This is a genomic window from Nostoc sp. C96, from assembly GCF_059384975.1.
This window is the reverse complement of the sequence record NZ_CM182020.1, coordinates 3,287,127-3,344,797: the sequence shown is the minus strand read 5'-3', so window position 1 is coordinate 3,344,797 and position 57,671 is coordinate 3,287,127. Positions and strand designations below refer to the sequence as shown.

Here is a 57,671-nt window from a genome sequence, read left to right as displayed (position 1 = left end):
ATAATCTTTAGGGACGCTGGCAACTCCCAGGGCTGTGTTGATAATGGTCGGCCATAGGGAGGTAATGAAAATTACAAAAATGGCTGAGGGATCTGCCAAGTTAAAGATAGCTAAGGCAATTGGCAGCCAAGCCAAGGGTGAAACAGGTTTAAATATCTGAATGATAGGATTAAGGGCTAACATTGCCGGCCTAGACATCCCAATCAGAAATCCCAAAGGAATGGCCACGACTGCACCTAACAAAAAACCAATCAACACGCGGCGCAGACTGGCAATTAATAACCAGCCAATGCCTAAGTTACCTGGCCCGCGTTGATAAAAGGGATTTAAAATATAGTCTAAGTTGGCAATTAAAGCCTCTGGTGGTGTGGGCATCAATTCATGGTTAGCTAAGGCAACAGCCCACCACAATAAGATAATTCCTAAAAAACCTAGGATGGGTAGAAAGACGACATCCTTAATGATTACAGGCTTTGTTTTCTGCCATACAGCTTTACCGGCGATCGCTAAAATCGCTGCTAAATTTAATTGCAATATCATCTTTAACCTCAGCAGGTTTCAGTACGGGTACAAAAATTTGAGCAGTACCAGCCTTGGACACTGATGAGATCAACACATTATAAAAATGCTATCTCTTCAGTCTCCTCTCAATGCCTACGAAGTTAGCTGACGGGCTAGGGCTGAGAGATGCCCCTCTTTTTAAAAGTGCTGAGTAATGAGTGCTGAGTGTTGAGTTAAAAATCACTCTGTACTTTTTACTTTTCACTTTTCACTTTCTATAAGATACGCCCCAAAATTTGGTTCCTCCGCTTCAGCGTTGCGTAATTTGACGCGCTGAATTAGGCTGACTTACTCGAATTGTCAACAATATAGCGAAATATAACATTGCTGTCCAGTAAAAACAACTTCTGGGGATAGATTATATTCGTTGATTTAGCCTAATTTGATGAATCTTTGGGTGAGTAATGATGTGTGACGCATCTACACCTTTGACTCATTAGGACTGATTATCCGATTTATCAAAAACTCAAGACAAATAGGTAAAATCTATCTCTATAAGTACATAATCTCTTCCCTGATGTAGTTGAATTATTTCGTTAATTTTGGGCAAAAAAACACTGTTCTCGATAAACTAGTTGTAGAGCAAAATTACTTAACTAAATCTATACAAAATTTAACGTAATGGATTTTAGTCTCATACTGGCTGAAAATACTCACAGTATCATCGAGAAATGGATAGCAGCAGTCCGTCAAGATAGACAGATTGAAAGTGCTGATGACTTATCTTATACAGCGATTAAGAATCATATTCCTGATATTTTTCAAGCAATGATTAGTGTACTTGCAGAATCTCAGGTTAGTGACATCAAGTCTATACTGACAGCCAGTTGGCAGCATGGATTACTTCGGGCGGAACAAGGGTTTGATCCTACAGAAATTGCCAGAGAATATCGTCTATTGAGAATAGTAATATTTGATACTTTAGAATCAGCTTTATTACAAGGAACTCCAGCGGAAATTGTGCGTTATATGCGTTTAATTGATGCTGTAATAGATGAAGCGATCGCTCGATGTTTTAAAAGTTATGTTGATGAGCGTTTGCGAGAATTAAGGCATCTGTATTTATCATTAACTCTGCATAACGAAGAACTTACACGGTTAATTAATGCCAATCAAGACACGTTTTCGCAACTCGCCCACGAACTAAAACATCCTTTAACATCAATTATTGGCTACTCAGATTTATTTTTACGACAACAAAAACGCAATTCTGATATTAAAGATACTTATACTAATTTAGAACATATTGAGCGTGTATTACGTAATGGTAGACACTTACTCCGCTTAATTAATGATGTATTAGAATTATCAAGATATGATGCGGGTAAGGTACAACTTCAAGTCGCACCCACCAATGTACAAGAATTGGTGATTAACGTGTGTGAAATGTTAGAACCTTTAGCTGAAGAGAAAGATTTACAAATTATTGTAGACTGCGATCGCTGTCCCCAAAAAGTTCTAACTGATGAGTTTCAATTGCAACAAATTATTACCAATCTTGTCAGTAATGGGATTCGCTATACAGAGTCAGGCTTTGTGAGAATAGTATGTCAAATTTTAGACGAAAACAACTGGTCATTTACGGTTGCTGACACAGGAATTGGGATTGCACCGGAAAACCAAGCGCGGATATTTGAACCTTATTATCGTGTAAACAAAAGCGATCGCACCTACCTACCAGATAGTACAGGATTAGGGCTGGCGATCGTTTCTCGGTTAGTCAAATTACTCCAAGGCGAAATCAATTTAGAATCTCAGCTAGGTATTGGTTCTACATTTACTGTAACTTTCCCCTTAGAAATAAATAGCTGACAGAACTAATTACATCCTTCACAAGTTCCTCAGATTGTTTGCCTAAATTAAAAACTGGGCAATCATAACAGGAACTTGTGAGGGTTGATGATGGTTAATTACAGAGAACGAATAATTGCACTTTGGACAACATTTCTCCTAGGGACATTGTTTCACACTCAACTAGGTTTAATGCCGTTATTTCATGGCTTATCTGTAGCAGAATCTCAACACGCCTCACAACTCAGCGATATTTCTATAATTATGTGGCTAATGCTGGGATTTTTCACACTACCCATATTGGCGATAATTACTACTTCTTTTACGGAATCTATACGCTACCGCGTGTTGCATTTTGCATTGACTGTGTTTTATAGCGTGATGAACTTGCTTCATCTTGTGGCAGATTTATTTGTGCAGCCAATTCTGTGGTATCAGATAACCTTGATGGTAATTTTATTACTCATCGGTTTGTTATTAAACCTTGTGTCTTTTCAATGGATGAAACTACAACCTAAAAGCAATAAACCACAACCAAGGCTAATCTCTCCACACTCTTAGAAGTTAGATAAATCTCTACAACATACCTTCTTGTTTCAACTTAGCCAGCGCATTTTCAGCAGCAGCTTTTTCCGCATCTTTTTTATTGCGTCCCTTTCCTTCTCCGTAATCTTTGCCATCAACAAATACTTTTGCGGTGAATATTGGTGCGTGAGACAAACCTCCTACCTGCTTTGTAACATATTCAGGCGGGTTTATTGTTATATTGCGTTGTACCCATTCTTGAAAACGGTTTTTTGAGTCTACATTTGAGCGCACTACAACAATTTGTTCAGGTACAGAATCAAATAATGGTTCAACAATAGCCCGTACTGCTTCAATATCACAATTATTATCTAAATAATAAGCACCAACAACAGCCTCAAAAGTGCTACTCTGCAAATTAGGATTTTGAAAACCACCATCTAAAATCGCTCCTCTTCCTAACCGCATTCTAAAATCTATACCAACTTCTTCAGCAAATTTGGCTAATTGCTTTTCATCTACTAATGCAGAACGTCTGCGAGTTAATTCATCTTCTCCCTTTTCTGGGTGTTGACGATAAAGATATTCACCACTTAAAAAGTTGAGGATAGCATCACCAAGAAATTCCAAGCGTTCATTATGTTCTCCTTCACCGGGGTTTTCATGAACATAAGAACGGTGAGTTAGCGCATGACGTAAAAGTTTTTCATTCCGAAATGTTAGAAGTTTGTGCATTTTATTTTTCAATCATTTTTCATAGAAGGAAATGGGTAGGTAAGATACCTACCCAAAAATCAGTCAACTTAAAAGACAAAAGGATTTTCTAGAAATAGATAATCCTTTTTAAGCTTGGTGGAAATAGACTATTTCCGCGGGAAATATTGCATGGGCGGCAAGAAAGACGTAAATTTTCAAATGAGTTAGAACCACCACGACTTTTTGGTAAAAGGTGTTCAATTGTCAGATCGTTTTCTAATGAATACTGTCTACACCACCAACATTCAGAACCATAAAAATCAATAAGCTGTTGCTTCTTATTACGTTTTTGTTTGGAGTTCATGTCCTATTGTTTCCTTTTGCTTGTTATTGGCAACAGCATGGAACATCAAATACTTAGCATCAGGTTAGTGTTATGCAACAAACATCTGTAAGAGAAATTCGTACAACACTATGTAAACTGAAGTATCAACGCTAACTTTTATAAGTTAGTTAGAGGTCGCAAGCCCGATATTTTGAGGCTTCTAAATGAGCTTGTAAGCAACTAGGTCAGTAAAAGCTAACACACGTATCTCGCTAAGAAACTAAACTTTTATTTAATTTCTTAGCCAGATACTCATATTCAGAAGTTACTCATCTAGGTGACTACAAACTCACTCAGAAGACTCAAAATGCCGCTGTAGGATTCACATTTGATTTCCGAAAAATCAAATTAGTTAGAAACTTGAAATACAAAGGTTTGTTTCTCTGTATACTGAGCAAGATTCAAGTAAGATTCCTACAACAAGGATTGCGACCACCAACTTCAGCTTTGAGCTTTAGATAATGAGTCCTTTGCTGCATTGAGGAAAATATAACACGTACAATTGCCCTAATGTCAAGTGCATACTAGTATTTTTTTGTATAAAGAAATCTTAAAGTAATTAGTTCTTACTCGGAAATACCTTGCTTAACTCTAGAGATAAATCAGGGAAACAAGGCAACACTACTACTTGATTAGGTAAAACAATTCGCTTGTTTAAATAACCATATTTATCATGATTATCTTGATAAGGTTCGCTGTAACATTCTAAATAATTATCGAACAAATTAAATATCCAATAATGAGAAATTCCAGCTTGAGCGTAAAGAGGAATTTTCACATCTTGGTCATAACTTAATGAAGAGTCTGCAACTTCCATTACTAACAAAATATCAGTAGGCTTAGGGTGCGCCGATAGATAATCATCACTGCTATTTTTGACAATAGCTAAATCAGGTTCAGGCTCACTATTGGGAAGTAAAGTAATTGGTGCTTTAGATTGTAATGTTGCTTTATCTCTTACTAATTTTGGTAGTTCCCGTAATAAGTTTATTAAACAAGTTGCGTGGGCTGTACCTTTACATATAATTTGAATAATTTCCCCGTTGATTAATTCAATATGTTCATCTTCATGAAAAAAGCCTAATTCTGTAATTTTGTGGTATTCATCCAGTGTGAAACGTTTTGGTTGAATAATATTCATAAGTTTCACTCGCCGGATATTTGCACAGATACAGTTCGTTGACGTGGCCCATCTAATTCAAAAAATAATACAGATTGCCAAGTTCCTAATGCTAATCTTCCATCCGCAATGGGAATGATTTCACTGGTACTCAACATCATTGCTAGTAAATGAGAATGGGCATTCATTGGTTCATCTTCTGGAACATCTCGTAAATGCAAATCATTGTGTAAGTAACGGTCTGACTCTGGTGCTAATTTACTGAAGAATACTTTGATATCTTCTAATAATCTGATTTCATATTCATTGATAGCTAAAGCTGTTGTTGTGTGGCGTGAGAAGACTAAAATTTGTCCGTTTTGAATTGAGGTTTGAGCAATTAAATCTTTGATTTGTGGGGTGATATTGTGAATATTAATTCCTGGTGCAGTGGCGATTTCGATTAATTGATGAATTATTGGCATTTCTAGAAATTTAGATACTGTTCAAACACCCAACGACTGGAAGTCGCGGCTATAACAATCCAGTCTATCTATGCAGACTATCAGAAATCCTACTCAAAATTGCAGCGATCGCCTCATAATTAAGAAAGATTAAGCCTGAGTTAAAAAACTGACAATGAGCCAAACAGCCCTCAATTTAGTAGCCATATCAGTCTTTCTGATGACTTTATCGGTACTGCTGGGGCCATTAATTAACTTATCGCCGACAGTACCAGCACTCGCCACTTTCACCATTTTAGGAATCGCTACTTTAGACAGTTTTAGCTTGCAAGGTAAGGGTGGAACTATCTTGCTAGATTGGATTGCGGGATTTTCGAGTGAACACCGCGATCGCATTATCCACCATGAAGCGGGACATTTTTTGGTCGCTTCTGTGTTAGGTATTCCCGTCACTGGCTACACTCTCAGCGCCTGGGAAGCTTGGCGAAAAGGACAACCAGGACAAGGCGGTGTGGCGTTTAATGACGCTGAATTAGCTGCACAATTAGAAAAAGGTTCTATCAGCGCCCAAATGCTAGACCGTTACTGCACAATGTGGATGGCTGGTATTGCGGCGGAAGCTTTGGTATTTGAACGCGCTGAAGGTGGCGGTGATGATAAAGCTAAGTTGGCGGAAGTCTTAAAAGTTGTGGGTTTTTCTGAGTCAGCCTTTCAGCAAAAACAACGGTTTCATGTTTTGCAAGCAAAAACTTTGTTAGAAGAAAATTGGTCAAGTTATGAAGCCTTAGTCCAAGCTATGCAACAACGTGCTTCTGTGGAAGAATGCCAAAGTGCGATCACTAGTACAAAGTAAAATATGTAAGGGCGAAAGGCCTTTTGCCCTTACTAGAATGGGTTGATTAATTGAATCCCAACAGATAACCAATAGCTTTCATTACACCCAAATAAAAATTACCTTCTCTTTCTCGGAACAGTTGAAAGGGTTGCATAGGGGAACCAAAAAATGGTCTGAGAGTCCAACCTAATTGGCTACCCACAAAAGCATAAAGAAATAGCCAAGATTGTAAGATTCGCCTGCGAGTTTTACTACCATCATCCTCTTGTTCTATCACTATATTTGCTGCTTGATACAAAGCGGAAATACCGATAAATCCTGTGATAGCAAAGATTAATACATTTAATACCAGTATAAATTGATAGTTATTGGTGGTGAGCAAGAAAAAGAGAGTGATTGGTGCAAAACTAAATAACAAAACACTCGTAACAGCAACGGCTGTGAGTACTAAAATAAAGTGCTGCCCAAAACTCCGCTTAGAACCAAAGATAATATTAGAAAAAAACAGTGTGGGCAGACAAATTAGCAAAGTAATTAAATAAAGTGCGGGTAGTTTCACCGCCGAAGAAATAGCCTGCATCCAACTATGAGAAGAGCCAATAATTGCCCCATAAATGGCAATAAAAATCGAACTACAAACTAGCAAAGAAATTATCTTACTGGGGATTCTAATTCCTTGACGGACTTCATCTAAAAAACCTTGGCGATCGCGCAGTAAGCCAATTAACACCGCAAAGTATTTAATACTGCCTGCTTTCCGTTCCATTATGTTATCCTCACACACATATTATTTAACTTTCATCACAGTAATCAGCACCAGAACCATACTTCCAAGCATCTACCAAGCGATACCAATAATATTGTTGATGAGTGGGTAGGCTCTTAATCCATGTTTCTAACACTGGACTCAGAGTAAACAAGGCAGTGTAAACACCTAAATTACCGTAATGCACCAGCCAATCAAGTAAGTTGACTAAACCAACTTGGGGAATTATCTTGGCAATTAATTTTGGATGAGATAATCCAGTTTTAATTAATGTTTGTGTTAATGCCGAAAACTGCACCACATCTTGCAAAAATGGCTTGAGGACGGGATTCCCTAGATTTTGCATTTCTAGAAATACCGCCGACAGCAGCTGATTAATTTGCTCTGGGGGGATATTTTGATTTATACCCACACTCATAGCTTTTTGAAATAACCAAGTTACGCTCAAATTTGGTTGATATGGTTGCAGTAGTGACAATGCCTGTGCAGATAATTGATTGGTTTGTAATGCTGCTTCTACCCCAAAAGTTAAACGCTGCAAATGACGCACCATTGCGCCAAAACCACCAAAACTTAAAGGCGATTGGCTACCACTGCTATCTCCAACTGGTAAAATCCGATGCCAAGGAGTTTTGAGTGGACTATTGCGGTAAGTTGGGAAAAAACCAAATAACGCCCGTTGAAATTTTAAATGTTGTAATTCCACCCCCTGATATTTTGGCAACAGGTGTAGATATTCTGCAAATAAAGTTTCTAAACTCAAGCGTTGTGGATGTGCATCCATGTAGGTAAATAAGTAGGTGGTTCGGCCATCTCTAGCGGGAAAAGCTTCCCAGAAGTATTGGCACTGATTCTGCAAGGATGTAAAGGATAACAACAAATCGCCAGATTGATTTTCCGGAAATCCTTGAGCGCAACTTCCCACAACTAAACATAAAGCATCTGGTTTTTTACCTTGGCGTGCTTGTTGGCTGATGGGAGAAAGATGTCCCATTGCGTCGATGAGCAATTTCGCTGAAAATTGCTGGTTGACTATTACGCCATTTGGATGAACAACCGCCTCAATGAATGGTGTATTTTCAAATAACTGTCCGCCAGCTGCGAGGAATTTGGTTTTTAATGTTGCGAGTAGATATACAGGATCTACGCCGATATTGAGGACATTTTCTACCCAAACTTCTGTACCGCCAGCAAAACTTACCCTGGCTGGATTATATTGAGTAGCGATCGCTGTTTCTAATTCTTCATCAGTCAGCAAGTTTAATTGCAAAAATACTTCTAATTCTGAGCGCGAAATATTCCATTCTTGTTCTCTCCCTTTTAATATCCCGCGCTCAATTAACGCCACCCGTAACCCACGTACTGCTAAGGCGCAACCAATTAAAATACCTAAAGTCCCGCCACAAATAATTGCATCCAATTCTACATTATCTAAATCTTGCTGACTTTCCTTAACTACTGTTGGTATTGGCGCAGTATTTTCTCGAATTGCTGTCAGGATGTCATCAGTGCGACGTAACCAGCGCAACGCATCACCAGGAAGTTGAGACAGAATTTCTTCAGTTAGTGAACTAGACATAATCGTGAATTCCCGCAGAGTTCCTACTTATGATCGTATCTTTGCGGAATTTCACAAATTAGTACATTTGTATTAAAATGCTGCTACAATGCCTAACAAGCTCAGTCGTATTAGCAGAGGAACTATGAAAAAAATCGAACACAGTTGTAAAAGTTCCATCTTCCGCCCTTCATCACAGCCTGCAATTATCCCCCTACAGCCACAACAAGAAAAGATAATTAGTGGTTGGGAGCGTTTAGTGGCGCAAGCCCAAACTATTAATCAAATGGCCGCAGAATTAGAAGCTGAGATTTTAGAGTTAAAAGCAATAGCTAGTGCTATCAACAGTCAAACAAATTATTTGTCAGGAAATGCTAAATCGCGTAAAAGCGTTTGTAAGTATTTCACAGTTAGCATTCCTTGGGTGAAACAAAAATCAGATGAGTGCTTAATTTTGACGACGCGAAAAGTTGATTTATTCCGAGCCGAAAGAGAAGCAGCATCACTAGCCCAGAAACTTAGACAGCAAAATAAAAATAGAAGATTAGCAGCACAGCGACACAAAAAAAACCAAGAAAAGGCTGATACTGAGACAAAAGTTTTTTTCTTGGGGGCGCTAATCAACAAATCTTAAAGTTATGAAAATTGAATTGTAGTACGCCTCATCGGTTGTAACAGTTATGCTGATTAAAGTGGCACTGGTACTTTTTTGCTAAGTACTAGATGCCACACTGCTACAATCCAGCAAAACGCCCTAATATTTGCATTTTGGCAACAACTAGAATGTAATATCTGGGAAGATCAATCAGCGCATAAAAGGGGTAAAAAGAAGGTGTTAAATATCAAGACACTTTTGGTGATTGCCGTTGGTTTTTTACCATCCCTGTTTTCCTTATGGTTAATCCGTAAAACCCAATTACGGACAAGGGCGCAGCTGAGACAAGCAGCCATGAATTTTTCTGGGACAAGGGGTAGACAAAATATCAGACCGATGGATGGCGATCGCTACTACCTAGAAGGAGTAGGCTATCTTATTGGTGACATTAGCTGCAAATTTAACGCCCGTTCTGGTTACATCCGTTGTGCTGTTAACCCCTGTGGCCCTTGTCAAGGTTGTCGTTACTACGAGCAGAAAGAATTAACTAGTAGCGAACAAGCCTAAAGATTAAATATTTAAACTACTTTGCCATTCAGAAACAAGCCAGGTTATACCATTTCACGAAAATCCTGATACAAATTCATTGGTTGTTTACTCTTTCCCCCTGCTCCCTGCCCCCTGCGGTCTATTTGTATCAAACTTAAAGTGAAACGGTATTATTCTTTCTGTTGTGTTTATTCATTAATCAGGAACAACCGGACTCAAAGGACTAAGGGGAGCAGTAAACACGTAATAAATTACTCCAGAGCCGAGAATCATAATTGCCAAACTGAATAAAATTACCCAGCGGTCTGTAGGTTCATAATTATCATCTTCAATATCACGACGCACTGCAAAATAGTGTGCCGTTGACAGCCATACCGTAACTAAACCAACTAGCGAAAAGACTAAACCCAACTTCCAACCATTACCAGGTGTGGGTAACAGCGGGACTTGAAAGGCTCGTAAACGCACGATAACGACTCCAAAACCCAACAGTGCGATCGCAGTTCGCATCCAAGCAAGATAAGTGCGTTCATTAGCTAAATGATCCCTGATTCGTGATGGATTTAGCCTTCCTGGCTTTTTCTTTTCTTCTGTTGGCTTAGACTCTAATTGCATCAATAACACCCTTAAACCCCAAGAGGCTCCCCTCCAAAAAATTCCCAAGTAATAGCAAATTTCTTTCCAGATAATTTGCCACTTGTGCGGCGATCGCACTTGCAAAAAATATTTAATTTGTTTGTACATTTTTGCCAAAATTTATTTTAATGCAGATATCTTAAGAACACAAGCCTGAATAATATTATGACTGCCAAAAATTAGCCAAAATCCGGTTAATTTTTAGCATTATGCCTTATTCTGCTCATTTTTAACGCTAGATAATCATCTAGCTAATAGCGATCGCTCAACTAAATTTTTGCATATTTGAGTAGGCACATTAGTAATGTGTGTATTTATTATTGTTATTTTCTACTGTATTTAATCTCATCAATAGAATCAAATGTTTTTATTTGTCAAAATTATAAATATAAGTGATTAAATTTGGAAATCCAGGTTTTTAGGAATAGTTTAGTATGGCAGGGATGACACTGGAGCAGCTAAGAATCTTTCTCGCTGTAGCAGAGCATCTACACTTTACGCGTGCAGCTGAAGAGCTTTATATTACTCAGCCAGCCGTTAGTGCAGCAATTCACAACTTAGAGCAAGAATATGGAGTCAAACTGTTTCATCGGATTGGTCGCCATATTGAGATTGCCGAAGCTGGTAAGTTATTGCAAGTGGAAGCACAGAAAATTCTCGACCAAGTGACGTTAACAGAACGGGGATTGCGGGAATTGAACAACCTGCAACGCGGCGAATTAAAATTAGGCTCAAGTTTAACCATTGGTAACTATTGGTTGCCAAGTAAAATTAGTGAATTTAAAAGTAAGTATCCGCAAATTTCTGTTGATTGTTGTTTGGCAAATGCCGAAACAATTTGTGAAGGAACGGCAATGGGTCAGTTTGATTTAGGTTTAGTTGAAGGTGATGTTAAACCAGCTTTACAGAATACTTTAGAACGAGAAATAATTGGGAGCGATCGCTTACAAATAGTTGTCGGCAAAACTCACCCTTGGTTTGAGCTAGGAGAAATTACTGTTGCAGAACTAACTCAAACTTCTTGGGTAATGCGAGAACCCGGTTCTGGAACGCAGCAAAGATTTGAAGAAGCCCTCCAAAATTGGGGTATTAATATTAGTGAACTGAATGTAATTTTAGTTTTTAATAGTGGCGAAATGGCCAAAGCCGCTGTCGAAAGTGGTGTAGGTGCAACCGGGATTTCTGAGTTAATGGTCAAAAAAGAAATTCAGCTAGGCACTTTACGGGCAATTCGAGTTTGCAATCACCAAGCAGATTGCAGTAAAGATTTAGAAATAGTCCGACCATTTTTTAAACTCAAGCATCGTCAACGCTTTCAAACTGCTCTGGCTAAAGTCTTTGAACAAACCTTGATTGCATCATACACCACCATTAATTTTCCCGAACAATCTCTAAATAAGACAAAAATAAAATCTTAATTCTCTATTTTCTTTCAGTCCCCACAGCAACACAGTAAAGCGCCGCATGACGTTTACCATCAATACCTAACATGGTATTCAAACTCATATCATAAAATCCGCCTATGCAAAGACTAGCCAAATCTAATTGCACAGCCATCAGACAGATATTTTCGGCTTGATGACCAGCTTCTAAAAGTGCAAAGCGGTAGCCACGCGCACCGTATTTGCATAGCGATCGCATAAAAACCGATGTAAACATAAACAAAGCATTGGCATTCAATATATAATCCTGTTGCAATAAAGGTTTGACAAAATCGTTTGGTACTGCATCATTCACCCGATGCAAGCCATGACCGCGTGGCTCATAGTGATATAGCCCATTAGCTAAATTTTCTACCGCTTGCGTTGCGACAAAAACCTCCAAAGGATAAAGCCCTCCCGCAGATGGTGAGTTTCGCGCTTCATAGGTGTAACCATCCATTTGACGCAACCCATTCAGTCCGCATCCAGCATCAAGCAACTGCGCTAATTGAATCAGCGGCATAGTTGTATTAGCAAACGATCGCACCGAAGACCGTCGCGCTAAAATTTGACTCAGCGAGTTATCATGTGGTGCTTTTGGCAGTTCCAAAAAAGGAGCCTCCGGCATATAGCGCATTTCCGTCGCCGGAACACGCTTGACATAACTTTTCGGCACTGGCGAGTTCAAATGATAAAGCAACGCTAACTCTAGTGGCTCGTTGGCTGTATACATAGTTCTGATTTCCTGACATTAAGTAGGTAGGTGTTAAAAATTGTCGTTATGACAAGGCAGGAGGCAGAGGGCAGAAGGTGAAGCAGTGCGGTCTTGGGGGTTTCCCCCATGAGCAACTGCTGAACCCGAAGGGCAGGAGGGAAGAGGTTTTCAAGCCATTTTACTTTTTGTTACATAGTTTGGTTTATTTGCACAGTTATACTTAAACGGAAAATGGGTATAGGGGTGTAATAAAATCCAAAATCCAAAATCCAAAATCCCAAATCGTTTTAAGCCATAGGATGTGGACAAGGGTTGAGGTCGTTTGCGGTACGTTGTCCACCGTAACCTAACCTTTTTGGTACCTCGAATAACCGCCGAGTACCCAACGGTTCTAGCCCATGACCAAAATATATCGGGACTAATTCACTGGCTAAAGTCCGTACAACACGAAAACCAAGCGATGCAACATCAGGGGTGGTAATTTCCACTAAATATGGTTCAGCACCAACGGAATGCAACCTTGTAATGACAGTTCGCAATTTTTCTGCCTCGGCTGAAGACGGGTAAGTTGGTAAATCTTCAACTGTGAGGTAATTTTCATGCTCAAATAAAAATTCCAACTCGCATAACCGAGCCGTTTTATAGAAAAAAGCGCTGTGATCGTCTAAATTCTGCACATCTTCATATTGATTGAGATTAGCCCCAGCGCCATTAGCTTTGCGTTCTATGTCACCAAAGCGGGCTTGACAAACTTCAAAAATCGCCTTACGCAGTGCTATTGACCCATCAAGATGGCATCCTAAACCAGTCGCCACAGCTGGACTTCTGCCAGAACGGTCAATTAACATTGCCATAACAACGGGGATGTTAATATCAGTTGTCAAATAGAAGGTAACTAATTCAATGCCAAATCGGGCATAGTTGCGTAAAATTTCGGTTTCAATTCCGGGACGATGAGCGAAATAAATGCGGGGAGCAGGTAGGCGATTTAACCATGTAATGATAAAAGCATCACGCTCAATCAACTCGCATAAGCCACTGTAAGCCGCAAATTCAAGAGTAGGGCCACTAGCCATACCATTAGAGGTGACAGGTAAAATATAATCTCCTGGTTGATTGCTATCCCAGTCAAAATAAACCATGAATGCTGGGACTAACACCTGTTGGTTACTGGTCAGAGATATGGCATTTATCCATGAAGTCTGCGTTAATTGATCAAAAGCCGGAAAGGGAAAGGTTGGATCAGAATATTGGTTATCAGAAAACGAGAAAAAAGTTGGTGGATGAACGGCGGGATGACTTAAATCTGCGTAACTGCTCACAATTAGTTGCCGATAATCAACAATGCTGCCACAGTAGCGCTCTACAGCTTCGCCAACTGCCCCAAAAATTGCTTGTTCATCAGTCATCCCCCTGCCTACACCGTAGCGTAAATCATCCGATTGTTTGCGAAGCTGGAAATTTGCTAATTCAGCTTGCCACAAAACAGGAAAATCAAACTCTGTATAAGGCTTAGTAAATCTATCAATGGCGCGGATGATTCCCGTATGGGGACTAACTAAATCGCGCCAACGAGGACTAGCGATCGCAACATTCACTCTATTCTCTCCTGTCATGAACAATGGGGACAGCCAGGTTTTTTCAGCACAACGTTGTGAGTTAGTTTTGTACCCAGTAAGTCTAAATGCACTAATTTGCCATCTGTAGCAATAGGTAAACCGAGAAACATCTTAATAGTATCCAGCGCCAAGTAACTTCCGACTAACATCTGAGCGATGGGTAAATTTTCTTGCAACCTTGGTTGAGAACGGCGTTCTCGGTCGAGAAATCGCTCAATTGCCAATTCCGCTTCTGGTAGTTTGGCACAAGCTATCGACCGCATCCGATAGCAGAGATAACAAGGGCCATCTTGAGCAAAGACTAGTGGGCCAAAAGTTCCTTCCACACCAGCCGCCCCACCCGGTAGCAATGGGCGCTGCATTTTCAGGCATAATCTGTTGAGGCGATAGGCGAGATTAACAGAAACAGCATCGGTGGCGACAATTACAAGGTCAACATCTTCCAGCAAAGCATTAACTGTGGCATCGTCCATCAAATTATCTATCACAATCTCAGTGTCGGTGATTTCTGCGATCGCCTCAATTTGTCTTGCTGCTTCCACACCCCGCAAAGCACCGATTTGATTAAATACTAAGCCTGACATCATCATTGCATCGGAGGGAATTGTGCAGACATCATCACACAGTCGCAGATAACCAATACCAGCACTAGCCAAGTTAATTGCAGCTATCAACCCTGAACCACCGAGTCCGAAAACAGCAATCCTTGCGTTGGCTAAGTGTTTTTGGGCATCTTTTTGCTGAAAGCCTAACTCATGATAAAGACTAATTTGCGGCAGTAAATAAGCTCGACTATCTAAATCGATAGTTTCTTCTAAAAGCTCCTCAACTAAGCGATTTTCCATCAAAAACTCTAAACATTGATTGAGTGAAGCATCTGTCAATTTTTCGCCAATTTCCGCCCGAATTTCTCCTATCGTTCGGGAGCCATCTAGTAAAGGCAATACCATACTTTCTACATCGTGCAGTGCTTGCCCTTTAACTGTTAAGGTTCGCCGCGTCGTATTGAAGATCATTGTTTCTTCGCCATGACAATCTGGCGGTATAACATGAACGACAACGTGTTCTAGTAGACGCAGATGCTGATTATCATTTAATTTCATAGGCATTATTTTATTGTTAAAGCTCCACAAAAAAAGATAAAAAAGCAATTTTGTTTAGCGAAATGTAGAGAATAAAATTCTATGTTTTCGTAGCTAGAGCAATCTTAATTTATGAATATTTAGTTGGATTCAGATTCCCGAATTATTTGAGAATTCGGGAATCTATGTATTCACCAATGATTTAAGATTGCTCTAGAATTGTTATTCTCTCTCCATACGATTTAGTATCCAAATCCGAAATCATCACTGTCATCTGGCACACTTGATATAGAGCCAGTTTCACTAACTCTACATCCTCCACATCCACGACATCCGCATCCGCGACATCCTCCACATCCACGGCATCCACAGCCTCGACATCCAACGCATCCAATGCAGCCTCGACATCCAACGCAGCCTCCACATCCGCCACATCCGCCGCAATTAGCAAACCATCTTTGCTGAGTCTCAGATTCCAACATTCCTGGCATTGCCAATTTTTCTAAAGCTGCTATTTCTTCATCAGATAACAAAAGTTGTTCTAATTTGTCTGCTTTGTCTTCCAAACGCATATCTATTGTTTGTTGGGTCAGTGTTTTTTCTGCAAGCATCGTCACTTACTCCTGTTAACTTCAATTTATGAGCCTATTGGCAAATCTGCATTCAATTTTGTGAAAGCTTTGATGATGTTTGTACATCAACTAGCCTTCATCTAAGAATGGATATTAGAACGGGTAGATGTGAAGGATGACTAGAAAATAAGACAATGGTTAATGCTTAACTATATATACCCACACAGGTATAGTTAAACAAAAACACTCAGCTTTTAATTCAGAGTTTTACTAATCCACAAATGGTCAAAATCACTGTAAAATAAGTGATGGGAACTCATGGATAAAATTGAGGTTCCCTAAAACCTTGTCTTTGATAAAACGTTTGCTACTTTTAGCAAAATACTTGTCTTGTTTTGATCATCTGACTTCTCTAACATTATCTTTTTCTAGAGTTTTTTATTCTTTCTTAAGTAGTATAGTTTTTACCCGGAATCTTAATCTTGCTCTTTCTTAAGTAGGATGTTTTTTTGTTGAGATAGACTCTAATATAACTTGCTGCATTGGGGAACTGATGTAGAACCTAGCTTGAACACGGCTATGTAGACTAATACACAACAGAGATAAGGTGGGGTTCACTTAATACCACATAAATAATTAGGTTTAATTGATGAGCGACTTAAGAGTTTGGTTTGCAGACTACACTAAAGCTTTATTTCGTTCTCTACCTTTGCTATGGAAAGCAGCACCGAGAGAAATGATATTTTTGATTGCTGTCACTTTATTGCAAGGGTTTCTTCCAGCTATTAGTGTTTGGATTACCAAATTAGTAGTAGATACGGTAGCAGCAGCTTTAACATCTGGGAGAGAATTAGGGTATGCAATGCTTGTACCTTTGGTAGCAGGATGGGTGGGAGCTTTGTTACTAGAGACATTGCTGTATCCTTGGGTATTTGCACTTCAAGGAGATCTCAATGACAAGTTAACGGCTCACATTAGCTTATTATTAATGAGTAAAGCTGATAGTTTTGCAGATTTGAGTCGTTTTGAAGATTCTGTGTTTTATGATGAGTTACAACTTCTGCAACAACAAATCGGCTATAAACCGCTGAGTTTATTAGAAAATTTAGTGGAATTAAGTCGTTCTTTTGTGACTTTGATAGTGATAGTTGGGCTATTAGTTCCCCTAGCTTTTTGGATACCATTAGTGATTGCGATCGCAACTATACCCCAAATAGTGGTTTCTTCTCAGTATGGCAAAACTATTTGGCTAACTTTATTTGAACATAGCCCTGAAGCGCGGAGAATGCAATATTACACTTCGGTGATGCTGACTGATACCTATGCGAAAGAAATTAGGTTGTTTCAGCTAGGTTCATTTTTTATCGCACGTTACCTACAAGCGTTTCAGTCTTTACATCAAACGATGCGCCATCTGCGAGGAAAACAAGCATTTTGGTCATCTACTTTAGCTATTCTTAGTACGTTGGGAAATGGTTTTGCTTTTTACTGGGTAGTACAGAAAGCTTTTCGTGGCGATTTCAGTCCTGGTAGTGTACTTTTATTTGTACAATCATTGACTTACTTTCAAAATAATCTCGAAAGATTTGTCGCTAATTGGGTAGATTTGTTAGAAAATGTTCTTTATATGCAGCAGTTTTTCAATTTTCTCGACAGTCCCGTCCCGATGCAAATAAGTATACCTGGTGAGAAAGTGCCAACTCCTATTCGGTCAGGTATTACTTTCGAGAAAGTTGACTTTTCCTACCCAGATAATCGTTTAGCTCTGCAAGATATTTCTTTTACTATTTATCCGGGAGAAACAGTTGCCATTGTTGGAGAAAATGGTGCGGGTAAAACTACTTTAGTGAAACTTTTGACTAGATTATATGACCCAACAAAAGGATGTATTTTAGTTGATGGAAAAGATTTAAGAAACTTAAATTTAGAACAGTGGCGGCAGCAAATAGCTGGTGTTTTTCAAGATTTTGGGCATTATGCGCTGACTCTGGGAGAAAATATTGCTTTGGGAAATTTAGCTGCTTTAGAAAGTCCAAATATTCTCAGATATGCAATCGAAAAAGCTGATATAGCTAAACTAGTTGATGATTTTACTACTAGAGAGGATACACCACTGGGAAAGCAATTTGGCGGTACGGAAATTTCTGGTGGTCAATGGCAAAAGTTAGCTTTAGCTCGTGCTTTTGTGCGTCAATCAGCCCAACTATTACTATTAGATGAACCAACTGCCGCACTCGACCCTCGCAGCGAATATGATCTCTACCGACGCTTTATTGAATTAGCCGAGGGTAAAACTACAATTTTGATTACTCATAGACTCGCTTCTGTACGGATGGCTGACCGAATTTTAGTTCTCAAAGCTGGTCATTTAATTGAAGATGGCACTCATCTGGAACTTTTACAACGTGGCGGTGAATATACAACTTTGTGGAATATGCAGGCACAACATTACGGGGTATCTGAAGAAAATTTGTAATTCGTAATTAATCCTATAGTTTGGGTAGAACATAGCTGAACCCAACATAATTAGAAGTTCCTAATGATACCAATAAAAACTTGTCTGTCTCAATTATCCCTGTCGCTTATTCTTGATGTCAAAGTATTTTTTCTAGATACTTTATTAAGTAAAGCTTAAGTTTTAATACCGAGAAATATATTGCGTTATACCAATTCTCTCAAATGAGGCAACACATTCAAACCCCGAAACCTATGCCATGTCTGACTTGATTAATTACGAATTACGAATTACGAATTGGTATTATGGCTAATCCTGGCTTGCAAATTCTCACATAGTTGTAACAGATAATACTTGATAAATAGGATATGAATCGATTATTTTAGCAAGACTCAAAGATGCTCTACAATAACTAACAAGACAGTTCAAAAAGGTATCACATTCTCAATTTTTATCATTAACCTTTTGATAGATTAGACCTGATCAAAAAAAGCTGTATATTGGGACGAGCTAACATATAATTTATTATTGCTCTTCATGCTGTATCAGTAAATTGCATCTCAACAGACCGAAAATTATTTACTGTATTTTTAGTAACCTGATAAGTCATGACATCCCCTGAGCCTCAAATTGATTTTGAAAAAGAACTTCCAGAAACATCAGAACAACCACCTCAAAATAAATGGCGCTGGTGGCGATTATTATTAGCTTTAATACTCATAGTCGGGGGTGGAGTGGCGATCGCTTGGCGTTTACTTACTCCTGTACCTCAAACACCGTCAACTCATGCTCAAACACCAGGAGTAAGAGCCAAAATTTCACCTGTGCAATTAGGCACAATTGAGGAAAGTGCAGACTATATTGCAACTTTAGAATCTCGGCGTTCCATCAACCTCCAGTCGAGAATTCCCGGACAAATTACCCAGATATTTGTCAAGCCGGGACAGACTATCACCGCAGGTACACCCATTATCCAAATAGATTATAAAGCCCAACAACCAACAGCCCTAGGCAACAATAGTTCAACCCAAGCAACCGCAGCACTACTAGAAAGCGCTCGCGCCACACTCCGCGCTTTGGAAGTAGAACGGATATCAAAGTTGGCTGAGGTGCAATCAAATCAATTAGATTACGATAGATCTGCCAACCTAGCAGACCAAGGTGCAATATCACGACAGTCTAAGGATTTATCTGCTAACAGACTGGCGACGGCGAGAGCTAATCTTGATGCGGTGAATTCTCGAATTCAAGCTCAAAAAGCTAGTATCTTGCAGGCGGAAAATGCTATCCAGCAAGCCGATATTAATAGTAGACAACCACCAGCATCACTTCAGTATGACAAAATTACTGCACCCTTTGGTGGTACTGTGGGCGATATCTCGGTAAAAGTTGGTGATTTTGTCACGACTTCTTCACGACTCATGACTGTTGCTGAAAACCGACCGTTAGAAGTTGCTTTAACTCTACCACTAGAGCGCGGCCCCAAATTACGCAAGGGAATGCCTGTGGAAATTATGAATTCTCAAGGGCAAGTTTTGGGTACAAGTCGAGTATTTTTAATTGTTCCCAATGTGAGCAATCAACCGCCATCAATCTTAATTAAAGCACTGTTTAATAATCCCCAAGGGCAGTTAAGGGCTGGTCAATTAGTGCGGACAAGAGTGATTTGGAGTCAGCGTTCAGGGGTGTTAATTCCGACTACAGCCGTAACTCGTGTGGCGGGTGAAACTTTTGTTTATGTGGCGAAACCACAAACAACCCCTCAAGGAGTTTCGCAGTTAGTTGCTCAACAAAGGCGCGTGAAGTTAGGCAATATCAAAAATAACTATTACCAAGTTTTGGCAGGATTACAGCCGGAAGATGAAATTATGATCTCAGGGTTGCTGAATATTCGGGATGGTGTGGCTATCGTTCCTGAGTCTTAGTGTGGGTAAATTTAACCTTGGTGCGTTAGTTTAAGAGCAAATTATCGCTAGTAAAGCAGGATTAATATATGGCAGCTTTAACAGGGAAAGTTGCAATTGTAACTGGTGCATCGCGGGGAATTGGTAGAGCGATCGCTTTAAAATTAGCTCATCAAGGTGCATCTGTTGTAGTTAATTATGCGGGAAATGTAGCCAAAGCCCAGGAAGTTGTTGCAGAAATCGCACAACTGGGAGTGCAAGCAATTTCTATCCAAGCAGATGTGGGGAATGTAGCTGATATTGAAGCACTGTTTCAAAAAACAATTGCCCATTTTGGCAAAGTTGATATCTTGGTCAACAATGCTGGCACAATTATTTACAAGCCAATTACAGAAATTACTGAAGCAGAGTTTGACAAACTTTTTGCGGTCAATGTCAAAGGTACTTTTTTTGCCTGTCAACAAGCTGCACAGCATTTAGCAGTAGGTGGCAGAATTATTAATTTTTCTTCATCCACCACAGGGATGATGTTACCAACCTACAGTGCTTATGTAGGAACTAAAGGCGCAGTGGAACAGATAACGCGGGTGTTGTCTAAAGAGTTAGGTGCGAAGGACATCACGGTGAATGTTGTTTCTCCTGGCCCAACAGATACAGAACTGTTCCGTGAAGGTAAAACCACAGAACAAATCAATCGTTTAGCCCAAATGTCGGCTTTTAACAAGCTGGGTGATGTCCAAGAAATTGCCGATGTGGTGGCTTTTTTAGCTAGTGAGGAAGCACGTTGGATAACTGGGCAAAATATTCGCGTCAATGGCGGGGCTGTTTGAGAAATTTGTCAATAAAAAATGTTGCAAATTTTTAGTTTTATAATCTTCCTGGAACAGCAGGCAAAACAGGTAAAGAATGATGAGCGTAAAAAAATTTGTATAAAAGGTTTTCTGGTATACAAAATTTCCTCATTAACCTGATTTAAAGCCTGTTTTTTTGCTAGGCAATATTAGCTGATAGGTATCTCAACACTATGGATTTATCCAACATTACTACTCTGCATAACTTAGAAGCAGCCTTCGGTGGTGAATCGATGGCTAACCGCAAGTATTTGTTTTTCGCTAAAGTTGCCAGTAAATTAGGATTTGCGGATTTAGCAAAACTTTTTCGTGAAACAGCAGAACAAGAAACTGAACATGCTTTTGCTCATTTTCAGTTACTGCATCCAGAACTAGTGGTTGAAGATCCTGCTGCTTTAACTGATGAACAAAAACAGCAAATTGTCTCTCGTTGCTTATCTTTAGCCATTGAAGGTGAGACTTACGAATACACTACAATGTATCCTGAATTTGCCGCAGCGGCACAAAGTGACCGCGACAATCCAGCCGCCGCCGAATTTCTCAAACAAGCACAAGAATCTGGCGAACACGCCGATACATTTCGAGAAGCCGCACACCGTTTTGGCTTGCTTAAATTTATCGAAAATTACCACGCCGATCGCTACACTGAAGCATTAGAAGTCTTAAATGGTGGACAAGCAGTCACCAGAATAGCAAGTGATGATCCTCAAACTCGCAAATGGATTTGTCGTCAATGCAGTATGATTTACGATCCGGTGGCTGGCGATCCTGATTCGGGAATTGCACCGGGTACACCGTTTGAAGATATTCCTGATGATTGGCAATGTCCAATTTGCGGCGCTACCAAAAAGACTTTTAAACCACTAGAAGAAAAAGTCGCGGCTTAAGATATAAAGATTAGAGACTAGAGGCTAGGAACAAGGATTTTTCTCTGATTAAGATTGGCTGAGTAGAAATTACTAGTCCCTAGTCTCTAATCCTTCGTCTCTTTTTCATCTGCACATTTAGTTAATAGAAAATTACAGTAAAATACTCAGCAACTGTAAAATTCTTGTTTATCTACACTAGCTATTACACTATTTTTCAACTAACTCAGAATAAATGTAATATTCTGTATAATTGCACCCTTCAGCCATTGAGCGATCTCTGAACATTTGGCAACAAGCATGTTCATCTTCTACAGTTATTTTTTGGTTTATGTCTGCGGGACGGTGCGAATATTCTTCTATTACTTTCAATGGTGTATTAATCACTTCTTGAGTATTTGTATATTTTCCTAGTTCGCTGCGAAATTTATGTAGTTGCTCATCTTCAGGCGTTACCAAAATATTCATTGGTTGAGTACCTCTGTTATCTGTTCTAAAATTCTACTGTGTTTTGCTATGAATAACCTTTTGGGTAACTATAGAAAACATAAATAAGTTGTTAACAAATTTATTTATTGCCTGTGCCGTTTTATATCTGTTTACGAGTCAGTTCATAAATCAAACGGATTGTTATTTTACAACACAATAAAAAGACAAACATTAAAATACTTATACTGATTTTGGGCATGAGTCGGATTTTACACGTATTTCTGCTGCATCGTAGTCGCTGCTAGTTTATATTTACAACGGCAATTGTGAAAATCCGCTGAAGTCAATTGATACAAAACAGCACCCCATCCTAAAATTAGGGGACGGGAGTTTCACAGCCCATTAAACTTAGATGAATGCTGACGACTTTTTTAACCAAGGGTTTAACAAAAATTTGCAAGGAGACTTTCAAGGAGCGATCGCAGATTACACAGAGGCGATTCAGCTAAAACCTAACTTTGCTGAAGCCTATTATAATCGCGGCAATATTTTTTATAGCTCACTCCGAGATTATCGTGCAGCAATTGCCGATTTCGACAAGGCAATTCAACTTAAACCTAATTTTGCTGAAGCTTATCATAACCGAGGCAATACCCTTTACTCTCTAGCAGATTACGAAGAAGCGATCGCTGATTATGAGTGGGCATTAGCCATCAATCCCAACTTAGCAGAATCCCATCACGGTCGCGGAAATGTTTACTGTGCGTTAGGAGAGTATGATCGAGCGATCGCTGATTACCACCAAGCGATCGAGATTAATCCTGAGTTAGTGACACATATAGATTTTGATATAGCACGAGCTTTTCATTATCGGGGTGTAGCTCGCAGCGAAAATGGCGATTACCAAGGTGCATTAGCAGATTTTCAGCAAGCATTACAGTGGTACCCCCAGTATGCTGCCGTTTACAGCAGTCGAGGGAATATTTTCCATATTTTAGAAGAATATGAGCAAGCGATCGCTGATCATGAACGAGCATTACAGCTAGATCCTCATTTGGTGGAAGCTTATCATTATCGAGGTAATACTTGCTATGTTTTAGGCGACTATCCAGGTGCAATTGCTGATTATAATCGCGCCTTACAAATTAACCCATATTTTGCCCAGGCGTACTACAATCGCGGACTTGTTCGTGCTTACCTCAAAGATTATCCAGCGGCGATCGCAGATTTTAACCAAGCTCTGCAATTAAATCCTGATGATGTGCAAGCATACTACGAACGGGGATTAGTCCGGGCAACTTTAGGCGATTATCCAGGTGCGATCGCCGATTATGAACAAGCACTAGCTAAAAATCCGACTTTAGCTTTAGTCTACGGTTTTCTGGCTCATGCCCGTTGTCAGTTGGGTGACTATCAAGGCACTATCGCCGATAGCAATCACATCTTGCAAATTCACCCCGAATATGCTGAAGGATATTGCGATCGCGCTACGGCTCGTCGTTGTTTAGGCGATTATCAAGGAGCCATTTTAGATTACAATCGCGCCTTGCAACTCAAACCTAATTTAGCTACAGCATACTATGGTCGTGGTTTAGCCCGCGAAGCGCTGCAAGATTATCTCGCAGCAGTAGAAGAATACACCCAAGCAATCAAAATTGATCCTGATTTTTCTCAAGCTTACTGTAACCGGGGTAATGCCCTCCGCCTTTTAGCCGCTGAACAAAGAGCTTTAGCCGATTACAATCAAGCCATCAAAATCAACCCCAGTTTAGTAGAGGCTTATTACAATCGGGGTTCCCTGCGCTATGCTTTGCAAGACTATCATGGTGCAATTGCCGATTACACCACAGCTTTGCAGATTAACCCCAACTCAGCAGCATTTTACAGCGATCGCGCCAGTGCCTACTATGCTCTGCAAGATTATCATGGTGCAATTGCTGATTACAATCAAGCCATTGTCCTTGACCCCAGTTTTGCCGAAGACTGGTATCATCGCGGACGCAGTCGTTTGCTGTTAGGCGACTTACAAGGCGCATTAACTGACTTAAACCAAGCCTTGCAACGTCAACCTCATTGGGCTTCAGCTTATATGTTACGTGCTGATGTCTATCGCCAACTAGAAGATTTTCAAGGTGCGATCGCTGATTTTCAACAATCTGCCAATATCTATTATCAAGAAGGAAATATTGAGTATTATCAACAAATGTTAACAGCGATCGCTCAACTAAAATCTAACGTCTAAGCGAGGAAATTTTCTGCTTAATTAGCTAGATTAAGACAGTTTTTGCATAAAGTCTATGTTTATTTGGTAAATTAGTGGTTTGACATAGATTTCTCAGCTATTATGATTGATTAGCGTATAGTTTTGTTGTTTTTTGGGAAAGGCGGAGAGCAGATATAAATCAAGCATCCGCCATTTATTTTGCCATAAAATTTAAAGTATAAATACTCACTTTGATGGTTCTAACCACAGCAATATCACAACATCAAATATCCAGCTAAAGATTTGGCAAAAAATTAGCTATCTTTTATACAAAAAATTCATCAAAGCATTGGTAAGATAATCCGACTACATACAGATTTTTCTGTAGTATTATCTTTAATCCCAATTAAGTATTTTCCCTGTTGCCTCAATAACTCATCCCCAAATAGTATTTACGACATTGTTTTAATCCTCTAAACTATTGTGAAATCAATTCTCCAAAATTACTTAGAGCAAGAAATTTGGCTATTAATACGAGACAAGTGGTATTTCGCAACAATTATCAATGTTTGTGATGATTTGTTATGTTTTAAACACAGAACGCATAACAAAGATACAGAAGAAGATACCTTATGGGAAATGGTTGTGAAAACCAGTGAAGTAGTTGCCATTGATAAAGTTATATCTGTGATTAGTAGAAAACCAGATGTGTTTATTTCCCGTCTGTTAGAAACTAATAGACCAACAGATAATCAGCAACAAGAATATGAAAATTAAAAATAATTAGTGTAGTGTAATTCTTAATGAGAAGGGTGGCGTGATCGCTTTACCCTTCTCTTGCTATTATTCCTCATCAATGCCAAAAGTCACACATGGACTATCAATTTCTTCACTGGGTTGAAAGGAACTGCAAAAAGTCACAACTGCACAATTAACATCAGATTCATCAGGATGAATGCACTCTATTACTGATTCTGTTTTGACATGAAAAGCACAGTCATTACATATAGTTTGGCAATTTAACTGAGGCTGCTGCGAAATGTCATCGCAATTATCTCTTAATGTTTCTAAAGCTTGAAATATAGATTGAAGTTGCGGGGTTTGAAATACCTGCGCGGTAGATGTAAAAAACTCCGAGAGATTAGCTAATTCTTGATGTTCATATACACTGGCTTGGCAAACCATTTCTAATTGATCAATTTGCCGCAGAAATTGAGACTCAGGTGAATTACCTTGCTCATATTCTTCCCACAAATCAATCCAGTATGAGCAATTAGGGAGTTTTTCTAGAATCAAAATCAAAGAATTTCTTTCTAACTGATATTTTTCTGGTTTATCAACGTTGTCCCTAGGAGTTATATCACCAGCATAAACTTCTCCTAAGTCATGAATTAAAGCCATCTGGACTAATTTAGTTTTATCTATTTTAATTGCATAAATATCTACTAAAAATAATGCTAGTAGAGCAACACCAAACGAGTGTTCAGCGATGCTTTCACAATACTTAGGCTCAATACCGTGTTGTAACCAGCCCTGACGATATAATTGTTTGAGATGATTAAATTCAAAATAAGCTTGAATAATTGGCAAAGTATTCTTGCCTGCTAATAGCGTCATTGGTAAAGCAGCTTTTGTTTGCATTTTAAGTAGATAAATGAGGCTGAAATTCCCGACTTATCAAAGAATTCGGGAATCTTATGCTTTCGCATGAATAACTGAAGCGATCGCCCTAACTAATTCTTCTGGAACCACAGGTTTAGCAAGATGTAATTGAAAGCCAGCCGCGAGTGCTTGGCGTTGATCATACTCAGCCGCATAGGCTGTCAAAGCAATAGCCGGAATTTGCCTGTATTTTTCTGGAAATTGAGTTTTGATTTGCTGCATCAAGGTATAACCATCGACATCTGGCATACCAATATCACTAATTAAAACATCTGGTAAGTATTCTGCCAATAAAATTAATGCTTCTGCGGCCGATGCTGCAACTTTTACTTCTGCGCCATACATGTTGAGAATAGCAACTAGTAAATCTCGCATATCAGCATCATCATCTACAGTCAATATCTTAATTTGGTTGAGATTGATGTCCTGTACTGATGTTTTATCGTCTTGGCTATATGCCAAATTATCGGCAATTACAGGCAATCTAATTGTAAATGTTGCCCCTAAACCTTCGCCTAGACTCTCTACGTTGACTGTACCACCATGCAGTTCTGTGATGTGACGCGCGATCGCCAGTCCCAAGCCTAAGCCACCAAATTTGCGCGTTATTGTACTATCCTCTTGGCGAAAATAGTCAAATACGAAGGGTAAAAACTCAGGATTAATACCTTTACCTGTATCTTTGACTTGAATTTGTACCTGTTTGCCAACTTGCTCTAAACAAATTTCTACTTGTCCATCATCGGGTGTAAATTTAATTGCATTGGAGAGCAAATTCCACATCACCTGTTGCAGCCGTCCCGCATCTCCTGAAACCTGTCCCACATCAGGACTAAATAAAGTTTGGATGTGAATATTTTTGGCTTCTGCTGCCAAGCGTACCGTTTCTAAGGCTGCTTCAATGGTAGTAGTTAAGTTGATCATTGCTACATTTAAAACTATCTTGCCACGTAAAATCCGCGAAATATCTAACAAATCTTCAATTAGTTGAGTTTGTAATCTAGCATTACGCTCGATTGTTACCAAAGCTCTTTCTGTTGCTTCCCCATCTAACTTTCGGGAACGTAGCAGTTGTGTCCATCCTAATATCGGATTTAAGGGTGTTCGCAGTTCATGGGATAAGACAGCTAAAAACTCATCTTTAATCCGGTTGGCGGTTTCCGCTGCTTCCCGTGCAGACTGTTCTTGTTTTAATAGTTTTTCCCGTTCTGCTTCTGCGTGTTTGCGTTCTGTGATATCTCGACAAATTGCTTGGACAGTTGGCAAACCGTTGAGTGTAAACAGCGTTGCACTCACTTCCACGGGAAGCCGTTGTCCGTCTTTTGTGGTGTGAACTGATTCCACAACAATATGCTGTTCGACTAACAGCCTCTCGATACCCGTTTTAGCATTGATAGAGGATGAATCGATAATTTTAGCAACCGACATTGTGAGTAGTTCATCTCGGTCATAACCCAGCTTTTTACAAGCTTGTTCGTTGACTTCAATAAATTGTCCTGGTTGAAAATCGCTGGTCAAATGATAGACTAACACCCAGTCTTCCATACCGTTGAACAGCGTAGAGAAGCGTTCTTCCCTTAGTCGCAGTGCAGTTTCTACTTGTTTGCGATCGCTCACATTAAACAATGCGCCTTTGACACTAATCAAGTTTCCCGCCTGATCGCAATTTACCTGTCCTCGGTCTTCCACCCAGATCATTTCGCCATTGTCTGGACGCAAAAAGCGAAACTCGGAAATGTAACTACCTTGAGTGGCGATCGCTTCTTGGACTTTAGCTTGGTGCTGTTGTAGATCATCAGGATTAACTAAATTCCAACCCTCTTCTCCTGATGCAGTCAGCATTTCCGGGAGTAATCCTAAAACATCACAGGCGTTAGCAGAGCGGTGAATTATGCCTGTTTGAGCATCCCAAGACCAAGCCACCATCCGAGCAGCTTGTAATGCTAAACGTAAGTTTTCTTCACTTTCACTCAGTGCTGCTTCTGCTTGAATGCGATCGCGTAGCGCAGCTTGCTGTTCGCTAATATCAATCGACATCCCCGCAACTAATTGACGACCCCCAGCATCTTGGAAGGGAAATTTAAAGGTCATAAAATGATATTCCCTATCCTCTAATTCCACTGTTTCTAGATACTGAATCAGTCGCCCATTATGTAATACTTCTAAATCATGACTACGCACTTGTTGAGCCGTTTCTAAGGGAAATAAATCAAAATCTGTCTTGCCAATTAAATCTGCTGGCTCCCAGTTGAAAAGTCTTTTTACAAGTGCGTTGACATAAACATATCTTCCATCTGCATCTTTGATAAAACCCGTAATTGGGCTATGCTGCATAAAACTCTGAAATAATTCTTGGCTCTCTCGCAGTGCTACTTCTGTGCGTTTGCGCTCCATAAATTGCCCAATCTGACTACCAATTGTTGCCATCATTTGCAACAAATCTTCGTCTGGTGCTTGAATGTGGCTGCTAAAGCATTCAATTACACCTAACATCTCATCCCCTAAAAGGATGGGAAAGCCAAAAACTGTATTTAAACCACTGTTAATTGCTGTTGCACCTCTAGTAAAATTTTTGTCTTCACTAATTTGGGAAATCCACGTAGGTTGATGGCTTACCCAAATCCGACCGGGAAGTCCCATCCCTGGTGCAAAAGTCTTTTGCTGATTTTCTGCAATGAAGGCTTGTAAATTACTACTTGGTGATTGCCAACTATTAACGTGACGTAAAATATTTTGGTGAGAATCTACTTGCCAAATCACCCCTAATTGCCATCCCAGACTTTCACACAAAGATTGCAAAATTGCGGGTACAGCATCAACTAAAGTGGTCGCCTCAGCTAAAACGCGAGTGACAGCGTATTGTGCTGCTTTGCGCTGTTCTTCCCGTTGGCGATCGCTAATACATTGCGCCTGTTCGCCCATCACAGCTTGCTTTTCGGTAATATCAAAAGTTAAGACATATATCCCGTTAGCCGATGGATAGGCGCGATGTTCTAACCAACGTTGCGACTTGAGATGAAAATATTCAAAATTAACCGAAATTTGTGCGGATGCTGCTTGATGTAATTGCCTGTAAAGTATGCTGTCAACTGTCTCCGGCAATAATTCCCAAAAATTTTCACCTAAAATATTCTCTTGGTCAATACCAAATAACTTTATCTGGCAATGATTCATGTAGATACAACGCCATTCCCGATCCAAAAACCAACAACCATCAGTAATGCTTTCCAGGAAACTTTCACCGAATGCAATCATAAATTCAGGCAAATTGAAATCTCTCTGACCAACTACCGCCCCCGTCACCTCACTGATTTCGCTTTCCCGTGATTTCTTGTCTTCAGTCAAAGCGTCTCCTCATTCTCTACAAAATTCTTATACAGTTATTAGCTTCCTGTTTTACAGTTAATAAAATGTTTTGGTACCAAAAATACATCAATTAACATTGAATAATTAATATTTTTCTTTTGTTATCTATTAAAAGCAGGATTTTAACTAATATTTTGCACCATACTGAATAAATCTAGGGTAGGCAATGTCCACAACGTAAAAATCAGGCTTTGACCGAATTTTTCGGATTACCAACCTGACTTTAATTGCAATACAGCGATTGCGACAAGATGTATTTAACTGAATTAAAAGCAGAGAACAGGGTAAAAAGCTTTGTGAACTGGGTTTTTTTGCTGAGTTGATGTCCTCAACTAACTAACAGCAGTTATTGTGGCAAATTGTCAACTCATGTGCGTTAAATTACTAAACAATAGTAATAGTCGTCGTTGAGCAGTTTGTTTATGACTCAAAATGATAACAACGAGCAATCTACGAGCCATGAGTTATCTTCACATTCCGGTGCGAGATACTGGGGTAACGTGGAGGTAATAGAAGAAGGTGATAGCTATAGAATTAGTCGCGTGGAAATTAAGCCCAGGCATGGTATTAAACCACAAATCCATTACCATCGCAATGAACATTGGGTTGTAGTATCTGGTGTGGCCAAGGTAACTTGTGGAGAGACAGAAGTATTGCTGAACCGCAATGAATCTACTTACGTTCCAGCTGCAACATTACATAAAGTGGAAAATCCTGGCTTAATTCCCTTAGTAATTTTAGAAATTCAAAACGGTGAATATTTGGGTGAGGATGACATTGAACGTCCTTATGACCTCAACTTAATCAAACCACCATCGGAAAATAAGTGAAGATAGTCAAGAGTCAATGGTCAATGGTTATAACCAAGTGCTGAGTTTAAACTCAGTTGCATGAAAGCTTTGAATAATCAGCAATTACCTCATTTATTTAACTACAGCTATAAAAGCAACTTTTGACTTTTGACTTTTGACTTACTTAAAACCATCCTTCTTGTTCCAAAGTTTCGATTAGCTGTAAGCCACGAGGGTCGCCTACGCCGAGTAGTGCGGCTTTGGCATCTTCTCGCACGCCTAAATCTTTGTCTTCAGCAAAGGCTTGAATTAAGGCATCAATGGCTGTGGCATAAACAATATTAGACGGCAATTCTTTGCATAACTGTCCAATTGCCCAGGCGCTATTACTCCGAACTGCGGAAATTGGGTCTTGGACTAAAGCTTCAATTAAAGCGGGAATTGCCCCAACAACAGCTTCGTAACCCACTTCAGCCATTTGAGCTAAAGCACTAGCCGACCACAACCGTACAGCGGAACTATCTGTTCTTAAAGCATCTGCTAGGGGTGCTAAACAACGGCGATCGCGGCAATTACCCAACGCCCAAACTACACCTTTGCGTACATAACCGTTCCAATCGTGGTTGAGTTGGGCAATCAACGGTTCAACCGCTTCTTTACTAGGATTGCGACCAATACCGTATGCTGCACTCACTCGCACTAAAGGACATGAATCCGTTAACAGGTGAATCAGTAGGGGGATAGCTCTTTCATCTTCAATATCACAAAAAGCACGCGCCGCCAGCATTCTCTGCTGCGGTTGCGGATTTTCCAGAAGGGCTAACATCACTTCTGGATCGGGTTTTGCCACTTCTGACTCAGCAGTTAGTGGCTCCATTTTATCGAGAGGGCTTTCTAGCTCTACGTCAGGATCGAGTAGGCTTAGGTCATCGTCGTCATACATACTTCATTTAGATGCCAAGTGGGATTTTAAAAGAACCCCCCGTGCCAATAATTCTACGCCTGATAGGTATTTGCTAGATTATTGTACACTTTATGTTCACCATGATTAGATTTGTCTGGGAAATTGGGAGATATGAAGTGTCACAAGAGGCATGGGGGCAGGGAGCAGGGGGCAGGGAGCAGACTGAGCGCCCGATTCTACTCCACCGCAGTAATACCGTTTCACTTTAAGTTTGAGACAAATAGACCGCAGGGGGCAGGGGGCAGGGAGCAGGGGGAAAGAATGAAAAACCCATAAAGGGGAAACCCCCAAGACCGCGCTGGTTCACTATTGACTATTGACCCCAATTTGTTTGACCATCCACAGAGATTGAGTGTGATAACCGAGTTGGTTGTAGAGATTTACAGCTGGTTGGTTAGATTCAAAGACTTGTAAGCCAATTTGCCGATCGCCTCTTTCTATTGCCCACTTTTCTAAATACTGCATCAAAGCTTTACCAATGCCCAGTCGTCGATGTTCTGGGATAACATAAAGCAAAAAAATATGAGCATGGCGATCGCCATTAACTTGATCTATGGCATTTCCTACCCAAAGGCAAGCAACGGGGGGAGGCGAGAGAGACAAGGAGGACAAGGTAGACAAGGGAGAATTAAAGTTATTTACTTCTTCTGCCCCCCTGCCCTCCTGCTCCCCTGCCTTTTCCATATCCACCCACCACAAGGGCGTATCTTTGGATAAATACTGCTCGACGGTACGGGCGAGGTGGGCAAAATCTTGCTGAGGAAATCGCTCTTGGTAAGTTCGTTGCATGAACTTGACTAGGAGCGATCGCTCTAATGTTGAGCCACGACGAATCAAATACCCTGGTATTAATTGCTCAGACACTTTATTTGCTGAGGGTTAACAAATCAATAGCAGTAGCAGGTAAAATCACCCCAGTTCCTTCAATGGGTGCGGGTGCAGCCATATCGGCAGGCAAAAAGATGCGGGCGCTGACTGCTACTAAAGCAACGATAAATACTAAAACTACGAGTAGTGGGGCGATGTATTGACGAAATATAGCCATATTCAGTAAGTCAAAAGTTAAAAGTTAAATGTCAAAAGAAAGAAACTGAGTGCTGAGTTGAAGAATTTTCCCTTGCCTCCTGCCTCTAACCTCTATTTTTAACCTTAACGCCGATCGCGTTCTAAATCATCAATGACTCGTTCGCAATACCAACTTTCTGGCATCCCTGGATAATTTTGCTTTGCTTGCTCAATTAAACGTTCAGCTGTAGCAGTATCACCATCTAACTTAGCAATCAGCCTATTTTTGAGTTGAGTGTCGGTGATGCGATCGTTAATCTCTGTTACGGACATATTTTCTGGCACAACTTGGGACTGTTCCCGACGCAATTGCCAAAATAGAACGTAATAAAGTGTCCCAAAAATTAAAATCAGGCTGAGTGTACCAAAAAAAGTAAAGAGATTAAAAGTCAAGAATCCAAGCACTAACTGTGACAGGACATAGCCAAGTAACAAACCTGTAAGTAAAAGAATAAATGTACCAATAACAACAATTACTTGGCTTCCCATACATCCTCATCTTCTTCCTCAAGTCCTGGTCTAGATATTACCACTGGCTTTTGATTCCAGGGCGCAACAAACGGTAAAAGTAACAATCCTGGTAAGGCTGCTACTAAGGTTAACAAGAAAAATACAGGCCAGCCTGTGGCTTTCGCCCAATCGCCTGCGGGTGCTGAAAGAACATCTCTACTAATCGCCATTAAGCTAGAAAATAAAGCAAATTGAGTGGTTGTAAAACGGTGATTGCAGAGGCTCATTAAAAATGCCACTGTAGCAACTGTGACTAATCCGGCACTAAAGTTTTCGATATTTACTGCCAAAATTAATAACGAGTAATTTTTGCCAGCAACGGCTAAGGCATAATAACCCAAGTTGCTCAATAATTGCAGTATGCCAAATATCCATAAACCACGATTTAGATGAATTTTGGTTAAGATTACACCGCCAGCTAATACACCAACAGTTGTAGCGAGAAAACCTATCCCAGCTTGAATTGCCCCAATTTCGGTTTTGGTAAAGTTAATTTCTCGCAAAAACAAATTAGCGGTAATACCAACCAAAGAATCACCCAGTTTATAAAGAATGATAAAAATGAGAATTACTCCAGCTTGAGCCAAGCCAAACCGATGAAAAAATTCTTTAAAAGGTAGAAAAATTGCTTCTTGTAAGTTTTGTGGGGCTTGGTTTTCTGGAGCTTCAGCAAGTAGCTCATCAGGCAATAATAATGATGACACTATCCAAGCGACTATCAAAGCTGCCAATAGCCAATAAAATATGGGCAGAGCAATAAAGCCAGTAAAAACGCCTCCCAGTAAACCAGCTACTAGCGCTGTAATAAATAGCACGAAGATTACATCTTTGGCAGATATAGGCGCAGTTTCTCGGTGGTTAATGCTCTGTGGTTCTCTGGGCGCAGATAAGGTGACAAGTATACTCCCCGCCATTAAAGCCGCCATGAGTAAGTAAACACCATTCCAAGGTAGGCGATCGGCTAATACCAAGGCTAAGGAACTAGTGACAAACAAAGCAACCCGATAGCCTAATACCCAAACCGATGCACCTGCTTCCGCTTCTAGTGGGTTTAAGATGTCGGTACGGTAAGCATCGCCGGCGATGTCTTGGGTCGCACTTAAAAAGGTGATAATTAGACAGTTGATTGCCAGAATTTGCAATACTTGGTCACTTTGGGAAGGCTGTTGTAATGCGAGAGTGGCGATCGCAATTACTAACCCAATTTGAGTAACTATCAACCAACCCCGTCTAGCACCTAAAAATGGCGGTACAAACCTATCTAATAAAGGCGACCACAAAAATTTTAGGGAGTATGGTAACGCTAACAAACCAAATAAAGTAATTTTGCCAATATCAACCTTGGCATCTTGCATCCACAGTTGCAATGTTCTACTAGTTAAGAACAAAGGCAATCCAGATGCAAAACCCAGTAATAACAACGCGCCCATTTTGCGACTTTGGACGGCTTGGCGTAATGCTTGGATTTCTCTCATCGTTTTAGTATTTCTAGACTCATCTAAGCGAATTGCAGTTATCTTGCCATAGTTAGTGAATAGTTGCGTATAACTTTTATCAAAATTGCCATACCTTCACTTACGCTCAAACAACGGTTGACTTAATAATTGTGTTAAAAATAATTCTTGGTATGGGTTTTTACATAAAGATTTGATGAATTCACCTTTTAAATACTGTTTGTGGTGTTGAATTGTGAGAAATTTTAAACAATCACATATTCAATACAGTTACTAGCCGCTTTTTAAGCGCTCGTAAACCTATTTTATTAGTAGTTAGTTTAACTATTAATTAAATAGTAAATGCTTATTTAATTTCATATAATTCAATAATTATGGCGGTATTTTCATCGCCTGTTTACTCTATTTTTTTATTGAGCTAGATGATTATTTTATAGTAAATAAATAATGAGTTATCTATCTTTAGATAGTAGATAAACAAGCCAAATTTATCTTATTAAGTTAATAGATTTTGTAAAAACTTACTCCTGTATAGGATGTAATGCAAATATATATATCTACTTAATAGAAGGTATTTGTTTTGCAAAAGTTGAGTTTTTATCATCAAGATGATTGTTTAAAAATCCAGTAATTGATAACATTGAGTCGCTAAAATATGGTGCAACTATATACACCTGATGAGATTGATCAGCTGCAACAAGATATCCCTTATTTAGTTGAAACTTGGAATTGGCTGAGAAGTTTTTTAGCTAAACCTCATCCTGAGTTAGGTAGGAATGGGAATGTTTGTCCATTTATGCCTAAAGCACTAAACTTAAACTGTATTAGGTTGAAAGTTATTCGTTCTAAAAATCTAGATCGGCAGGAAATATCAGATATAGTTTTAAGTTATCGGAATGCTTTTCTAGATTTAGAACCAAAAAACAAAGAAGAATCGATTTATAAAGCGATAATACTCATCTTTCCTGAGATAAAAAATGAAGAAGCGACGATATTAATTGACAGTATCCAAAAGCAACTCAAGCCATTCTTTGTAGAATCAGGATTAATGTTAGGAGAATTTCATAAGCGTAATGAAACGGGTGGATTACACAACCCCAATTTTCGTCCTCTTCGCAGTCCTATTCCAATGTTAGCAATTCGCTTTATGGTTGAGTCTGATCTGCCTTTTCTTCTAAGTGCTGATGATCTATATTCTCAAATTAGATATTTAGAAGCTTATTTAAAACAATTCCGGAAAAAATTCAAAGATGAAAACAAATTTAAAACTGCTTGCCAAGCACTAGATTTAGCAAAAAAACAGATAGCAAAAGAAAATAATCTAATATTCTATGAAATACATCAATAAATATCGAACTTTTTATTAAACTGAGATGAACAATAAGGTCAATACTTTGAGTAATACTGAGACTTTCACATCTTTACAAGAGTGTTACACGACTGAAGTAATTAATACTTCGTCTATGTGTATTCACGAACTATTTGAGCAACAGGTAGAAAGTTCTCCTGATGAAATAGCCGTGGTATTTTTAGACGTGCATAGCGAAGGCACTCAAGTAGGAGCATTCTCCGACTTGAGTGGACTAGTATTAGCTTCTCATTCGCGTAGCGTCTCCGATAAGAGAAGAGTAAATCAGCAACTTACTTATAGGGAGTTAAATCAGCAGGCGAACCAGTTAGCCCATTACCTGCGCTCTTTGGGAGTTGGCCCAGAAGTATTAGTGGGCATTTGTTTAGAACGATCGCTGCAAATGGCGATCGCAATATTAGCAGTTCTCAAAGCTGGAGGTGCTTATGTGCCTTTAGATCCATCCTATCCTTTAGAGCGTTTAGCCTTCATCTTGGAAGATACTCAAGCGCCCATACTACTAACCCAAGAAAAATTCCTCCAGAGCCTACCAAATCACAGTGGCAAAGTAATTTGTCTTGATTCAGATTGGCAGGTAATTGCTCAAAACAGTCAAGAAAACCCAATCAATAAAACTAGTCCTGATAACCTCATATATGTCATCTACACATCTGGTTCCACAGGACAACCAAAGGGTGTAATGATTCCCCACAAAGGCATTTATAATCAGCTTTACTGGCGACAAACGACCTTTAAATTAACAGCCGCAGACAAAGTTTTGCAGACAATTTCTTTTAGCTTTGATCCCTCCGTCTGGCAAATATTCTGGCCATTATGCTTTGGCGCACAGTTAGTCATGGCTCATCCAGAAGGACATCGGGACAGTGCTTATTTAGTTAAAGTAATTTGCGAACAGCAGATTACTGTCATGGCACTGGTACCTTCTATGCTCCAAGTTTTGTTAGAAGAGAAGGGAATTGAAAATTGCCAATGTCTCAGACATATTACCTGTGGCGGCGAAGCTTTACCCGTTGAACTCATAGAGCGTTTCTTTGAGCGCCTGTGCCTGGATAATGTGCTATTTAATTGCTATGGCCCAACAGAAGCTTCCATTGATGCTAGTTTCTGGAAGTGTCAAAGAGGAACGAATTATCTTGTGGCTCCGATTGGTTACCCTATTACCAATACAGAAATTTATATTTTAAATGAGGATTTGCAGCCTGTTGCGATCGGTGAACCGGGTGAACTGTACATTGGTGGAGTTGGTCTAGCGCGGGGCTATCTCAACCGTCCGCAACTAACAGCAGAGAAGTTCATTCCCCACCTTTTTAGCCAAGAACCAGGCGCGCGTTTGTACAAAACTGGAGATTTAGTTAGTTATTTACCAGACAGTAACATTGAATTCCTTGGTCGCATCGACCAACAACTGAAGATTCGCGGCTTTCGCATTGAACTAGGAGAAATCGAAGCCACACTCAACCAGCATCCAGCGCTAAAACAAACCTTGGTAATGGCGAGAGAGGATGTTCCTGGTAACAAGAGACTTGTGGCCTATGTTGTTGCCCATCCAGAACAACTCCCTAGTCAAAGTCAATTGCATCGCTTTTTGCAAGATAAATTGCCTGAGTATATGATACCTGCGACCTTTGTATTTTTGGATGCACTGCCATTAAATCCAAATGGCAAGGTAGACCGTCGCAGCCTACCTGCACCTGAGTCATTTATCCAAAATCTCACAGAATTTATCGCTCCCAGTAACTCATTAGAACTGCAATTGGCCCAGATTTGGCAACAAGTTTTAGGAATTCAATCTCTTGGGGTGAAAGATAATTTTTTTGAGTTGGGTGGAAACTCACTGTTAGCAATGCGGTTATTAATTGAGATTAACCGCAAGTTGGGTAAAAGCTTACCCTTATCTACTTTTTTGATGGCGCAAACAATAGAACAATTAGCTAATGTGTTAACTGACCAAGAAAAATCCATACCGTTTTCATCTTTAGTGCCAATTCAAACCACTGGTACTAAACCACCTCTGTTCTTGGTTCATGCAATGGGAGGTAATGTCCTCTTTTATCGAGACTTGGTCAAGTATTTAGAACCAGATCAACCAGTTTATGGGTTACAAGCACAGGGACTGGATGGGCAACAAACACCTTGTACTTCCATCGTTGAAATGGCATCTCGCTATCTTCAAGAAATCCGCCAGATTCAGAGTCATGGCCCTTATTTTTTAGGAGGCTTTTCATTTGGAGGTATGGTAGCTTTTGAGATGGCTCAACAACTTTATGCTCAAGGAGAAGAAGTTGCTTTTTTGGCTTTGTTAGACACTCCATCTTCACTCTCTGGAAATACTCCAGCCAACCAATTAGGAAAATCTCAGTTTTTTCATTTATTTAAACTTTTAAGTTTGAAACCAAAAGACCAATTAGCTTATCTATGGAACAGGATAAATTGGCATTTTACAGTAGGGAAGGTTAGCATTTTTTATCAGCTTTATCTGCGTTATATCAAACGCTCACCGCTGGACTTGCAACTGTTGGCTGTCACTTGGGCTAATCATCAAGCAGGAATGCTGTATTTACCCTTAATTTATCCTGGTAAATTGACTGTGTTTCGCGCCAGTAAATCAGAAGTAGGTTTAGACATAAAGCCTGATTTGGGATGGAGTGATTTAGCAGCTGGCGGTTTAACAAGCTATGAAATTCCTGGTTCTCATACAACTATGATTCATGAACCAAACGTCAAATTTCTAGCTGAAAAATTAACTATTTGTTTACAACAAGCACGAGCCAGATTACTTAACTTTTCTTAATTGCATAAACTTGATGTCCTCTGATTTCTACTCCATGAGCAATAAGGCATTTTTGCCAACCTTCACGGGTACCAATATCACTTTTTTGCTGGAGTAAACCTAATTCCTGTTCTTGTTGGGTAAGTTTAGCAAATTCTTCATATTGGGGATAGTTAGACATGACAAAGGTTTCTTTACGATGCAGAACAGGTGGGTTTGCCCGATTTGCATAGTCTCGGTGAGTGACGTATAAAGTTTTTAAGTCAATTGTGATGCTGGCTTTTAAGGCTGGATGGGGGTCTGTATCGAAGTCTGGATAAAATAAATAGGATATTTGCGGTTGGTCAAGGTTATATTTGATCAGCGTCGCCCCATCAACACGCCCAATGGTGCGACTGGCGCAACCTTCGTAAATGCGGAGTAAAGGGTCGAGGGCGGCGAGGGCGGAAACATGAACGTAAAGTGCGCCGCGTGTGTGCTTGCCGATTTTGCTTTTTTCACAGGCTGTTTGGACTACTTTTGGTCTACCTAAACTAAATAGTTTTTGGTCGGCGACTTCGCAAGCTTCTTCGTAACTACCGAAGAAAGCTTTAATGTCGTGGCGCATTTCTGGCGCTAGTTGTGAGAATTTGGGGCGTTTATCAAAGTGGGTAAGGGCAAGGTAAACTTGAATATCTAAAGAACGATGATAGGCGATCGCATCCCATTCTGCTTCATCGGTGGCTTGCAGCACAACCGCAAAGGCGCGGCGGAAGTTACCAAATTCGCTTAGTAGTTCTTGTTCGTTGGCTAATTCACCTTTGACAGGTAATCTCCCGCGTTTGGTAAAAAATGCCATCAGCGGTGCAAGTTGTTCTTGATAGTCTTCAAAACGCTTGCTAGGAATGCGAACTCGCGGTGTATAAGTGCGCGAAAAGAAGCGAATGGCTTTGAAACTTTCTTTTTCGGCTTCGTCGCGGAAGACAAAGTAAACACCCAGCGCTATCGGAACTGCATCAACGTTGAGAATTTCATCAATATATTTTTTGAGTTCTGCTTGCTCGTAATATTTTTGAAAGGTATTACGGCTAGTAACAATGCCGTCATTATAAGCGAGTTGCGCTTTGCTAGGAGCATTAATTAATACTTGAGCCGCCACAATTAAAACTTTGCGGGTGAGTTCCCAGGCTTTGATTAAACTTTGGTTGCGTTCTTCTAAATCTTCGATGACGTTGACAACATAACCCAAGTTAACCACATCAGCCGGAGTAATCTGTTGATTGGGGTAGTAGTAAGGATCCCAACCTCCACTGGTATAGCCGAGGTTCCCGACTCGCTGTACATCGCCACCGTAACCGCAGCCGTAGTCAAAAAAAGTTGTGTCCTGATTGATGATTGACCATTCTATGGCTAATCTTACAGGACGAGAGATTTCTGTGCGAGCGATCGCAGCGCGATGACGATCAATTTCTAAGTAGCTCTCCGGCATAATATTCAGTTAACAGTTAACAGTTAACAGTTAACTAATATCCTTTCCATCTTTTATCGCCAGTTCAATTAAATCTTCAATTTTCTTGATATTTGGGTCGCCAGCTAAGTAGCCAATACCACGATGCAAATGTAGGCGGAATTGGGTTGCTAAGGTTTCCTTATCGGTAGGGTAGCCGTCATTATGACAGCGTTGCTTGAGGGCGAGCAGAAGAATATCCGACATTTCGCCACCAAAGACGCGCCAAGTCATTTCTACGTTACTATCTTGGGGAATTGGTACGGGGGAAGGTGGGGTTGTTTCTGCTAGAGAACGACAAAACGCCCAACGGCAAAGAATATTCCATTGGTCAATTTTGGTGTTGCGTTTGAGTTTTTGCAGTTGGTCTTTTGCTGTTTGGGAAAGTTTAATTCTTTCGATTGGAGATTCCATATCTTTTACCAAAAATATTTATTTTCCATCACTGTAGTTTGACGAGTGGATGAGTCGTATTTGAGGAGGTATTCGCGGGCGATCGCTTCATTCTTCCGCAGGGTTTCGACTTCTTTTTTACCAATTTCCGTATCAGTAGAAAGAAGAATTACCTGATGACTGGCGGCGGGGAAGTATTTTTCTACTAGGTTTTGGCGGTGGGAAGAGTCGAGTCTGCCCAGGGGTGTGTCAATGGCTACTGGTAAACGCAAGCCAGAGACTTTGGCGAGTCCCCAAAGAAAGGCGATCGCAAGTAACTGCTTCTCTCCAGCCGAAAGACGATGTTTTGGAACTGGTTTACCATCAAAATCGAACAGAGATAAAGCAAAGGTTTTTGTATCAATAGCGATGCGAAATACTAAATCAGATTTATGCAGTAAATAGAGAAAACAATTTTTCACTTCCTCCTCTAATTTATTTAGCTTCCTTAGCGTTAATTTTTCTCGGAAAACCTTCAGAGTTTCTTGAACTTTAGAAGCTGAAGTAATAATATGTTCTCTATTTTTATGTTTTATACTTTTGTCAGTATAATCGTTTAATTCTTTTTTAGTTATTTCAATAGCATCCGTTAACGCTGCTAATTTCTGTCTTGTTGTTTCATACTTTGCTTTAGCTTGCACAACTTCTTTTTGCGAATCTTCTACAGCATCACGCAGCTTTTTATAAGCTTCTGGTTCTGCTGCTGTCTGCACTTGTCTTTCTAAAGTAATAATTTCTTCTTCCAGGTTTTTGAGATTAACTAAATGCTGTTTGGCATTATTACGCGCATTTTGCAAATGATATCTCACATTATCTAATTGACTCAAGTTTTCCTCATCAGCTAACAACCAAGGTTCTTCAGCTTGCAGTGAACTTGCATATAAACTATCGACATCCTCAGCTAAGAAAGCTTGAATTTTATCAACTTGGTCAGCAGCAATAGTTACCTGAGTTAGCCATTCAAGTAAGCGTTTATCTCGTTCAATTAAAACATCTCTCGCAAGTTGCACCTGTTGATTACGAAATTCACTTGCACCTTGTGTTTGTACTTGAATCAATAAATTAGGAATTAATGCTAAAGGTAAAATATCCGCAGCTAATTCACATAACGACTGTCGAATTGCTTCTAATGCAGAAGTTTTTTTCTTTTGTTTCTCTTCTAACTGACTGCGTTCGGCGGCAATTTTACCACCTTCAGATACAAATTTATCTAAAGCTTCTCGCTGGATATTTTCTAAGGCTTCAACTTGATTTTTTAAATTAGCTAACTCTTGTTCTGTTACTTGATAATCTTCTTGCTGTTGTAATAACCTTTTCTCAATATCTTCAAGATTGGCTAAATCTTTAGTATCCGCCATCTCTCTCCGCTTGCGGGTAATTAAGACATCTAAATCAACTGCTAATTTATCCGCTAATTCTAGCCCTAACAGCCCACGAATAGCTTCTACAACAATTGGTGGTGGTGTTTCTTGTTCTGCTAGTTCTTTTACCTGTTCGCCATCAAATAAAAATAAATTAGAAATTCCTAAAGGTAATAAATTTTCTATATAGTCATCCCAAATATTTACCCAAGACTCTGGCCATGTATCACTATCGCCTAAAATTCCTAGTGTATCTTTACCATCTTTAGGATTTTTTTCCCAATAGCGTACAATACGATATTTGACTGGTTTATCGTCTTCGATATGTTCAAACAGTAATTCTATCCTGGTTTTTTCAGTAGAGTTAGCTTTACTATTAACACATTGAGTCAAAAAATCACTATAGCTCAAATTACCGCGCGTCGAACATTGAGCGCGTTGTCCATATAATGCTAAACGAATAGCATCCATCAGCGTAGTTTTTCCCCCGCCATTCATCCCACCTAATAAAAGAATCGGACGGGGATTTTCTTCAATTCTTGGGTCAAGATTAATTACTTGTTTGCCAGAATAAGGGCCAAAATCTTGTAATACGAGTTCCAAAAATATCATTTGTCTTTATAGATAAAACATCGGTATCGGTCGAGATAGGATTTTTAATCATTCCGGGCGAATTCCATTCGCCCCGTCTTTTTTAACTTAATTGGTCAGAATCTGCCTTGTTAAAATACTCATAACTTCGCCAGGGTTAGAACTAGGTAATAAAGGACTCCACTCGTTAACTTCGGCAAAACCCAGTTTGTATAAAGTCAAAATTATATTGTTAACACCTTTTTTAGAACCATAAATTACAACTTTTACCGACTCTCTATCGGGTGTTGTTTGTATAGAGTCGTTGGTGGAAGCAAACGGTGTGGTGGCTTGACAAGTATCGGCAAGAAAGCTTTTAGTCATTGGAATTTACCTGTTTATTAGCAAGTTTTGATGTTACCTATCGGCAACAAAACTATCTTACACTTATAGTTACCCATCGGTAACATTTACTCTGTTAGAAGCCTTTGACACAATCAAAGGCATGGGAAAAGCAGGTAAAGCACTTAAACAGGTGTTAGAAACATACAGCATCAGCCAAAACAAGTTAGCGGTCACAATGGGAACAGGACGACCAAACGTTCACCGTTGGGTGAATGAAATTAGAGATCCTGTTGCTGATACGCTGTTAGAAATTCGTGATGCACTCAGAAAAATTAACCCAGCAGCAGCAGACGAGTTTATCAGGCTGTACTTAGGAGATGCTAATGATGACCAGCAAGTTTAAGCCTTGGTCTGTTTCTTTTTAAATTTCATATTTGACCAAGTTTTTGCCTTGTCAGCAGATTTTGATTTGTTTTGTGTATCAATTTGTGTATCGGGTGTACTTGGTTGTTTCTCTGGTGCTGAGAAATCGGCTAAAGTTAGTTGTTTAACTTTTTCAATATCACCTTGTTCAACTGCTGTTTTCAAATCTCGTTTTAGACGAGCATTTTTCACTGCTTCATCTTTAGAACGAGAACTGGTAACAAAGCATTGTTCTAAGCTTTCATAAATTCCTATACGACGCGACATTTTCCGAAATTGGCGTTCTGTGTCTAAAAGTTTTGCTATCAGTTCTAAGTGCATCTCATCATCTGTACAGACTTCTTCTAACACAGCCCATTCATCTCTGCCTAATAAGTTAAAATCTGCACCTGGACGCGGATCTTTAAATTCTTCACCTGTAACTTCTTGATGAATGCGGGGTAAGCTGTCGTCAAATTCGTGTTTTTCTTCTAACCAAATTCGGCGAATTGCACTCAATTCTTCTAGGGAGATAAGAGTAATGTCGCGCATATTTTCCGGTGCTGTTTGGCGGATTTGTGTTTGAGCTTGTAACAACCGTCTTAACCAATGTTCACGCCAGTATTTTGTATATGGCCCCGGTATTGGTTCAACAGAGACTTTTCCATCTTTATTGCGTTCAAATAATTGGACTTCTCCCCGACGAAGCCTTCGGAAATCTCTTTTGTCTCTATCATCTTCAGCATCTAATTCATTACGGATATCTAATAAGGGCTGCATCCATTCTTTTTCTTCATCATTCTGGATCATCGCCTGCATAGATTTATCTTGATTAACTAATGTGCAAACCCAGCAGCCAAATCGTGAATCACCACAACTCGGAGTTGAGGTATCTATAACTAAAGGACATTCATTATCTGCTGTTGCACCTCGATATAAACTGAATAATTTTTTATTACTATGTCCCCAAGGATTATCAGATTGGTTCAGGTAAATCCAGACATCATTATTACTCCAATCTTCTATAGGAGTATAAATTAAAGAATTAGGAAGACTAGCATTAGGACTTAAGCGTTCTCTTACTCTACTTGCTTGATGTTTTTTCATAGTGGCAGCACGTTTAGCACTTTCGGCTTTGCGAGTACCCAAAACAAGTATTGTTTCACCGTTGGCTCGAACTATTTCACGAATAAATTGATTAGCTGGATTAATTTTCAACCGAGGCGTACACCAGCGAAACTGATTGCGGGGGGCTGGATAACCTTTACCAATGAGATTTACCCAAAAGGTGTCTTCCACTACTGGGTGTAGTAGATGAGGTTGAATCGGCATTCCTTTTTCTTTTGCAGCCGATTCCAGTTGCTTTATAGATTGACGAACCCATGCGGCAACAATAGGATTTTCTACCTGAGTATCTGTTGTAATTACATGAATTGTTTTAGTTCTTTTTTTTGGAGGCAGAGCAGCGATCGCATTCCAGACAAGTTGCAAAACAGTGCTAGAGTCTTTGCCCCAAGATACGCCAATGATCCAAGGTATAGCATCCAAACAATACAATTCTTGAATTTCAGTGGTAAGAGCTTGGATATCATCTACCAATTCTGCTACAGTACGTGTCTGCTGACCTTTATTTTCTAGTTTTTGTGCTTCAGTCATTGCTTCCTACCTCTGGAAATTTGGGCGTTACCGCTTGTTTACTCTAGTGTATGGAATGCGCGGCTCCCCAAAAAGTTTTTAAAAACTGATTTATTAGTATCTAACTTTTTGGACAATATAGCTAGGTTACAGGACTAAGTTTTTAAAAATTAATATGAGTGACATTGCATCTAACCTCACTACCGATATTGCAAAAGAGTACCTGGAGAGAGAAAACAAGGATAAACAGGTACTAGCTTTACTCCTAGAAAAATTTTTAGAGAAGAAAGACCAAATTCTGGTGCAGAAAACGGAAATGGGCGGAAGTGAAGCCTATATTGGTTCTGTGACTCTGGAATGGTTTGCAAGCCGAGTTCATTTTGCTTCTGGTTTACCTCTGCTGCAAAAAAAATATAATCCAGAGACTGATAATATCGAAATCGATGCAGATAGTATTGATGAAATTCAACAGCGTCCTATTGACTGGTCGCGTCAAGCACCTCTAGTTCAATATTTGGCTGCGAGAAAAAATCATAAGTTTCCCCCAGTTCTCGTAGTAATTAATCAGCCTTGGGTTGATGACTCTAAAGCCTCTGAGTGGGATAGTGAAGAATGCGCTATAAAGTCTACTACCGATTTTACGCCTCTAGATAAAGATGGTAAGGTCGGCTTACTCAATGTTTCTGAAGAAAATGTGACCATTTATGCACTAGATGGTCAACATCGGCTGATGGGAGTTCAGGGTTTAATTGAGTTAATTAAAACTGGCAAACTCCAGCGATATAAAAAAGATAAAACTGCCGATGATAGTTTTATTACTGTCTCAGATTTAATCGAGCAATATCAAGTAGATTCTGCTTATTTGCAAAGCTTACCTAAAGAAAAAATTGGTATTGAATTTATTTGTGCAGTAAATTCTGGAGAAACTCGTAACGAAGCTAGAAGAAGGGTAAGGTCGATTTTTGTTCATGTTAACTTGATGGCTGCACCTTTAACTAAAGGTCAGTTAGCGCAGTTAAATGAAGATGACGGTTTTTCTATTGTGGCGCGAAAAATTGCGGTGACTCATCCACTTTTAGAACAGCGTCCAAATCGAAATCCGCGTGTTAATTGGAATAGTGCAACTGTAGCCACAAATTCTACAGTTTTAACGACATTACAAGCTCTACAAGATATGTCTGAGCGATATATAGGTCAAAAATTTCCTCACTGGAAACCATTGGAAAAAGGTTTGATTCCGATGCGTCCAGAAGACGAAGAAATTGAGCAGGGAATTGCAGAATTTAAAAAGCTATTTGATAACTTGGCTAATTTACCTAGTTACAAGATTTTGGAACATGAAGATACACCAGTTTTACGAAGATTTAGTTTTGAAAAAGGTGGCGGTGAAGCAAATATACTTTTCCGCCCTGTAGCGCAAGTTGCTCTAGCCCAAGCTTTAGGATTTTTAGTATTTAAAAAAGGGGTTTCTCTAACTACTATTTTCAAGAAGTTGAAAAAGTTTGATCAGCAAGGCGGTTTTACTGGGATGGAATATCCTCAGTCTCTTTGGTATGGGGTTTTGTATGACCCTAATAAAAAGCGAGTGCAGGTTTCAGGGAGAGATTTAGCAGCTAAGTTATTGATTTATATTTTGGGCGGACTTCAGGATCAGATGGAAATTGCTGAACTTCGCAAGGCACTGGCTAATGGGAGAACTGTAGAAAATAAAACAATAGGTTTTGACGGTAATTTGGTAGAACTAAAGCAGGTAGGGCTACCACACATTCTTTAATTAAAATTGATTGCTGTTTTCTCGCCTCTCGAAATATTATTATGCTACCCTGATACGTAATGTATAAAGGGAGTCTATTTTGTGGCATGGCTATATGGCAGTGATGCCGTGCAACAGCTAAGTGAAAACGTCGTATTGTATGATTTGGCACAGATGCGTGGAAATAGTGCTGTTTTAAGCCGCATCCCCGATAATATGGGCGGTGTCTACGCTTGGTATCGTCGCTTTGAGATTGATGCTAATGCGATCAATGATCCTGAAGTATTCGTTGATTATATTTTAGGGGAACTTTGTAAGGATCATTCGGCTCCGAGAGAAACAAAACTGCCTCCAGCACACCGGATAAAACTCGAACCAGAGACTTCATTTTCTAAAGAGCTTTTGCTGAAAGAGTTAGCTGCTGATTCGTCATTTCGCCAACTGCTCTTTATGCTTTTAAGCAATTCGCTAATATTTCAGCAGCCATTATATATAGGAAAGGCAACTAATTTATACTCTAGGATTCGCAGTCATATTAGTGAAGGTAGCATTTTACGCGATCGCCTTGCGGATGCTGGACACAAAATTAATAGATGTAGGCTGTTAGTTATTCATACTTCATATAATACAAGCACTGCTCCAGATAGTGTTGATGAAGATGAGGAATTAGATAATCAAATTGAAGAAGACTATGAATGTTCTAAACTCGCTTCAGACAAACTAGTTGAAGATATTTTATCTAGACTATTTCTTCCATCATTTACTCTTAGATACGGTTGAGATCAAATGCTGATATTCTCAAATAATGAAGGAAAATCAAGATTTAATAAACCTCTGTACGGTTTAACTGGTATTTACACTTTATCGGAAGGTGTAGCACTTCCATACGTTCTTTCTTTGGTTGATGTCAACCGAGCTATTGACGAGTTAAAAATAGCTGAACAAATCCCCGCTTCGTTAGATACAAAATGGTCTCTTAAAGAGCTTTTTCAGCGAGAAATTGATGAGAAGAGAGTAGAAGATGACATAGTTAAAGGTTATCTTTTAGATCCAAATAAGCTGAAGTTTTTTAATGCAATTACTATTGTATTGATGCCAAAGGACAGCGATGGTAAGATTCAGAACGCTTTCGATGAGACTACAAACTTAACACCTCCCCCTATACCTTGGGATGGCACAGATCCTGATGACGAACAATGGAAGAATTTCCAAAGTGAGGTTGCGAACTTCGGGGGTGTTCAATTTGTTTCTACTGGAGTTTCTGCTCGGCTGCGTTGGGATGAAGATAGAGTATTAGCAGTAGCAGTAGATGGACAACATCGTCTTTGGGCGCTCCGTACCTTTCGTGAAGATCCCAGGTTTCGAGGTGGTACTCTTCGCACAATTGAGCAACAAACAAAAATACCAATTTTATTTATCTTGCTTCATCCTAGTGCGGGCTTCAAGAATCTTCAGAGTGCTTCTGATTATTCAATCCGGGGAATCGCTCGTGAATTATTCACTGATTTGAATAAGAATGCTAAGACTGTAGATAAGGCTAGAGAGCTTATTCTTGATGACAAAAGCATTAGCGCCCAATGCGTTAGAACTTTATTAACTGAGAGTACAGGGGAAGATGCGAAAGATAAACTTCCTCTTTCTCTAGTACGCTGGCAAGACGACTCAAACCGATTTGATGGCTCCTACTACCTAAATTCACTAGTTCATTTAGACTTGCTGATTTCAGCAGCACTGGATCTGAAACCACCACGCGATCCAATGGAAAAGAAGCAGGTACTAGATTTTATCGAAAGTATTGACTCTGCTCTTGGCACAAGTGAGGAAAAAGTTCAGTACGAGGGACGTACTCTTGAAGAATATTATATAGAAGACTATTGTGACGAAGATGGAAATCCCGTTACACCATTTTCTCGAATACCAGAAAATTACCTTGGCTCTGCAATAGAAGGTTTTAAAGTTAACTTTCGTCCTTGGCTACTCAAACTTTTACTCGAATTTAAGCCATATCGAAACCTGCTCCAGTATGCTCGTGAACATGATTTGATTGAGGGTACTTTTGGTAGCTACCAAGCTCAGACGAGTAAACATAAAGGAATTATTCGAGAGCAAGAAATTGCTAAGGATAGTGATTGGAATAGCCGAGAGATACTCTCGCATCAAGTTGCTATTAATAGCATGAAAGATAATCAATGGGCTTTCAAAGCCATATTCCAGAAAGCTATAGTTCGTCTAGGCAGAATTGTGGAGTTTGATTATAAAGCCAAAGACACAAATTTAGGTAATATCGATAACGTATTAAGTTGCCTAGATAGATTATATGACAAAGGTATTTTAAAAGTGGATGCTAACCTGCCAGATTATCCTTTTCGTTTATGGACATTTATAGCAATAAACCAGGGTACTGACAAAATTAAAGTTGCGAAAACTGTAGAAGATAGAATATTTTCCTTATTGTGCTTGTGGTATTTCGGCTCTCGTAAAGCAGAAATCGACGCTGCAAGAGGTTCTCAAATTTTATCGCGGCGAAAACTACTCAATTTCTTTAGTGCAGATAAAAATAAAGCTGAGTGGGCAGGTTGCACAGATGCTTACAAGGCATTATATAAAGGTTTTGATACTGTTGCTTTTTATGGAAAAGAACATGAAAAAATGAACACTCAACAAAAAGAAGAGATGGTTCGAGATAGGTTCTCTGCTATACTCGCTATTGGTTTGCCAGAATTAAATACTCAATCTTCACTTCTCCAAGTATCAGAGGAAGATGATGAACTTGATAATGAATAAATACATATACTAAAATTCAGTTTTGTTTAGCTTGAACAGAAGGTAATTCACAAGAGAAATTTGCTAAGGTTAAATTCCTCTTCTTCACCTTCATTATTAAATCTTTCAGAACTAAGCATTAATAAAAGCCGCTCGGAATAATCTACTGCTCCACGCAATTCATTCTGTATGATTTCTAGCCCGGCATTAGCATACTCTTCAAAAATATGGATACGTTGCTCGTCAGCAAGATCCTCTTCACTAAGAATCTTAATGTCTTTGGTTTCAGTAATAGCCAATAAATTAATTAACAGAGCAAAACTGTTAGAAAAATAATCCTGCCGCAGTGGTGATATATCTTTAGCAATTCCTTCTATAGGAACTCGTTTTTTATGCTTTGCACCTAAAGCAGCAGCAAATACCATCACTTCTACATAAGTTTGAAAAGGCCCTGTTGTGTCTTTTGAGGCAACTAATGATTTAACTAACTCGGCTTTATCTTTAGCAACCCTGATTCTATTTGCAGCCATTGATTTGAATATTTACGTTGTAGCTATGATAACCGAAAGATAAGATAATCCCTTTCAAGGCAAACAAAAAACGCCCCCCTGAAAAGGAGAGCGTTTTTTATTAATTATTTAGAGACAATCTCTAGAAAATTAACCGTTAATAGCAGGAGCGCTCATTGCAACAGGCTTAACTTCACCAGCAGCTAAGTCTAGGGGGAAGTTGTGAGCGTTACGCTCGTGCATTACTTCCATACCCAAGTTAGCGCGGTTGATGATATCAGCCCAGGTGTTGATAACGCGACCTTGGGAGTCAATCACAGATTGGTTGAAGTTGAAACCGTTCAAGTTGAACGCCATTGTGCTGATACCTAGTGCTGTAAACCAGATACCGACTACAGGCCATGCAGCTAGGAAGAAGTGCAAGGAACGGCTGTTGTTGAAGGACGCGTATTGGAAGATTAAGCGACCGAAGTAACCGTGTGCCGCTACGATGTTGTAGGTTTCCTCTTCCTGACCGAACTTGTAACCGTAGTTTTGAGATTCGGTTTCGGTTGTTTCACGAACCAAGGAAGAAGTTACCAAAGAACCGTGCATTGCGGAGAACAAGGAACCGCCGAATACACCAGCCACACCTAACATGTGGAAGGGGTGCATCAAGATGTTGTGTTCTGCTTGGAACACGATCATGAAGTTGAAGGTTCCAGAGATACCCAAAGGCATACCATCAGAGAAGGAACCTTGTCCGATTGGGTAGATCAAGAATACTGCGGTAGCAGAAGCCAAAGGCGCGGAGTAAGCTACGCAGATCCAAGGACGCATACCTAAGCGGTAGGATAGTTCCCACTGACGACCCATGTAGCAAGCACATCCGATGAGGAAGTGGAAAATTACTAGTTGGTATGGGCCACCGTTGTACAACCACTCATCTAAGGAAGCAGCTTCCCAGATTGGGTAGAAGTGCAAACCGATCGCGTTAGAAGAAGGAACAACTGCACCAGAGATGATGTTGTTTCCGTAGATCAAAGAACCAGCAACAGGTTCACGGATACCATCGATGTCTACTGGAGGAGCAGCGATGAAAGCGATTACAAAGCAGGTGGTTGCGGCCAGCAAGGTTGGAATCATCAACACACCGAACCAACCGACATAAATGCGGTTTTCGGTGCTGGTGATCCAGTTGCAGAACCGTTCCCATACGTTGGCGCTAGAGCGCTGTTGTAAGGTTGTGGTCATTTTCTTATGATTGCTATGTTTCGTTAAATATTGGACAGACAAAACTTTTTATTGCCTGCTGAAATAAGTCTACATGAATTTACTTTAATCGGATGTTTCGCTTAATATTCTGTAATATATTTTTGAATTTTACTCACTTGAATGTAAAGCTTTGACTCGGATTTATAGTAACGATTAACAGCAGCAAAAGCCTTGATTTAAATGAGGTTAAGTGATTTCAATACCTCATAAATTTTATTCCAGCGATCGCTATTTACATAGTTTTACATTTGTTTACAAATTAACTTTAAATTCTCTCATAAAAAATATTTGGTAATTTACATCAAATATTTTCGGTGAATGAGGCAGAAATTTTCAGAATCAACCCATAAACTCAAAGATTTAGCTTAAAAATCAAAATATATATAAGGTAAGCTGCCTTCTGGTGCTAACAACCAGACAATATAAAAGCACAAGGGTACGAAAACCAGCTTAATTGGCCAGTTTAACTCTAGTTTTAATCGACCATTCAACGCGTAGACCAGCCCCATAAAAGCCGCTAAAATCATCAGCATCCAGGTTAGTTGGTAAGGGCTAATAGTTAAAGCTTCTACGTAAACTTTTTGGGCGAACTGTGCATCAGCAGTGTAACCCCAAAGATGTTGAAATACTAAAGAAGAATCTTGGAGATTAGGTAAACGAAACCAAATCCAAGAAGTAAAAACCATCAACTGAGTTAACAGCCAAGCAATAAATATACCAAAAGGGTTTTGCCAGAATTGCGCTATTTTTTCATGCCGATCGCTCAAATCATCTGTTAGGCGATGAACGGCTAAAGCAATTCCGTGGAGAATACCCCAAACAAAGAAACCCCAGGCGGAACCATGCCAAATACCTGCAATTACCATCACAATAAATAAATTCCAGCAGGTACGTATCAAACCACGGCGAGAACCACCTAAGGGAAAGTATACATAGTTACGTAACCAATCACCTAAAGTTATATGCCAGCGCCGCCAAAAATCGGCAATACTGGTGCTGAAATAAGGAAAATCAAAATTTTCTGGCAGAACTAAACCAAACAACAAAGCCGTGCCACGGGCAATGTCTACATAACCATTAAAATCTAAATATAATTGCAAACCATAAGCAAAAGTCGCCAACCAAAGATCACCACTACCTGCGCGTTGCAAATTTCCAAAGCATAAATCTACAAAAATACCTAAATTATCTGCCAAAAGTCCTTTTTTGACTGCACCTCTAGCAATTAACCATAATGCTTCGGCTACTCTCTCAGCGGTGGGAAATTGGAGTGTATTTAGCTGAGTTGCTAAGTTGTGGTAGCGCGTAATTGGCCCGGAAATTAATTTGGCAAAAAACAGTTTGTAGGTAGCAAATTTCAGAAAATGGTCAGTAGCAGGAGCGCCACGATAAACATCTATTAAATAAGCAATACACTCAAAAGTGAAAAATGAAATTCCCAAAGGTGCAATCATTTTAAAAGATGCTTCTGGAGCGTTGGTTTGTATAGGAAAAACTAGGTTTAATATGGGAGAAATATATTTAAAACCTAGCAATAATAAAACATTTAATATGACACCTAGCCATAATAATTTTATTCTACGACTACTCCAATCTGCATTAGCATACTGCCATTCCTCATTAGAAATTTGCCAATCAAGATTATGTTCGCCTGGAGAAGTATTTTTGCCAATTTCTCTACCTAAGCGAAAGTTAATAAAGGTCAATGTGATTAAAAGCGGGATGTATTGAATACTCCATGAAGCATAAAAAGCCAGACTGGCAATTAATAAAGTCCATAATCGCCATTTTTGTTCGGCTACAGTCCAGTAAATACCTAATATACTGAGTAAAAATATGCCGTAGGAAATTGATATAAAGTTCATATTTTAATCATTAGTCAATGGTCATTTGTTATTTGTGATTTTTCATCCTTGTCTCCCCTACCTATTTCGTTGACCAAGGAATTACGGGGTCGATTGCTAGTTTTTTCGAGACTTCGTAAGCACCAAAGCGGTTAAGATGGCTGGGGTCAGAAAAATAATCATTTGTTCTTGGCCAAAGTTGGCTAAAATCTCGATAAATAAAATTAGGATTAGCCGCTAACCGAATCATGTATTGTTGAAATTCTTGCTCATATTTTTTGCGGACTGGATCTAAATACTCAGCCGTGAGAGGCATATTAATAAACACCAGAGGAATTTGCTGCGATTGAGTAAATTTCAAAACTTCTTGGAAGGCTGTATCTTGATTGCCTTCTATATGAAATGATTTATAGTCATTGTCATAATTGCCAGTAACTCTGGGATGTTTTTGATAGTATCGAGCCGGATTAAACCGCACCGATAATGGTAAGAAACCATCAAAATCAACTGCTTGCAGAGAAGCTTCATCTTCGGAACTTTCAGAAATCGATTCAGTTGATGATGTCTCTGGGGAATTGCGATCGCTAATTAATGGCAAACTATCAAATTGCTTATGCAGCAAGGATTTAAGCTGGTTACGATTTTGATAGGTACTAGAAAAAGCAGCTAAAATCTGATTGAAACCATTATTTATAGCTTGATAATTAGTAATTTCATCTGGTTTTTTATCGGGTTTGGGTTTCTCTGGGGATGTTGCCGGATTTTTAGCAGTTTCTTCATCAACAGCAGTGTTTTGGGCTTTTTCTAGGATTTTTTGATAGCCTGGAGAAGCAGCGATCGCATTAAATGTGATATCGTCTCGACCACTATTAAAAGCACGAGAACCATCAGCCCAAAGAATGAGTTTTGGCAGTTCTGTTGGCTCTAGTACTTGACGAATAATAAAATCTACAACTTGGGCTGTCGCACCATTCACACCAAAGTTAAAAACGTCAAGATTGGGATATCCCTGTTTTCCTAACCCTTTGGCTAATGCAGCCGGATCAACTCCCCGCAAAGCCCGCGAAGAACCAATAATTAAGATATCTGGCGGCTTGCCTTTAATATTTAATTGTTGTCGATACAATGCTAGTTGCTCATCTAATTGCCGTGCATTAAAACTTGGCATTTGCGATCGCGCTGCTAATAAAATTGCCGATGCTGTGGCTTTTTCTTTTAGTGGTGCGGCTGTTAAAGCTGTAGACTCAGGATCATCCTCATTGACCGTAAATCCAGAGGCGTTAAAGGCTGAATTTTTGGAACCGGATAATTTTTGCCCAGATGAATTAGCCAAGAATTCTAATTTTTCTTGATGTTTGGCTTTGGCGGGTGCTGGCGGCTTTTGTTCAGCAGATGCAGCAACATTAGTTACCCGTGGTTTATGTGGTAATGTCCGAGCAATCAGTTGACCACTAATCCAATCAGTTTGGAGTGTGAGCAAGAGTCCCAATGTTCCCCAAACTAAAGCAATTTTGAGTCCACCTTGTAAATCAGGATCTGCTACATCTGACTGTCCGACTTCTGTAAATATTTGTGTGCCTAACAATAAATTTTTAAATGTTGTGCTGGTAGTGACAATCCAATCTCGCGCTACTTCTGTGACAAAATTTTGAACTTCTTCTGAGGTTAAATCGGGGCGGAAAATGGGTTCTTGGCTATCTTTAACTATCAGTTCACCCACATATTCAGAAGCCGCAGCAAACTCTGGGGTAGCTTCGGGAACTAAACGTTGGCGCTGCACAAAATCTACGCCATGATGCCAAACTGGTTCTTTATTTCCCGCACGACGACCGTAAACCCTTACCCCGGTGATTCCCGGTAATTTTAACTGGCGGACAAACTGGGTAACTTTATTAGCTACTTGTTTACGGTTGGGACATATAGGCGCATCGCACATAATGTGCAGTAAGTCACCTTTGTGGAGTAAAATGACGCGAATCCCGCCTGTTTTTAAGCGCCATTCTAAATCAGTATTTAATAAGCGTTCTAGTAAAAAATGAGTTGCTGGTTCATCTCCATTGATGGCTAACTCTAAAGCAGAAGTAGCCAAAGCTGGATGTTGCGCCGCAGGTAAAGAAATCCAATCAATCCAAGCTGGTTGCTTTTGGGCGGTTCTTTGCCCGTAAATCGTAGCACCGAGAATACCTTGAGGAGCGATCGCATCTAGATGGGATACGATAATATCGAGACATTTTGTTTTATCGGGTGCAGGTGCATCTTCTAAAGGATCAAAAGCAGGGGAGCAAAAAAGATGCAGAGTGGATTCTTTAAGTGATGCTTGGACAGTGACTTTAAATTCTAATAATACTTCTGTTAATAACCGCGCGATCGCTTGTATATCTCCCCAACGCGCCCATTCTTTGAGCATCACTTCTGGAGGAGTCAAATCTACCCGCAGTACCCAATCATTACTGGTTTCCCCACTAACTTGGGAAGTAATAACTGCATCTTGGTAGCCAGTCAGTTTTAACAGTCTGAGTTTTTGGGCAATTGTTTCTGCCAATAAGGAAGAATCAGGACTGTAGGCAGATTGACAAAAAACCCATAAACGATTTACGGGCGATTGATTTTTGTCTTTGGGTTGGTGCGCCTTAATTTTGACTTGAACGCCCACACCCAAAGAACTAAGAGTTTCACTGAGATAATGAGCGATCGCATTCGGGTCGCCGCGACGGGCTAAACTCTCATTTGAGATAATCATCGCCCCGCCTGGCTTTGATGATTCCGCGTCTTTTAATGCTTGCTCTACCTGTTCTAAATGCTTATCTAATTGATTTAGATGCACCCGATGGCACCATTGGGGACGATTTTCGCCCTTTTTTCGCCCATAAACCAATACTTGGTATATTGAGGGTTGTTCGTTATTCGTTAAGACATCTAAATTAGTTTGCTGGAGTGCGTGGAGTAAATCAGAAAGAGTGCGCCAGCGTTGAGGACACTCGATTGCTTCACAAAGAATATGTAGGTCATTTCCCCGCAACCGGATTTTCACCCCTAAAGTGTTAATCCCTGTTGCTTGGCTTACCCATTGCACTAAAGTTTGCTGGCTATCTGGTAATACTTTTTTCATGGGCAGTTAACTTTACAGGAAGCGAGTATTCGGGGGTATTGCCTGCGCTTGTAAACTAGAACCATAACGTCTATCACATTTTGCTGTTTTTTTTTAACACTTTTGTTACCTTCTGTGCTTGCAAAATAGGCCAAGATAGTCTTATATCGTTGCAAGTCATACAGATTTTGAGTTTCGCGTTTCATTTTCCTCGTTTGCCAACAACCAAAAATTAGCAATGCCTCCTATCACCTCCCAATCTTCACCCAACCCCGAACTAAATCTGGTTTTGTTTAGCATTCCCCAATCTTTTATCCTGGAAATAGGTACAGCGTCCATACTACTGCTGCTGACCACCGAAAAATTCACACTCAAAGCCCTAGAATCTCTAGGGCAAGCTAGTGAAGAATTGTTTCGCGGCGATCGCTTGCCGATTCTTCCCTTTCCCAATCACGATGAATTAACCAATAAAAGCTAAAACTTATACTTAAAAAAATAAATCGCTCATAGAAAACAATGAGCGTAAATCACAAAGTTCAAAAATGTAAACAGTAATTGGCTGTACAAGAGAAGCAAATATGAGTTCGCTTTTATACTCTGTGTCACACGCTGCGAATTATTACCCTGCGTCAGAATTATTTTTACGTCGTCGTCTCCAAATAGTTGAAGAATTATGGGAGAACGTCCTGCGGCAAGAATGTGGTCAGAAAATGGTAGACTTATTGCGGCAGTTGCGAGATTTGTGTTCGCCAGAAGGACAAGCCACAAACGACCAAGCCGCTTCAGCCGTTAAATTGATTGAACAACTAAATATTAATGAAGCGATTCGGGCGGCGCGGGCTTTTGCGCTATACTTCCAGCTAATTAACATCATAGAGCAGGAATACGAGCAAAAGCAGCAATTAACCCGTTATTCAGAAATAGAAACAGAATCTAAGGGCGCAGAAACGGTTTCTGATAGTAGCTACTCTTCCAACGATAAAGAAGATGATGCCTTTGTTAACACAGGTATAGGTTCAGACTTGTTAGCCAAAAATTGGGTTAACAAAATGCACAACAAACAGAAAGGCACTTTTGCCACTCTGTTTCCCCATCTATACGATTTGAATGTACCACCCCAACAAATTCAACGGCTAATTTCGCAGTTGGATGTGCGTTTGGTGTTCACAGCCCACCCCACAGAAATTGTCCGTCACACCATCCGCGATAAACAAAGACAAGTAGTCAATCTTCTCCAACAAATAGATGCGGTAGAAAATCGCGCTGGCGCATATCCTTGGGAATCAGGCGAGTTACGGGAAAAGCTACTAGAAGAAATCCGGCTGTGGTGGCGTACCGATGAACTCCATCAATTCAAACCCACAGTTTTAGATGAAGTAGATTATGCCCTGCACTACTTCCAAGAAGTATTATTTGATGGCATTCCTCAACTGCATAAACGCTTTAAGTATGCTTTGAGTAAAACCTTTGATTGGTTAGAACCACCGCGCAAAAACTTTTGTTCCTTTGGTTCCTGGGTAGGTTCCGATAGAGATGGGAACCCATCAGTCACACCAGAAATTACGTGGAAAACAGCTTGCTATCAGCGCAAAATGGTACTGGAGAGATATATCCAATCAGTGAAAACATTGATTGAGTTATTAAGCATCTCCATGCACTGGAGTGATGTTTTACCTGATTTATTAGAATCGCTGGAATTAG

The 57,671-nt window shown here is 39.8% G+C and carries 50 protein-coding genes and 1 riboswitch (2 of these 51 cut by a window edge); of the genes, 21 read left to right on the top strand and 29 right to left on the bottom strand.

What is annotated here, in order from left to right:
• Positions 1-540, bottom strand: the 5' portion of a protein-coding gene (gene ntrB / locus AC504W_RS14225; protein ID WP_494878497.1) for a nitrate ABC transporter permease. Its footprint begins 312 nt before the window's first position; only the first 540 of its 852 coding nucleotides appear in the window; it begins with the start codon at positions 538-540; its stop codon lies beyond the left edge, outside the window.
• Positions 541-636: 96 nt separating this feature from the next.
• A riboswitch (cyclic di-AMP (ydaO/yuaA leader) is annotated at positions 637-856 on the bottom strand.
• A gap of 326 nt (positions 857-1,182) precedes the next feature.
• Between ntrB and AC504W_RS14220 the strand changes: the two genes are divergently transcribed.
• Positions 1,183-2,373, top strand: coding sequence for a sensor histidine kinase (locus AC504W_RS14220; RefSeq protein WP_494878495.1), 1,191 nt, complete (start codon positions 1,183-1,185; stop codon positions 2,371-2,373).
• 87 nt (positions 2,374-2,460) lie between these two features.
• On the top strand, positions 2,461-2,913 hold the full coding sequence (locus AC504W_RS14215; RefSeq protein ID WP_494878493.1) for a hypothetical protein: 453 nt from the start codon (positions 2,461-2,463) through the stop codon (positions 2,911-2,913).
• Between the two features lie 15 nt (positions 2,914-2,928).
• On the opposite strand, the gene rnc is transcribed toward AC504W_RS14215, so the two are convergent.
• From rnc to AC504W_RS14195, 4 genes are all read right to left on the bottom strand, one after another.
• Positions 2,929-3,612 carry a ribonuclease III gene (gene rnc, locus AC504W_RS14210; protein ID WP_494878492.1) on the bottom strand — a complete coding sequence of 228 codons (684 nt, stop codon included), beginning with the start codon at positions 3,610-3,612 and terminating at the stop codon, positions 2,929-2,931.
• Positions 3,613-3,700: 88 nt separating this feature from the next.
• Entirely contained in the window at positions 3,701-3,937 is a 237-nt protein-coding gene (locus AC504W_RS14205) for an HNH endonuclease (protein ID WP_494878490.1), read from the bottom strand.
• Between the two features lie 580 nt (positions 3,938-4,517).
• Positions 4,518-5,099, bottom strand: coding sequence for a Uma2 family endonuclease (locus tag AC504W_RS14200; RefSeq protein WP_494878489.1), 582 nt, complete (start codon positions 5,097-5,099; stop codon positions 4,518-4,520).
• 5 nt (positions 5,100-5,104) lie between these two features.
• Complete coding sequence (locus tag AC504W_RS14195) at positions 5,105-5,542, bottom strand: secondary thiamine-phosphate synthase enzyme YjbQ (RefSeq protein ID WP_494878488.1); 438 nt, start codon at positions 5,540-5,542, stop codon at positions 5,105-5,107.
• A gap of 154 nt (positions 5,543-5,696) precedes the next feature.
• Between AC504W_RS14195 and AC504W_RS14190 the strand changes: the two genes are divergently transcribed.
• Complete coding sequence (locus tag AC504W_RS14190; protein ID WP_494878486.1) at positions 5,697-6,374, top strand: ATP-dependent Zn protease; 678 nt, start codon at positions 5,697-5,699, stop codon at positions 6,372-6,374.
• Positions 6,375-6,420: 46 nt separating this feature from the next.
• On the opposite strand, the gene AC504W_RS14185 is transcribed toward AC504W_RS14190, so the two are convergent.
• Positions 6,421-7,125 carry an actin-binding WH2 domain-containing protein gene (locus AC504W_RS14185; RefSeq protein WP_494878649.1) on the bottom strand — a complete coding sequence of 235 codons (705 nt, stop codon included), beginning with the start codon at positions 7,123-7,125 and terminating at the stop codon, positions 6,421-6,423.
• A gap of 22 nt (positions 7,126-7,147) precedes the next feature.
• A complete protein-coding gene (locus tag AC504W_RS14180) occupies positions 7,148-8,701 on the bottom strand; it encodes an FAD-dependent oxidoreductase (RefSeq protein ID WP_494878484.1) in 1,554 nt (517 codons plus the stop codon).
• 124 nt (positions 8,702-8,825) lie between these two features.
• Between AC504W_RS14180 and AC504W_RS14175 the strand changes: the two genes are divergently transcribed.
• Entirely contained in the window at positions 8,826-9,314 is a 489-nt protein-coding gene (locus AC504W_RS14175) for a hypothetical protein (protein WP_494878482.1), read from the top strand.
• Between the two features lie 198 nt (positions 9,315-9,512).
• Positions 9,513-9,842 (top strand): DUF6464 family protein, encoded by a 330-nt coding sequence (locus tag AC504W_RS14170; protein ID WP_096577191.1) that lies wholly within the window; start codon positions 9,513-9,515, stop codon positions 9,840-9,842.
• A gap of 177 nt (positions 9,843-10,019) precedes the next feature.
• Here AC504W_RS14170 and AC504W_RS14165 read toward each other — a convergent pair whose 3' ends face one another.
• Entirely contained in the window at positions 10,020-10,568 is a 549-nt protein-coding gene (locus AC504W_RS14165; RefSeq protein WP_494878480.1) for a YidH family protein, read from the bottom strand.
• A 326-nt stretch (positions 10,569-10,894) separates the two neighbouring features.
• Between AC504W_RS14165 and AC504W_RS14160 the strand changes: the two genes are divergently transcribed.
• The gene (locus tag AC504W_RS14160; RefSeq protein WP_494878478.1) at positions 10,895-11,878 is read left to right on the top strand and encodes a LysR substrate-binding domain-containing protein; all 984 of its coding nucleotides are present in this window, start codon (positions 10,895-10,897) and stop codon (positions 11,876-11,878) included.
• A 4-nt stretch (positions 11,879-11,882) separates the two neighbouring features.
• On the opposite strand, the gene AC504W_RS14155 is transcribed toward AC504W_RS14160, so the two are convergent.
• From AC504W_RS14155 to AC504W_RS14140, 4 genes are all read right to left on the bottom strand, one after another.
• Entirely contained in the window at positions 11,883-12,614 is a 732-nt protein-coding gene (locus AC504W_RS14155; protein ID WP_494878476.1) for a SagB/ThcOx family dehydrogenase, read from the bottom strand.
• Positions 12,615-12,883: 269 nt separating this feature from the next.
• A complete protein-coding gene (locus AC504W_RS14150) occupies positions 12,884-14,212 on the bottom strand; it encodes a YcaO-like family protein (RefSeq protein WP_494878474.1) in 1,329 nt (442 codons plus the stop codon).
• The gene (locus AC504W_RS14145; RefSeq protein ID WP_494879321.1) at positions 14,209-15,318 is read right to left on the bottom strand and encodes a TOMM precursor leader peptide-binding protein; all 1,110 of its coding nucleotides are present in this window, start codon (positions 15,316-15,318) and stop codon (positions 14,209-14,211) included. Before AC504W_RS14145 ends, AC504W_RS14150 begins: the two co-directional genes overlap by 4 nt.
• Before the next feature lie 221 nt (positions 15,319-15,539).
• The gene (locus AC504W_RS14140; protein WP_494878470.1) at positions 15,540-15,908 is read right to left on the bottom strand and encodes a hypothetical protein; all 369 of its coding nucleotides are present in this window, start codon (positions 15,906-15,908) and stop codon (positions 15,540-15,542) included.
• A 610-nt stretch (positions 15,909-16,518) separates the two neighbouring features.
• Between AC504W_RS14140 and AC504W_RS14135 the strand changes: the two genes are divergently transcribed.
• The 4 genes from AC504W_RS14135 to AC504W_RS14120 all read left to right on the top strand — a co-directional run bounded on the left by AC504W_RS14135 (position 16,519) and on the right by AC504W_RS14120 (position 21,966).
• Entirely contained in the window at positions 16,519-18,345 is a 1,827-nt protein-coding gene (locus AC504W_RS14135) for an ABC transporter ATP-binding protein (RefSeq protein ID WP_494878468.1), read from the top strand.
• 587 nt (positions 18,346-18,932) lie between these two features.
• Positions 18,933-20,249, top strand: coding sequence for an efflux RND transporter periplasmic adaptor subunit (locus tag AC504W_RS14130; protein ID WP_494878466.1), 1,317 nt, complete (start codon positions 18,933-18,935; stop codon positions 20,247-20,249).
• A 68-nt stretch (positions 20,250-20,317) separates the two neighbouring features.
• Positions 20,318-21,058, top strand: a complete 741-nt coding sequence (locus AC504W_RS14125) for an SDR family oxidoreductase (RefSeq protein ID WP_494878464.1) — start codon at positions 20,318-20,320, stop codon at positions 21,056-21,058.
• A 194-nt stretch (positions 21,059-21,252) separates the two neighbouring features.
• Positions 21,253-21,966, top strand: coding sequence for a rubrerythrin family protein (locus AC504W_RS14120; protein WP_494878462.1), 714 nt, complete (start codon positions 21,253-21,255; stop codon positions 21,964-21,966).
• 189 nt (positions 21,967-22,155) lie between these two features.
• Here AC504W_RS14120 and AC504W_RS14115 read toward each other — a convergent pair whose 3' ends face one another.
• Complete coding sequence (locus tag AC504W_RS14115; protein WP_494878461.1) at positions 22,156-22,413, bottom strand: hypothetical protein; 258 nt, start codon at positions 22,411-22,413, stop codon at positions 22,156-22,158.
• 373 nt (positions 22,414-22,786) lie between these two features.
• Here AC504W_RS14115 and AC504W_RS14110 point away from each other — a divergent pair, with 373 nt between their 5' ends.
• Positions 22,787-24,616, top strand: a complete 1,830-nt coding sequence (locus tag AC504W_RS14110) for a tetratricopeptide repeat protein (RefSeq protein ID WP_494878459.1) — start codon at positions 22,787-22,789, stop codon at positions 24,614-24,616.
• Positions 24,617-25,060: 444 nt separating this feature from the next.
• On the top strand, positions 25,061-25,354 hold the full coding sequence (locus tag AC504W_RS14105; protein ID WP_494878458.1) for a hypothetical protein: 294 nt from the start codon (positions 25,061-25,063) through the stop codon (positions 25,352-25,354).
• Between the two features lie 66 nt (positions 25,355-25,420).
• Here the strand turns inward: AC504W_RS14105 and AC504W_RS14100 are convergent, their stop codons facing one another.
• Together AC504W_RS14100 and AC504W_RS14095 are read right to left on the bottom strand one after the other, a co-directional pair.
• A complete protein-coding gene (locus tag AC504W_RS14100) occupies positions 25,421-26,218 on the bottom strand; it encodes an HD domain-containing protein (RefSeq protein ID WP_494878456.1) in 798 nt (265 codons plus the stop codon).
• Between the two features lie 54 nt (positions 26,219-26,272).
• Positions 26,273-29,584, bottom strand: coding sequence for a PAS domain S-box protein (locus AC504W_RS14095; protein ID WP_494878454.1), 3,312 nt, complete (start codon positions 29,582-29,584; stop codon positions 26,273-26,275).
• A 443-nt stretch (positions 29,585-30,027) separates the two neighbouring features.
• Between AC504W_RS14095 and AC504W_RS14090 the strand changes: the two genes are divergently transcribed.
• Positions 30,028-30,435, top strand: a complete 408-nt coding sequence (locus AC504W_RS14090; RefSeq protein WP_096577160.1) for a phosphomannose isomerase type II C-terminal cupin domain — start codon at positions 30,028-30,030, stop codon at positions 30,433-30,435.
• Positions 30,436-30,580: 145 nt separating this feature from the next.
• Here AC504W_RS14090 and AC504W_RS14085 read toward each other — a convergent pair whose 3' ends face one another.
• The 5 genes from AC504W_RS14085 to AC504W_RS14065 all read right to left on the bottom strand — a co-directional run bounded on the left by AC504W_RS14085 (position 30,581) and on the right by AC504W_RS14065 (position 34,410).
• Positions 30,581-31,339, bottom strand: a complete 759-nt coding sequence (locus tag AC504W_RS14085) for a HEAT repeat domain-containing protein (protein ID WP_494878453.1) — start codon at positions 31,337-31,339, stop codon at positions 30,581-30,583.
• A gap of 327 nt (positions 31,340-31,666) precedes the next feature.
• A complete protein-coding gene (locus AC504W_RS14080; RefSeq protein WP_494878452.1) occupies positions 31,667-32,224 on the bottom strand; it encodes a GNAT family N-acetyltransferase in 558 nt (185 codons plus the stop codon).
• A 1-nt stretch (position 32,225) separates the two neighbouring features.
• Entirely contained in the window at positions 32,226-32,405 is a 180-nt protein-coding gene (locus AC504W_RS14075; RefSeq protein ID WP_096577154.1) for a DUF8624 family small hydrophobic protein, read from the bottom strand.
• 104 nt (positions 32,406-32,509) lie between these two features.
• Positions 32,510-32,914, bottom strand: a complete 405-nt coding sequence (locus AC504W_RS14070; protein ID WP_096577152.1) for an ABC transporter permease — start codon at positions 32,912-32,914, stop codon at positions 32,510-32,512.
• Positions 32,899-34,410 (bottom strand): AmpG family muropeptide MFS transporter, encoded by a 1,512-nt coding sequence (locus tag AC504W_RS14065; RefSeq protein ID WP_494878451.1) that lies wholly within the window; start codon positions 34,408-34,410, stop codon positions 32,899-32,901. Before AC504W_RS14065 ends, AC504W_RS14070 begins: the two co-directional genes overlap by 16 nt.
• 634 nt (positions 34,411-35,044) lie before the next feature.
• On the opposite strand from AC504W_RS14065, the gene AC504W_RS14060 reads away from it, so the two are divergent.
• Both AC504W_RS14060 and AC504W_RS14055 read left to right on the top strand, forming a co-directional pair.
• Complete coding sequence (locus AC504W_RS14060; RefSeq protein WP_494878450.1) at positions 35,045-35,737, top strand: DUF6875 domain-containing protein; 693 nt, start codon at positions 35,045-35,047, stop codon at positions 35,735-35,737.
• Positions 35,738-35,762: 25 nt separating this feature from the next.
• The gene (locus AC504W_RS14055; RefSeq protein WP_494878449.1) at positions 35,763-38,549 is read left to right on the top strand and encodes a non-ribosomal peptide synthetase; all 2,787 of its coding nucleotides are present in this window, start codon (positions 35,763-35,765) and stop codon (positions 38,547-38,549) included.
• Here AC504W_RS14055 and AC504W_RS14050 read toward each other — a convergent pair.
• The 4 genes from AC504W_RS14050 to AC504W_RS14035 all read right to left on the bottom strand — a co-directional run bounded on the left by AC504W_RS14050 (position 38,536) and on the right by AC504W_RS14035 (position 42,761).
• On the bottom strand, positions 38,536-39,996 hold the full coding sequence (locus AC504W_RS14050; protein ID WP_494878448.1) for a DNA phosphorothioation-associated putative methyltransferase: 1,461 nt from the start codon (positions 39,994-39,996) through the stop codon (positions 38,536-38,538). The genes AC504W_RS14055 and AC504W_RS14050 overlap by 14 nt on opposite strands.
• 30 nt (positions 39,997-40,026) lie before the next feature.
• Positions 40,027-40,428, bottom strand: a complete 402-nt coding sequence (gene dndE / locus AC504W_RS14045; protein WP_494878446.1) for a DNA sulfur modification protein DndE — start codon at positions 40,426-40,428, stop codon at positions 40,027-40,029.
• Between the two features lie 5 nt (positions 40,429-40,433).
• Complete coding sequence (dndD, locus tag AC504W_RS14040; protein WP_494878444.1) at positions 40,434-42,419, bottom strand: DNA sulfur modification protein DndD; 1,986 nt, start codon at positions 42,417-42,419, stop codon at positions 40,434-40,436.
• An 87-nt stretch (positions 42,420-42,506) separates the two neighbouring features.
• Positions 42,507-42,761 (bottom strand): hypothetical protein, encoded by a 255-nt coding sequence (locus AC504W_RS14035; RefSeq protein WP_494878442.1) that lies wholly within the window; start codon positions 42,759-42,761, stop codon positions 42,507-42,509.
• Positions 42,762-42,882: 121 nt separating this feature from the next.
• Here AC504W_RS14035 and AC504W_RS14030 point away from each other — a divergent pair, with 121 nt between their 5' ends.
• Positions 42,883-43,125 carry a helix-turn-helix domain-containing protein gene (locus AC504W_RS14030; RefSeq protein WP_494878440.1) on the top strand — a complete coding sequence of 81 codons (243 nt, stop codon included), beginning with the start codon at positions 42,883-42,885 and terminating at the stop codon, positions 43,123-43,125.
• Here AC504W_RS14030 and dndC read toward each other — a convergent pair.
• Positions 43,122-44,780: a DNA phosphorothioation system sulfurtransferase DndC gene (gene dndC / locus AC504W_RS14025; RefSeq protein WP_494878438.1), complete on the bottom strand. Its 1,659-nt coding sequence runs from the start codon at positions 44,778-44,780 to the stop codon at positions 43,122-43,124. The two genes, AC504W_RS14030 and dndC, sit on opposite strands and share 4 nt — an antisense overlap.
• Before the next feature lie 154 nt (positions 44,781-44,934).
• Here dndC and AC504W_RS14020 point away from each other — a divergent pair, with 154 nt between their 5' ends.
• From AC504W_RS14020 to AC504W_RS14010, 3 genes are all read left to right on the top strand, one after another.
• The gene (locus AC504W_RS14020) at positions 44,935-46,533 is read left to right on the top strand and encodes a DGQHR domain-containing protein (protein WP_494878437.1); all 1,599 of its coding nucleotides are present in this window, start codon (positions 44,935-44,937) and stop codon (positions 46,531-46,533) included.
• An 81-nt stretch (positions 46,534-46,614) separates the two neighbouring features.
• Positions 46,615-47,292, top strand: a complete 678-nt coding sequence (locus AC504W_RS14015; RefSeq protein ID WP_494878435.1) for a GIY-YIG nuclease family protein — start codon at positions 46,615-46,617, stop codon at positions 47,290-47,292.
• A gap of 6 nt (positions 47,293-47,298) precedes the next feature.
• Entirely contained in the window at positions 47,299-49,296 is a 1,998-nt protein-coding gene (locus AC504W_RS14010) for a ParB N-terminal domain-containing protein (RefSeq protein ID WP_494878433.1), read from the top strand.
• A gap of 47 nt (positions 49,297-49,343) precedes the next feature.
• Here the strand turns inward: AC504W_RS14010 and AC504W_RS14005 are convergent, their stop codons facing one another.
• From AC504W_RS14005 to AC504W_RS13990, 4 genes are all read right to left on the bottom strand, one after another.
• Entirely contained in the window at positions 49,344-49,805 is a 462-nt protein-coding gene (locus AC504W_RS14005) for a DNA phosphorothioation-associated protein 4 (RefSeq protein WP_494878431.1), read from the bottom strand.
• A 129-nt stretch (positions 49,806-49,934) separates the two neighbouring features.
• Positions 49,935-51,017: a photosystem II q(b) protein gene (psbA, locus tag AC504W_RS14000; RefSeq protein ID WP_494878429.1), complete on the bottom strand. Its 1,083-nt coding sequence runs from the start codon at positions 51,015-51,017 to the stop codon at positions 49,935-49,937.
• A gap of 386 nt (positions 51,018-51,403) precedes the next feature.
• Positions 51,404-52,903, bottom strand: coding sequence for an MBOAT family O-acyltransferase (locus AC504W_RS13995; protein ID WP_494878427.1), 1,500 nt, complete (start codon positions 52,901-52,903; stop codon positions 51,404-51,406).
• Positions 52,904-52,964: 61 nt separating this feature from the next.
• Positions 52,965-55,991, bottom strand: coding sequence for a DUF1574 family protein (locus AC504W_RS13990; RefSeq protein WP_494878425.1), 3,027 nt, complete (start codon positions 55,989-55,991; stop codon positions 52,965-52,967).
• A 217-nt stretch (positions 55,992-56,208) separates the two neighbouring features.
• On the opposite strand from AC504W_RS13990, the gene AC504W_RS13985 reads away from it, so the two are divergent.
• The gene (locus AC504W_RS13985) at positions 56,209-56,448 is read left to right on the top strand and encodes a hypothetical protein (RefSeq protein WP_494878423.1); all 240 of its coding nucleotides are present in this window, start codon (positions 56,209-56,211) and stop codon (positions 56,446-56,448) included.
• 100 nt (positions 56,449-56,548) lie between these two features.
• On the top strand, positions 56,549-57,671 hold the 5' end (the start) of the coding sequence (ppc, locus tag AC504W_RS13980) for a phosphoenolpyruvate carboxylase (RefSeq protein WP_494878421.1). 1,928 nt of this gene lie beyond the right edge of the window; only the first 1,123 of its 3,051 coding nucleotides appear in the window; it begins with the start codon at positions 56,549-56,551; its stop codon lies beyond the right edge, outside the window.

Coding starts and splice junctions, on each gene's coding strand:
- AC504W_RS14220 (WP_494878495.1), top strand. CDS start 1,183: ATGGATTTTAGTCTCATACTGGCTGAAAATACTCACAGTATCATCGAG.
- AC504W_RS14215 (WP_494878493.1), top strand. CDS start 2,461: ATGATGGTTAATTACAGAGAACGAATAATTGCACTTTGGACAACATTT.
- rnc (WP_494878492.1), bottom strand. CDS start 3,612: ATGCACAAACTTCTAACATTTCGGAATGAAAAACTTTTACGTCATGCG.
- AC504W_RS14205 (WP_494878490.1), bottom strand. CDS start 3,937: ATGAACTCCAAACAAAAACGTAATAAGAAGCAACAGCTTATTGATTTT.
- AC504W_RS14200 (WP_494878489.1), bottom strand. CDS start 5,099: ATGAATATTATTCAACCAAAACGTTTCACACTGGATGAATACCACAAA.
- AC504W_RS14195 (WP_494878488.1), bottom strand. CDS start 5,542: ATGCCAATAATTCATCAATTAATCGAAATCGCCACTGCACCAGGAATT.
- AC504W_RS14190 (WP_494878486.1), top strand. CDS start 5,697: ATGAGCCAAACAGCCCTCAATTTAGTAGCCATATCAGTCTTTCTGATG.
- AC504W_RS14180 (WP_494878484.1), bottom strand. CDS start 8,701: ATGTCTAGTTCACTAACTGAAGAAATTCTGTCTCAACTTCCTGGTGAT.
- AC504W_RS14175 (WP_494878482.1), top strand. CDS start 8,826: ATGAAAAAAATCGAACACAGTTGTAAAAGTTCCATCTTCCGCCCTTCA.
- AC504W_RS14165 (WP_494878480.1), bottom strand. CDS start 10,568: ATGTACAAACAAATTAAATATTTTTTGCAAGTGCGATCGCCGCACAAG.
- AC504W_RS14160 (WP_494878478.1), top strand. CDS start 10,895: ATGGCAGGGATGACACTGGAGCAGCTAAGAATCTTTCTCGCTGTAGCA.
- AC504W_RS14155 (WP_494878476.1), bottom strand. CDS start 12,614: ATGTATACAGCCAACGAGCCACTAGAGTTAGCGTTGCTTTATCATTTG.
- AC504W_RS14150 (WP_494878474.1), bottom strand. CDS start 14,212: ATGACAGGAGAGAATAGAGTGAATGTTGCGATCGCTAGTCCTCGTTGG.
- AC504W_RS14145 (WP_494879321.1), bottom strand. CDS start 15,318: ATGAAATTAAATGATAATCAGCATCTGCGTCTACTAGAACACGTTGTC.
- AC504W_RS14140 (WP_494878470.1), bottom strand. CDS start 15,908: ATGCTTGCAGAAAAAACACTGACCCAACAAACAATAGATATGCGTTTG.
- AC504W_RS14135 (WP_494878468.1), top strand. CDS start 16,519: ATGAGCGACTTAAGAGTTTGGTTTGCAGACTACACTAAAGCTTTATTT.
- AC504W_RS14130 (WP_494878466.1), top strand. CDS start 18,933: ATGACATCCCCTGAGCCTCAAATTGATTTTGAAAAAGAACTTCCAGAA.
- AC504W_RS14125 (WP_494878464.1), top strand. CDS start 20,318: ATGGCAGCTTTAACAGGGAAAGTTGCAATTGTAACTGGTGCATCGCGG.
- AC504W_RS14120 (WP_494878462.1), top strand. CDS start 21,253: ATGGATTTATCCAACATTACTACTCTGCATAACTTAGAAGCAGCCTTC.
- AC504W_RS14115 (WP_494878461.1), bottom strand. CDS start 22,413: ATGAATATTTTGGTAACGCCTGAAGATGAGCAACTACATAAATTTCGC.
- AC504W_RS14110 (WP_494878459.1), top strand. CDS start 22,787: ATGAATGCTGACGACTTTTTTAACCAAGGGTTTAACAAAAATTTGCAA.
- AC504W_RS14100 (WP_494878456.1), bottom strand. CDS start 26,218: ATGCAAACAAAAGCTGCTTTACCAATGACGCTATTAGCAGGCAAGAAT.
- AC504W_RS14090 (WP_096577160.1), top strand. CDS start 30,028: ATGACTCAAAATGATAACAACGAGCAATCTACGAGCCATGAGTTATCT.
- AC504W_RS14085 (WP_494878453.1), bottom strand. CDS start 31,339: ATGTATGACGACGATGACCTAAGCCTACTCGATCCTGACGTAGAGCTA.
- AC504W_RS14075 (WP_096577154.1), bottom strand. CDS start 32,405: ATGGCTATATTTCGTCAATACATCGCCCCACTACTCGTAGTTTTAGTA.
- AC504W_RS14070 (WP_096577152.1), bottom strand. CDS start 32,914: ATGGGAAGCCAAGTAATTGTTGTTATTGGTACATTTATTCTTTTACTT.
- AC504W_RS14065 (WP_494878451.1), bottom strand. CDS start 34,410: ATGAGAGAAATCCAAGCATTACGCCAAGCCGTCCAAAGTCGCAAAATG.
- AC504W_RS14060 (WP_494878450.1), top strand. CDS start 35,045: ATGGTGCAACTATATACACCTGATGAGATTGATCAGCTGCAACAAGAT.
- AC504W_RS14055 (WP_494878449.1), top strand. CDS start 35,763: ATGAACAATAAGGTCAATACTTTGAGTAATACTGAGACTTTCACATCT.
- AC504W_RS14050 (WP_494878448.1), bottom strand. CDS start 39,996: ATGCCGGAGAGCTACTTAGAAATTGATCGTCATCGCGCTGCGATCGCT.
- dndE (WP_494878446.1), bottom strand. CDS start 40,428: ATGGAATCTCCAATCGAAAGAATTAAACTTTCCCAAACAGCAAAAGAC.
- dndD (WP_494878444.1), bottom strand. CDS start 42,419: ATGATATTTTTGGAACTCGTATTACAAGATTTTGGCCCTTATTCTGGC.
- AC504W_RS14035 (WP_494878442.1), bottom strand. CDS start 42,761: ATGACTAAAAGCTTTCTTGCCGATACTTGTCAAGCCACCACACCGTTT.
- AC504W_RS14030 (WP_494878440.1), top strand. CDS start 42,883: ATGGGAAAAGCAGGTAAAGCACTTAAACAGGTGTTAGAAACATACAGC.
- dndC (WP_494878438.1), bottom strand. CDS start 44,780: ATGACTGAAGCACAAAAACTAGAAAATAAAGGTCAGCAGACACGTACT.
- AC504W_RS14020 (WP_494878437.1), top strand. CDS start 44,935: ATGAGTGACATTGCATCTAACCTCACTACCGATATTGCAAAAGAGTAC.
- AC504W_RS14010 (WP_494878433.1), top strand. CDS start 47,299: ATGCTGATATTCTCAAATAATGAAGGAAAATCAAGATTTAATAAACCT.
- AC504W_RS14005 (WP_494878431.1), bottom strand. CDS start 49,805: ATGGCTGCAAATAGAATCAGGGTTGCTAAAGATAAAGCCGAGTTAGTT.
- psbA (WP_494878429.1), bottom strand. CDS start 51,017: ATGACCACAACCTTACAACAGCGCTCTAGCGCCAACGTATGGGAACGG.
- AC504W_RS13995 (WP_494878427.1), bottom strand. CDS start 52,903: ATGAACTTTATATCAATTTCCTACGGCATATTTTTACTCAGTATATTA.
- AC504W_RS13990 (WP_494878425.1), bottom strand. CDS start 55,991: ATGAAAAAAGTATTACCAGATAGCCAGCAAACTTTAGTGCAATGGGTA.
- AC504W_RS13985 (WP_494878423.1), top strand. CDS start 56,209: ATGCCTCCTATCACCTCCCAATCTTCACCCAACCCCGAACTAAATCTG.